Here is a 57,671-nt window from a genome sequence, read left to right as displayed (position 1 = left end):
ATAGGCGAAGGGATAGACGAAGATGGCGAGCACGAACAGGACAGCCGGCAGCACCAGCAACGTAACGCCATCTATACCCCGTAGCGCCAGGCGCTGGCGCAGCGAAAGGGCCGGCGTATGGTCTGCCCTCTGCATCCGCGTACTCACGCCGCGTAAGCCAAGGCGTGGGCCGGGTCGACCGCCAGCGAAATGGTGCTCCCTATCGCTGCGGCCTGCGGCGCATGGAAAATCAGCTCGAGACCTCCCTCGGTGCGCGCGGTGCCAACAAACTCCCGACCGCGATACTCGATGGTTTCGACGATCGCCTTGAGCGCGTTGTCGCTGCCGTCGATAGCGGTGACGTCATCCGGGCGTGCGGCAATGACCGCCTGCGCGCCGACAGAGATGTCACCGCGCATAGTGCCGGCTAGCCTGACGCTACTGACCTCGACCGTCACGCGGTCGCCGTCGCGAGCGGTCACCTTGCCGGTAAGGCGGTTGCGATAGCCCATGAATTCGGCAACGTCGAGATGGTCGGGGCTCTCGTAGAGATCGCGCGGCGCGCCCACCTGCCTGATCCTGCCGTCGCGCAGCACCACGATGCGGTCGGCGAGCGAAAGCGCCTCGTCCTGATCATGGGTGACGTAAATGGTGGTGGCGCCGAGCTGATTATGGATGCGCCTGATCTCGGCGCGCATTTCCAGGCGCAGCTTGGCATCGAGATTGGACAGCGGCTCGTCCATCAGCACCAGCGGCGGCTCGATGACGATGGCGCGCGCAATGGCGACACGCTGCTGCTGGCCGCCGGACAACTGGCCGGGCAACTTGTGGCCATGCGCTTCGAGACGTACCAGCGCCAGCGCCTCATCGACCCGCTTGGCGATCTCGGCCCTGGCGGTGCCGCGCATCTTCAGGCCGAAGCCGATATTGGCGCGAACGCTCATATGGGGAAACAGCGCGTAGGACTGGAACACCATACCGAAGCCCCGATCCTCCGGCTTCAACTGGTCGATGCGCTTGTCATCGAGCCAGATGCTGCCGCCGGTTGCGGCAAGCAGCCCGGCGATACAGTTGAGGGCCGTCGATTTCCCGCAGCCCGACGGACCGAGAAGGGCAATGAACTCGCCTTTTCCAATGGTCAGGCAAATGTCCTGAAGGGCGTTCACCGACCCGAATGAACGCGTCACATGGTCAAGGCGGAGCTCATCGAATTTGGACGATGCCAGCAGCATCCATGAATCCCGTTATTGTGCGGCAGCCGGGCGGCAACCCGAATCCCGACGTGAAGTGAATACCCGGCATGGCCGGATTTCAGCTCCGGACATGCGCGGCACCAAAACAGGCGTCATTGCCGCGCATGACCGACAGACGATCCTATTTCGCCACCGCCGCGACCTGCTCGTCCCAGATGCGGAAGGCCGTAACCATCGCTGCCGGCTCAAGCGGAAGCTCGATCGGATTATTGGCGATCAGGTCGGCATATTCCTCGCGCCCGAATTCGGCGATCGCGTCCTTGCTCGCCTGCGGCGCCATGTCGAGCGTCACGCCCTTCACCGCCGGGCCCGGATAGAAATAGCCCTCGTCATATGTGAAGGCCTGCTGTTCGGGGGTGAGCAGGAAGGCCATGAGGTCCTTCAGAACGGCCAGTTTCTCGTCGGAAACGCCTTTCGGCACGCACATGTAATGGGCGTCGGCAACCCAGTGGAATCCCTTCAGCGCCGCCACCTTGGCTTCCTTAGGCACAACGCCGAGCACGCGCGGATTGATATCCCAGCCGGTCGTGGTCACGGTGAGGTCACGCGTGCCCTCGCCGAGCTCCTTCATCAGCGCGCCGGTTCCGGTCGGGTAGTATTCGATATATTTGTGCAATTCCTTCAGATAGGCCCAAGTCTTGTCCCAGCCCTTGACCGGATCCTTCGGGTCGGCGTCGCCGAGCAAATAAGGCAGGCCCATGAGGAAGGTACGGCCGGGACCGGAATTTGCCGGGCGCGCATAGAGGAAGCGGTTTGGATTCTCCTTGGCCCAGCCAAGCAGTTCTTCCGCCGTGGCCGGAACCGTCTTGACCTTTTCGGGCATGTATTCCAGCAGCGGGCCAGATGGATAATAGGTCACGACAACGCCGTGATCCTTGCCGAGTGTCAGCATGCGTGCTGCCGGCTCCAGATAGATTTCTTCGAGCTTCGGCAGGCTGCCGGTATCGTCCGGAAGCAGCTTGACCCACAGGTCCTGTTCGAGGCCGGCGGAGAGTGCATCGGTACCAGTCAGCACCAGGTCGATATCGAGGCGGCCGGCGGCCTGCTGCGCCTTGATCTTGCCGGGCAATTCGGGCGCCGGTGCCTTGGTGAAGGTGATGCTCGACACCAGCTCGGGCTTGGCCTGCCGATAGTTCTCGATCGCTTTTTGTGTGAGCGCCAAATTACCGGCGACGTCTACGACATTGATAGCGACCGGCGAAGTCGGTAGCGCCGCCTGCGCGAAGCCGCCCGAGGCCGGCAATACCGCCATGCCGGCCAGCCCGCCTAATGCTTGTCTGCGAGTAATGCTGATCATTTGCCGTCCTCCCTGAAATCCCTTCTTATCACTGATGTGACATCCTGCCCGGGCTCAATTTTGATATATTAATCTACCAGTTCTCAAACACAACCGCTTTCTACCCGCCCGCTCTATACCTGCGAGGTGCGAAGATGCTGCACTGTGGTGCCTGCCCCATCACGCAAAAGACTTGTCAAAGCAGCCTCAACAGCTGCACGGAATTGCGGGATCGCGGGAAGGTCCGTGCCGAAAACCTGCTCCAGCCCGAGAAAGGCAGCGGTCAGTTCAGAAGCTGAGGTGATCCCTTGCACCCGGCTCTTGATGGTCCCAGCGAGCGGGTCGCGAACATCGATCGACGCCCCCTTTTCGTCGATGCCGGTGGCATAGCGCATCCAGGCGGCGACCCCGAGCGCCAGTCGCGGGAAAGGCGCGCCTGCCCGTTGACGATCGCGTATCGTGTTCAGAAGGCGCTGAGGCAGTTTCTGTGAGCCGTCCATGGCAATCTGCCATGTGCGGTGGCGCAATGCCGGATTGCGAAACCGGGCAAGCAGATCGGCCCTGTAAGCGGCAAGGTCGAGGCCGGGCAGATGCGGGAGGGTCGGCGAAACCTCCTCATCCATGAGATCCCTAATCAACTCGGCAAAACCCGGCGCGGCAATTGTTGCGGCGACGGTTTCATGGCCGGCAAGATAGCCAAGATAGGCCAGCGTCGAATGGCTGCCATTGAGCAGCCGCAGCTTCATCAATTCATAAGCGCCGACATCCTTCACGAAGGTCGCGCCGGCTTGTTCCCATTCCGGTCGTCCGGCGGGAAAATTATCCTCGATCACCCATTGCGAGAAGGGTTCGGTCACCACCGGCCAGGCATCTTCCATACCGAGGCTTTCGGCAATCGCCGCTCGGTCGGCATCGGTGGTGGCCGGCACGATGCGGTCGACCATGGTGGAGGGGCAGGCGATCTCGTCGGCCACGTAGCGGCCGAAATCGGGATCGCGCAATTCGGCAAAACGGGTCACCACGCTTTTCAAGGTGCGCCCATTGGCCGGAAGATTGTCGCAGGAAAGCAGCGTGAAGGGCGCATGGCCCGCAGCACGGCGGCGGGCGATAGACTCGACGATGAAGCCGATTGCACTGCGCGGCAGGCCCGGCTCTGCCAAGTCATGGCTTATGTCCGGATGCGTCTCATCCAGCGTGCCGCTGGCCGGCGCATGGCAATAGCCCTTTTCGGTCACGGTGAGCGAAACGAGCTTCACTTCCGGACGCGCCATCGCGGCCAGCAGGGCTTCGGGATTTTCCGGCGCCACCAGCAGGCCGCCGCTGCTGCCGATCACGCGCAGTTGCCCTGCGCCATCGCGGGCTGCAACGGTATAGAGGCCGTCTTGCGGCGCCAGCGCATCGCGCGTGTCGGCGCTGCGCAGGGAAGCGCCGATAATGCCCCAACGCAGATCGCCGCTTGCCAAAACCGTGTCCGTGTAGACCGCCTGATGCGCGCGATGGAAGGCACCGATGCCGAGATGGACGATCCCCGGCGCGAGGGCGGCGCGATCATAGGCGGGGCGGATGACGGTGGCGGGCAACTCGCCGAGTGTCCTGTCGGACAGATACCGTGCCAGCGTCACAGCCGGTATGCCTGCTTGGCCAATCGATAGGCGAGGTCGTGGGCCAGTTCATGCGCCTCGTCCTCGTCCAGCCGATGGTCGGCCACCAGTTCAGCCAGATAGGCGCAGTCGGCCCTTCTTGCCATGTCGTGTCGCGCCGGAATGGAGCAGAAGGCACGCGTATCATCGTTGAAACCGACGGTATTGTAGAAGCCGGCGGTCTCGGTGGTCAGCTCGCGGAAGCGGCGCATGCCTTCCGGGCTGTCGAAGAACCACCAGGGCGGCCCCAGCCGCAGCGCCGGATAGTGGCCGGCAAGCGGAGCCAGTTCGCGCCCATAGGTCGTCTCGTCCAGCGTGAACAGGATCAGCGTCAGGCGCGGATCGTTGCCGAAAGCATCCAGCAACGGCTTGAGATCGTGCACATAGTCGGTGCGGGTCGGAATATCCGCTCCCTTGTCGAGGCCGAAGCCGGCAAAAAGCTGCGGATTGTGGTTGCGGTAAGAGCCCGGATGGATCTGCATGACCAGCCCATCATCAACGCTCATGCGCGCCATTTCGGTCAGCATCTGGGCGCGGAAGAGATCGGCGTCTTCGGCCGAAACCTCGGACTTCAGCACGCGCTCGAACAACGCTTCCGCCTCCCCTCGCGGCAGATCCGCGGTGCGGGCGTTCGGATGGCCATGATCAGTCGAGGTGGCACCGCGCTGCTTGAAATATGCACGCCGCGACCGGTGTGCGTCGAGATAGCCTTCATAGGTGGCTGGGGCGCCGGCAAGCGCCAGAAAGCGCTCGACTTCGCCGCGGAAATCCTTGCGCGAGGCATCGACGACCGCGTCCGGCCGGTAGGCTGGAACGACGCGGCCCTTCCAGCCGGATGCCTTGATCCGGTCATGTGCGGCAAGGGCGTCGGTGGCGGCATCCGTGGTGGAAATCACCTCGATATTGAAGCGCTCGTAAAGAGCGCGTGGCAGCATGTCCGCTTGACCGAGAAGCTCGGCAATCCGGTCATAGAGACGATCGGCATTGTCCGGATTCAACCGCTCCTCGACACCGAATACCTCCTGCAGTGAATGCTCGAACCACAGCCGTGACGGGGTGCCCCGAAACAGGTGATAATTGTCGGCGAAGAGGTGCCAGATCTTGCGTCCGCCGGTTTCCACCGGCGCACCATCCAGCCGCGGTACCCCCAGCGCTTCTAGCTTCACGCCCTGTGAATAGAGCATACGGAAAATATAGTGATCAGGCTTGACGAACAGAGTTGCCGGGTCTGGAAATGGCGCGTTGTCGGCATACCAGTTCGGGTCGGTGTGGCCATGCGGCGAGATGATCGGCAGTGCCCGCACGCTCTGATACAAACGCCGCGCGATCGCCCGGGCGGTGGGGTCGGGCGGCAACAGTCTGTCGGGATGGAGCGGCATTTCTGGTCCTTGCAATCGCCGTGAGGGAGCGACGGCCGCGGGAATTGCCGAAGTTTTCGGCGCTCGTAGCTGTGACGAGCCGGCGTTCCGACCTTGGCGAACACTACGGAATAATATATTAATATGTCAACTGGCCTTGCGGTGGAGAATTGGTGGTGAGTTCAGCAAATTCCAGGGAGGCTTCAAGCTCCGGTCCGGTTACCAGTCCGGAGCCTACACGGGCATCCAAGCCTCGCCCGGCCGGCATCGTGCGCACCACCGCGGCCACCGCCGTCTATCGCGAACTCCATACGGCGATCGTTTCCATGCAGCTCAAGCCCGGCAATGCGCTGAACGAGAAGGCGCTTACCGAAAAATTCGGCGTCAGCCGCACGCCGGTTCGCGAGGCGCTGATCAGACTGGTCGAGGACGGACTCGTCAACATCTATCCGCAATCTGGGACATTTGTGGCGCCAATCCCGACCTCGCTCATTCCCGAGGCGGTGGTGATCCGGCAGGCACTGGAAGGCGCGACGGTGGAAAGGGCGGCACGCTGCGCCACGGCCGAGGATGTAGCGCTGCTCGACGACATTCTGGCGCGCCAGCGCTTCCTTGCCGGGCGGCAGGACACGAACGCCTTCCACGAGGCAGACGAGGCATTTCATGAGGCGATCGCCGAAATCGCCGGTTATCCGGGCATCTGGAATTATCTCAAGCCGGTCAAGGTGCAGATCGACCGCGCGCGGCGCATGACCCTGCCCGCCCTCGGCCGGATGGAACATGTCATCGGCGAGCATGTCATCATCCGTGACGCAATTGCCGCGCATGAGGTGGCGGCGGCGTGCGATGCGATGAAAATCCATCTCAGCGCGGTCATTCCGGATGTGGAGGAGCTGCGCGACACCTATCCGGATTGTTTCATCTGAACTTCCGGTCTGGCAGGGGCATCGCGCCCTATGCGATGCAGCAGGCCGGGCCGGCTACATCACGGCGCCGATCTGCCAGGGAACGAACTCATTGTCGCCATAGCCGAGTTCCTCGGACTTGGTGCGCTTGCCGGAGGCAACGGCAAGGATCTCCTCGAAGATCTCCCGCCCCTTTTGCGCGATCGTGACGCCATCGAGGATATCGCCGCAATTGATGTCCATGTCTTCCGACATTCGTTCATACATTGCGGTATTCGTCGCCAGCTTGATGGATGGCGTCGGCTTGCAGCCATAGGCCGAACCGCGTCCGGTGGTGAAGCACAGCACATTGGCGCCGCCGGCCACCTGGCCGGTGGCCGAAACCGGATCGTAGCCGGGCGTATCCATGAAGACGAAGCCCTTTTCGGTCACCGGTTCGGCATATTCATAGACGGCGTTGAGCGGGGTGGTCCCGCCCTTGGCAGCCGCCCCGAGCGACTTTTCAAGTATGGTCGTCAGCCCGCCCAGCTTGTTGCCGGGCGAAGGGTTGTTATTCATCTCGCCGCCATTGCGGGCAGTGTAGTCCTCCCACCATCTGATGCGCTCAATCAGCCTTTCACCGACCTCGCGGCTGCGCGCCCGGCGCGTCAAAAGGTGTTCGGCGCCATAGATTTCGGGCGTCTCCGAAAGGATCGCGGTGCCGCCATTGCGCACCAGAATGTCGGCGGCTGCCCCCAGCGCCGGGTTGGCGGTGATGCCCGAATAGCCATCGGAGCCGCCGCATTGCAGGGCCAGCATAAGTTCGCTGGCCGGCACGTCCTCGCGACTTGCTGAATTGACCAGCGGCAGCATTTCCCTGATCCGCTCCAGGCCCTGCTCGATTGTCCGGCGGGTGCCGCCGCTGTCCTGGATGGTCATGGTGCGGAAAGTCTCGCGCTCCTCAATGCCGTAGACGGACTTCATGCGACCGATCTGGAAGACCTCGCAGCCGAGCCCGACCAGCAGCACCGCCCCGAGATTGGGGTTGCCGGCATAGCCCCATTGCGTCCGCTGGAGCACATCATAGCCTTCGCCCGACGAAGCCATGCCGCAGCCGGTTCCATGGGTGAAGGAGACGACGCCGTCGACATTCGGATAGGCATCCAGCACGCCCGACCGCGTAGCCGCCTCGGCAATGAAGCGGGCAACCGATGCCGAACAGTTCACGCTGGTGAGGATGCCGATATAATTTCGGGTGCCGACACGGCCATTCTCGCGGCGATAGCCCCGGAATGTGGCCTGTTCCTCTGCCGGAAGGATATTTTCCGGGCGAAAATCCACTCCGATCTGATAATCGCGCTGGAAATCATGCAGGAAAACGTTGTGCTCGTGCACCCAGTCACCAGCCTCGATCGGCTGGCTGGCAAAGCCGATGATCTGGCCGAATTTGCGGATCGGCTCCTCCGGGGCAATGGCCCTCGAAGCCACCTTGTGTCCGAATGGTATGGCTTGCCGCGCAATAAGCCCGCCGCCAAGGTCCGCACCCTTTTCGAGGCGGGCTGCCGCCACCAGCACGTTGTCATCGTCGTTGAGGCCCAGGACCTTTATCTTGGATGGGTTCAACATTGTTTGAGCCTTCGTAATGAAGTCAGGCAAAAATATCAGCCTTGGACAGATTAATATATTAGGATGACAGAGCCGTGCTCAAGACCCTCCTGATCCACATTTTCGAGAAAAGAGCTCAGCACCTTGTGATGCGCTAGGGTCTCAGCCACCGCGAGGCAATGACGCATGGGCCGTCACGCCATCAGCGGCTGGTCTTGTGCGAGGCGTCTCAGAAGCTGTTCCAGCATGTCATCACAACGCCGCATCTGCTCGATACTGACAAATTCGTCCGGTTTATGGCCCTGCGCCATCGAGCCCGGCCCGCACACCACTGTTGGCGTGCCCACGTCGCGGCTGAACAGCCCGCCTTCGGTGCCGAAAGCGACCTTGATCGTGCCATTGGCCCCGGTCAGCGATTTGACGAAGCGTACCGCCTGGGAGGCCGCTGGCGTGTCGAGGCCGGGATAGGCGTTGAAAATCTCGATGTCGATCGCCGCCTCGGGCGCAGTCGACTTTGCCTCGGCGGCAATGCGCAATGCTTCTGATTTAAGGCCCTTTAGAATCTCCTCGGGGCTGTCAGCCGCCACGTTGCGGATCTCGAAATCGATCTGGCACAGATTGGGTACGATGTTGAGGGCGACGCCGGCATTCATCTTGCCGACATGGACGGTCGTATAGGGGATGTCGTAATCGCCGTCTCTCGCCCCTTCGCGCGCCAGCCTGTCCTGCTCCCGGCGCAGGGCCGCCACGAAATCACAGCCGAGATGGATCGCGTTGAGTGCCAGGGGTGCCAGCGCCGAATGGCCCTCACGACCGCGGCAGATGGCGCGGGCCGCGATCTTGCCCTTATGGCCGGTGGCAACCTGCATGCCGGTGGGCTCGCCCACGATGCACAATAATGGCCGCTGCGGTGCGCCCTGCAGCATCTCGACAAGGCTGCGCACGCCGATGCAGCCGATTTCCTCATCGTAGGAAAGTGCAAGATGAAGTGGCGTGGCAAGCTGCATCTTCGACGCCTTCAGACAGGCGGCGAGTGCGCAAGCGACGAAACCCTTCATATCGGCCGCCCCGCGGCCGTAAAGCCGTCCGTCCCGTTCCGTCATCTCGAAGGGCGGCACCGTCCAGTCCTGGCCATCGACCGGCACGACGTCGGTGTGGCCGGAGAGCATGATGCCCGGCATGTTGGACGGGCCGATGGTGGCAAAGAGATTGGCCTTGTGGCCGCCTTCACTGTGGAGGATCTGGCAGGCGACACCGTTCGCGTCCAGCATTTCGGCCACGTAGTCGATGAGCCCAAGATTCGAGTCTCGGCTCACCGTCGGAAACGCGATCAGCCGTTCAAGGATACGAACGCTATCCATCATGCCATTCCTCATTGCCTGGCCTTGGTGCGGTTGCCAAAGAGCCGGGAACACAACCTCACCGGCCCCCTTCCACGGCGCTGGCCGACCGGGTCAATTCCCGGCCGGCCAACTTGCTTGATATGCCTCAAATACGGCAATCGTTTCCTACTGAGCCAGAAGCCGAGGCAGCCAGGTCGCCAGTCCCGGAACCGCCATCAACACTGCCGTAAAGAGCAGTGTCACGATGAAGAACGGCATGTTGGCCCGAAATACCTGGAGCTGGTCGCACCTGGCGATACGCCCCGCAATGATGAGTGACATTGCAACCGGAGGCGTCACCTGCCCGATCACCACCGCCATGACCATCAGAGTTCCAAAATGCAGGAGATCGATGTCGAAGGCGATCAGCGTCGGCAGCAGAACAGGAACCAGGACGGGGATCAGCGGGTCGAGGAACATGCCGGCGATGACGGCAATCACCATCAGTGCACAAAGACGCAGGAATGCGCTGTCGCCAATGGCAAGCACATCGATGAAGGACGCCAGGGTAGCAGGCACATGGGCGGCCGACAGCACCGAGCCCAGGGCCGCCGAGAGGCTGACGATAAGCAGCAATTCGCCGGAAAGCTGTACTGCCGCAACGGTCGCACGATATAATCCGATCAGATCGAGCGTGCGATAGACGAAAAGCGCCAGGAACGCGGCATAGACCGCCCCGAAAGCGCCCGCCTCAGATGGCGTGAAGATACCGAAAATCAAACCGCCGACAATGATGGCCGGCATGCCGAACGCAAGGCCGGCAGACTTGGCCGTCCGAAAAATCTCGACAAGAGAGAATTTTCCGAAGGTAGGGTATCCGTTCTTGCGGGCAAGATATGTCACCACGGCCATGAAGACGAGGCCGAGCAGTATGCCCGGGATCAGTCCGGCAATGAACAGCGCCCCAAGCGACGTGCCCGTAACGGCAGCATAGAGGATCGCAGGCGAACTGGGCGGGATCAACGGCCCGACGCCGGCTGCAGACGCACTTACCGCCGCCGCAAACGGCCCGGTGTATCCCTCTTTCTTCATCTCCGGGATGATGATGGAAGCACTGCCGGCAAGGTCGGCGGTGGATGACCCCACCATACCGCCGAAGAACATGCTGGTGAGCACGTTGACCTGGGCCAGACCGCCCTTCATCCAGCCGACCAGCGAGCGGGCGAAATTGAACAGCTTGCCGGAGATGCCGCCGGCATTCATGTAGATGCCGCCAAGCACGAAGAGCGGGAAGGAGATCAGCGTGTAGCTGCTCATTCCTGCCACCATGTTCTGTGGCAGTACCAGTCCCCACTGGCTGCCAAGAAAAAGACTGATGGCCACCGCGATCATCAGCGCGGCGATCATGGGTACGCCGGCGACCAGAAAGCCGACGAGCGAGACAATACCGATAGAGGCGCCGATCATCAGATTCCTCCAACATTTACGGGATGCTGCGCATCGAGCTGATCATGATCGTCGGCGCGACGGAAATGCGTTATGGCCTCGACCAGGAACGCGAGGCAGACAAGTCCGGCACCGATGCACATGGCGGAGGTGAACCAGCCCTTCGACAATGACAGATAGACGGATCGATCTGAACCGAAGAGGGAGAGGTAACTGAAGGACACGATCGTCAGGTAGCCGAAGGCCACCGTGGAGGCGAGTTCGGTCACAATCAGCAGCAAACGCCGCGAGCGCGGCGTCAGGCGGTCGATCAGGAAGCCGATCCGAATGATTTCCCGCCTGCGTACGGAGAGAAACATGCCCAGCATCGCCAGCCACGGCACCAGGGCGATGACGACCTCATCTGCCCAGATGATGCCCGAGTTGAAGGTGTAGCGCAGGAATGCATTGGCGAAAACCAGAAGCGTGATGGCGGCGAGCACAAGGACGCCGAAAACTTCCACGACGCCGTTTATCCATTTGTCTATGCCGGTCTCGTCCACCGTATTTGAAAGTTCTGCCTCGATCGACGCCTTGGTGATCGCCTGCGCAAGGCCGTCATCTAATCCGCTGTCGCGAACGGTCATGGAAATCCTCCCGATTTCATTTGCAGTGCCTGGCCCCTCCCCTCCAAGAGTGTGGCCGCGTGGGGACGACCGGAGCACGCAGGACCGCGCGCTCCGGTCGAATCGTCAGTCGGCGGCAGCTGCTTCAAGCACGGCCTTGGTCAGGTCGGCGCCGGCGATCTCTTCGACGGATGCATAGATCGTCGCCGATTCTGCCTGGAAAGCCGCACGATCTATTTCATTGATCGCGATCTTGCCTTCAGCCTTCAGCTTGTCGAGCAGTTCCTGGTCCTTCTGCTCGCCGAGCTTGCGCATATCAGCCGCAGCAGCCTGCGCGGCTTCCTTCACCACGGCCTTCTGGTCGTCGCTCAGTCCGTCGAACCGGGCGCCATTCATCACCAGGGTAACAGGCGTGTAGACGTGATTGGAGAGCGACAGATAAGATTGCACCTCGTGCATCGAGTTGGAGACGATATCGTTCAGCGGGTTTTCCTGCCCGTCGATCGTACCGCTCTGAAGCGCAAGATAAATCTCGCCATAGTTCAAAGTGACCGGATTGGCACCAAAGGTCTTGAAGGTCAGCATGCGTGCCTGGCTGCCGGGCACCCTTATCTTCACGCCGCTCAAGTCCTGCGGCTTGCTAATCGGGCGCACATTATTGGTGATCTGCCGGAAACCGATTTCACCGAAGGCAAGAACCTCCAGGCCTGCCTTTTCACGCATAGACTGGCGGAGCTTTTCGCCGATCTCGCCATCGAGCAGGCGCGCCACATCTGCGCGGTCCCCGAACAGGAACGGCAGTTCGAACACCGCCCAGGCCGGATTGAGCTGCACAGCATCCGAGCCAAGTGGCGTTATGTCGATCTGGCCGGTGCGGATCTGCTGCATGTGCACATTTTCGTCGCCAAGCGCAGCGCTGTGATGGAAATCGCTCTTAAAGTCGTCCCCCAATTTGTCCTTCAGCTTGTCAGCCATGGTCTGCATAAGTAGCGTATCCATGGTGGTCGCCGGCGAAGGGCTGGACATTCTCAGCGACAATTCCTCGGTCATTGCCGGCAGTGCAAGCGCCGTTGCCCCCAGCAAGAGCAGACTGCCTGCAGCAAGCCTTTTCATAGAATTCAGCATTGTTATTCTCCTCCCGATGTTTTGCTGACTACGAATATTTCTGAACCAACGTCTCCTTCAGTCGATCACGATCGAGCGTCACGCCGAAACCAGGCGCATTCGGGATCGCAACCTTGCCGTCCTTTGCCTTGGGGGCATCGGTGAACATCTGCTCTTCGACCTGCTCTGATCCGAGATGGATTTCGGCAAGCGTACCGTTGCGGAAGCCCGCAACGTGATGCAGGCAGTAGATGCCGCCGCCACCGGCATCAGACAAAGGCTTGTTGTAAGCCTGGGCAAGACTTGCGACCCGGCGGGTCTCGGTCATGCCGCCATTGTACATGCTGTTGGGCATGAAAATGTCGATCGCGTCATGCTCCACCCACTCGCGGAAACGCAGTACATGACCATCCATCTGGCCAGCCGAGAACGGGATGGTCGTGCGCTTGCGCATCATCCCGAGGTCGCGCGCATCGACACGGCGAATGGGATCTTCGAACCAGGCGATATTGTATTCCTGAATCATCGGGCACAGCCGCATCGCATTCTCGGCGCTGAGGCTTTCATTGGCATCGACCGCCAGAAGAATGTCCTCGCCAATTGCTTCGCGCACCTTGCGCACGCGCCTGGCGTCCTCGACAATGCCGGCCTTGCCGCCGACAAGCATCTTGAGACGCGTATGTCCCTTCGCGATCAGGCGCCGGGCCATCTCGATCAGCTCGTCCGCCTCATAGGCAAGGAAACCATAGGTCACATAGGCGTCGGCATAGTCCTTGTGTCCGCCCAGCATCTGCGCAACCGTACGTCCGCTCTGCTTGCCGATCAGGTCCCACAGCGCAAGATCGACGCAGGACAAGGCTGACAGATTGATGCCTGTCATCTGTCCACGTTCGGACAGGATCGGCTGAAGGCGGGCGTGGATCAGTTCCAGATCCCGCGGGTCCATATTCTTGATGGCAGGCGCGATATGATGCGCGACGATGCCGGCCACGCCATGCCAGAGAAACCGCGACGCCATGCCGAAGCCGACATGCCCGTCATCCGTCTCGATCTCGCAAATGATCCGATAATCGTCCTCGATCGGCTTGTTGACGAATTCCCTTCTCTCAGACGCACCTACGCCCATAAACGGCGTTCGAGCCGTTTATTAATATAGGAAATATATCTATACTTATAAAGTTCAGATATCTTATTATGAATACTACGTATACGAAAGACAATGACGCAAAGACATATTTCCGATACAGAAGGTCAGAAATTTCAATTCCAACAAAACGTACCTTAACAACATATGCGTGAGCGGTAAGGACTGCGCACGCGGGGATTGCAGATCAATGACTAAGTCCTGCCAGATTTACAGGTGACGGATCCGGTGACGGATCCCACTGCCCCGCTCTAGAAGTATATTTTGGGCACAACCACAGCTGAGATCATGGCATCCGATATAGAAGAGCGATCAGAATCCAAAATACCGATCACACATATCCCTATACTTCCAAGGAGATCGATCGTAGTCCTTCCGAGTACAAGAATTGGACAGTATATTATATGCATAAATTACGTTTTCAGAAAAATTCAGTTTCCTTAAAATAAATCCGACCATCCCCTTCCTATCAAGTTGCGCCATCCTCCTGCTGTATGCAACCTCAATTTCCTCCGGGCTGGCATCTCTCGTGACCAAAAGCACATCGTAGAGATCCATCTGGATAAGCCCCGTATTTAAGTATAATTTGTATTTCTCCACACTAAACTGGATAGACTATCAATATATATTTAGGATTATTTTCCCCATATTGCCATTTTCTTCCATCAGGCAGTGCGCCTGCGTGGCTTCCTCCAGCATATAGGTTCGGAAAACAGGCGGCCTGACCCGCCCTTTGCTGACCAGCGGCCAGACATGGCGCTCCACCGCGCGCGCCAACCGGGTCTTTTCCTCAACGGGTTTGGGCCGCATGGTGGAGGACGTCAGCGTGAGCCCCTTCACCATTACCGCCGTCAGATCGATCGGAACGACCGCACCTTCCATGAAAGCGATGCTGACATGCCGGCCACCAGGCGCCATGACGGCGAAATTACGCGCAATATAGCTTCCACCGACAATATCCAGGACCACGTCGACGCCAGCTTCGCCCAAGGCGCCGCGACAGACCTCGACGAAGTCCTGGCTGCGGTAGTCGATGGCGATATCGGCGCCGAGTTCACGCAGGAAAGCGACTTTCTCAACCCCTCCCGCGGTTGCAACGACAGTGGCTCCGATAGCGCGCGCAAGCTGTATCGCCAATGAGCCGATGCCGCTGGCACCGCCATGGATCAGGACCCTTTCGCCGGGTGCGAGACGTCCACGTTCGAAGAGATTATGCCAGACGGTAAACGCCGCTTCGGGAAGTGCTGCAGCGGCGACATGGTCCATTCCGGCAGGAATCGCCAGACAATGGCCGGCCTGAGCAAGGCAATATTCGCCATAGCCGCCGCCCGATACCAGCGCCGCGACCTGCCGCCCGACGGCCACGCCATCGACGCCCGGACCGACGGCTACGATTTCGCCGGCTATTTCCAGGCCCAGAATGTCGGTGACGCCGGCCGGCACAGCGATGGCACCGCGCCTTTGCATGATGTCAGGCCGATTGACCCCCGCGGCGGCGACGCGAACCAACACCTCCCCTGCCCCGGGTTGCGGCACCGGCCGTTCCACCAGCCGCAGCACTTCAGGGCCGCCGGGTTGCGATGCCACCACCGCCTTCATCGTCTCGGGCAAAGTCATTGATACGCTCCGACTGTCGGGGCCATAGGCTGGCTCGAATACTCGTCCCGGCAGTTTGGGACGAGGTTCGGTATCAGTAAAATCGCGATTGGCGGCTTTCAGGATCGGATAAGTCGAAGCAACTCGCTGACGCCGTCACGTCAGGTGGGAAAAGCCAGAAGCATCGGATCGAGCATCTCGGCAGCCTGCTCGCTCGTGACCAGTCCTCGCTCCACGGCAAGATCGGCGATCTTGCGATCCAGCCGAAGCGCATCCTTGGCCAGCTCGGCGCTGGGGCCATAGCCGATCAACGGGACCAGCGCGGTAACGGTGCCCACACTTGCCTCCAGATGTTCGCGGCTGCGCGCTGCATCGGCCTCGACGCCCTGCACGCAACCCTCGTCGAGAACCCGTATGGCGGCGTGCAGCATCTGGATCGAGAAATGCAGGTTGAAGGCGATAAGCGGCTCCATCGCATTCAGCTGAAGCTGGCCTGCTTCCGCCGCGAAAGTGATGGCGAGATCATTCCCGATGACCTGGAAGCAAACCTGATTGACCACCTCCGGGATGACGGGATTGACCTTTCCGGGCATGATCGACGAGCCGGGCTGCGCCGCCGGCAACCGGATCTCACCCAACCCGCCACGTGGCCCGCTGGAAAGCAAGCGCAGATCGTTCGAGATCTTGGAGAGCTTCGTTGCCAGCCGCTTCAGCATTCCCGAGAACAGGACAAAAGCCCCCATGTCCCAGCTCGCCTCGATCAGGTTGGCAGCACGAGTAAGCTTGTGGCCGCTGATTGCCGATAATTCGGCAATCGCCACCTCGGCATACCCCCTCGGCGCGTTCAGACCGGTGCCAATCGCAGTGCCGCCGAGATTGACCTCGCCAAGCAGCGGCAGCATCTCTTGCAGCCGAGTGACATCTTCCCGCAATACGGCGGCAAAGGCAGCGAACTCCTGCCCGAGCGTCATCGGCACCGCATCCTGAAGCTGGGTACGGCCAAGTTTGACCGTCTCGGCAAAGGCTTTCGCGCGCTCGTCAAAGGAATCCGCCAAGGCGACTATGGCCGCCCCGAGATCGGCATGCGCCAGAATGAGAGACAGGCGCACCGCAGTCGGATAGACGTCATTGGTGGATTGCGAGCGATTGACGTCATCATTGGGGTGCACCGGCGCATTTGCGCCGCGAATGCCGCCCAGGCGCTCATTGGCCAGATTGGCGATGACCTCATTGGCGTTCATGTTGACGGAGGTTCCGGCGCCCCCCTGGATGGCATCGAGAGGAAACGCCTCGCGATGCCGGCCGGCAATGATCTCATCACAGGCAGCACAGATCGCCTCGAATTTTTCGCTGGACAGCACGCCCAATTGCAAATTGGCCCGCGCAGCCGCCTTCTTGGTCATCGCCAGGGCGGTGATGAGATGCGGAAAGCGGCTGAGGGTGATGCCGGTGATACGGAAGTTGCCCCGTGCCCGCTCCGTCTGCGCCCCCCACAAGGCACCGACGGGCACGTCGACGCTCCCCAAACTGTCGTGTTCTCGCCTGAACTGCATGTCCATAGTCACTCCTTTCAGGAGCACCCCACGCAGCACTCCGATTCCCGGGACAGATGTCTAGGAAAGCTTTCGAGGCGATGCCAATCGAAAAAAGTAAAGTTTGAGAACATTGGAACCGAACCTGCCGCGGCAGGTCAGTTCCAGGGGGCCATTCCGGGGAGGTTGCGGGTGGAGATCAGTTCCCGGCAATGTTGTTGAAAACTCTCCGCCGCGCGCGTCATCCGCAGTCCTTCAAGTGTTGCGATGCCAAGAATCATCGGCGGATGATCCCCCTGCAAACGCACATAAGCCAGGGGTCTGCCCGTGAGCGCCGACTTGTTCAACGGCCTTGCCGTAGACAGGGAATAGCCGAAACCCGAGGCCACGAAGCTGCGCACGGTTTCCGGATATTCGGATTTTGCCGCGATATTCGGCGTGAGCCCCTGCATCATGAAGAGCGAGATGAAATATTCCTTGCTCAGCGGCATGTCGAGCTGGATGAAAGGCATGTCGACGAGGTCCGAGAGCGCAATCGATTCCTTTTGCGCAAGCGGGTTGTCGGCCGCCAGCAGAACGAAAGTCGGCAGTTCGGCCAATGGCTCGAAGGCGATGTCCTCGGTCAGATGGATGGCATAGGTCAGCGCCAGATCGATCTCCGCACGGCGCAGCTTGGCCAGCAATGTGGCCTCATCCTCCTCGCAGACCTGCAGCCTCACGGCGGGGTTCTTGACCATGAAGGTTTTGCACAGGTCAGGAATGAGCATGGGCGAAAGCGTGCGGAAGGAACCCACATGCAACGGCCCGGAGACCGACTGCGCCACCTCCTGGGCGACGCTGTGAAGCTCTTCCGCCTGACGCAACAGCGCCTTGGCCGCCTGCATGACGCGCTGCCCGGCAGGGGTTAGCGAAAGACCTTGCGCGTGGTGGCGCACGAACAATTGCAGCCCGAACTCGGCCTCAAGCTGCGAAATCGCGGCCGAGATCGAAGGCTGAGAAACATTGATGCGCTCCGACGCAAGAGTGACACCGCCGACCTCGCCCGCCGCCACGAAGTAGGCGAGTTGCCGAAGCGTGAATCGCATCGAAAATGTACGTAGATTGGTATCGTCCACGAAACCCTGAGCTAAGTTAAGGTCCAAGCCAGCAGTTCCTCGCAATTTCGAACGATTACGCAGGGAACCGTCGCTGACGATGGCGACGGATCCAAATCATGTCAAGGATGTCCTGGCCCTACATATCGCCGGGAACACCGTAGGAGGGAGCGACCGAGGGATTGATCCCGCGCGAGACATAGGCCTCAAGCTGGGGTTCCCAAAGCTCCCAAAGCTTGGCGAGTTCGCCGATGGGATCGGTGTCGTGCCAATCAACCCGCAGGTCAGCGACCGGCCAGGCAACATCACGCACGAGGAGCATTCCCACCGAATGAACGGGGCCCTCCTCGCCGCCGGCCTTCAACGCCGCCTGCATCGCATGGATCAGGCGGGCGCCGAGCGACTTTTCCGGACTGGCCAGGAAGGCTTCCGCCATTTTTTCCGGCACCACCGGACTGGACAGCAGATTGCCTGCCGCCACGACATTGGGCTGAATGACTGTACGGTGGGTGCCAAGCGTATTGGCACCGGAGAAAGCCGCACCATTGCCATTGCTGTCAACCAACGCCAGCTGTCGATACTCTATATGCTTGGCTTCTGATTTGATGCGCTCAAGCGCCTCGCTTGCGCTCAATCCGGAAGCCATCAGGTCAAGCCCGCGCGGTCCGAGTGTCGGATCGGTTATGTTCTGTGTGGCCACCACGCCGGCGCCTGCCCTTGCATGGGCACAGCGCGCGGCAACGCACGGGCTGGAGGACGAGACGGCAATTCCGAACATGCCAGTCCTTGCGCAGCGTGCGGAAATCGAGAAGGTCACGTCGCCAAGCCTCCAATCAAGCTGCGTCGGGGATGACGGCCGTCACCTCGATCTCCACGACCCATTCCGGCCGCGCGAGGGCCGGAACCACCAGGCCGGTGGAGCAGGGAAACACACCCTTGAGCCACTTGCCCATCTCCTGGTAGACGGCCTCGCGGTAGCGGATGTCGGTGACATAAACGACGATGCGGCAGATATGAGCCATCTCGCTGCCAGCTTCTTCCAGCAGCATCTTGATGTTTGCCATGGTCTTGGCCGTCTGCGCACCGGCATCGCCCACATGCAGGCACTCACGGGTTTCGAGGTCCTGGGAAACCTGCCCTCGCAGGAAGACCATCGTGCCGCGGGCCACCACGCCTTGGGACAGGTCATTATCGAGCTTCTGCTCTGGGTAGGTCTCACGGGTGTTGAACGGGCGAAGACGCTTGTGGATCATGAACTGGTTCTTTCACTGAGAAAAATCGCCTGTGCGGCCGACAGGGAACAGCACGCACAGGCAAGGGGGGTCACTTCGCTACGGCCGGCGCCTTTTGCGTGCCATAGATGCGATCGGACAGTCCGGCAGATTCCTTGGTGAAGCGAAGCGGCTCGCTCCAGTCAAAGTTGTTGTAGACCGCCGCCAGATGCGCAAAGGGCGGGGCCTGCGCGAAGAGCTGGAAAGTGACGCGATGCCCCGCATAGTCGGAGTTCAGTAGGTCGCGCGCGAAGGCCAGAAGCTTGCGCCGGTCCTCGGCCTGCCAATTGTCATTCAGCGTGTAGTATTTGTTCAGCCACGGGCCCGCCTCCGGATCACGGAAGCTGGCGACGTCCGGCGTGATACAGATCTGGCCGCCACACAGTTCGCGCGCCAGGTGCATCATGTTGTGCAACTGCGAGCAGGCAAGCACGCGACCGGTCATCAGCAGCGACTGGTTCGGCATCAGAAGGCCCGCCGGGCTGGGCTCGGCATTGGCGATCGCAGCCGTCAGATGGGCATTGATGCCCTCGCGGTAGCAGGCGAGCTGCGCAAGCTTTTCCTGAACCGCAGGCTGCTTTTCCAGACCCGTCTGGCGCACGTTCCAAAGTGCTGCACCGATCATCAGATCGGCAAGCTTCAGGTTGCGCTGAACGAAGGCAAATGCGGAATAGCGGTGCAGCGTCGAGCGGATGAACTGCGCGGCCTTGGTGTACTGGTAGAACAGCACGTTCTCCCAAGGGATCAGCACATTGTCATAGATAACCAGCGTATCCACTTCGTCGACGCGGTTCGACAACGGGTAATCCTCCGCCGGGGCGCGCCCTGCAAAGCCGGTGCGGGCGATGAAGCGAAGGTTCGGCGAAGAGAAGTCGCAGACGAAACCAACCGCATAGTCCGACAGCTTCTCGTCGCCCCAGTTTGCGATCGTCGGCTTGGTGAAGGCCTGGTTGGCATAGGCCGCAGCCGTCTCATATTTCGCGCCGCGAACGATGATGCCTGCATCCGTTTCCTTGACCACATGCAAAAGCATGTCTGGGTCCTGGTCCTGCGGACGCTTGGAGCGATCGCCCTTCGGATCGGTATTGGCCGACACGTGGAACGGATCGTTGCGCAGCACTGTGTTGATATGCCGCTCGATATTTTCGGCAAAGCGCGGATCGACTTCGTTCAACATGTCGCGGCCGTCGAACAGCGACCACATTTCACCGACGGTCTCGTCGCCGACGCGGGTGACAATGCCCTTGACCTCATCGAGCACAGTGTCGGTGGCGAGGCGCTTGTCGTGCCAATCCTGCTGCGTATGCGGCAGCTTGAGCCCGACGGCGAAACGCTCGCCGCCCTCTTCATAGCTCATGATCGAGCTGTATTGCGCGTCATGCGCCATGTCATAAATGCGAGCCCGGATATCGACGATGGGCTTGAACATCGGGTGAGCCGTGACGTCCTTGACACGCTCGCCATTAATCCAAACCCGCCGGCCATCCCGGATCGAATCCCGATATTGGTTACCGGTTCTAATCATTGAAATGCCTTCCGTTAGATAACTTCATAGTTCTGGAAAACTCGCTCAATTGGTCATCGGCAGCGCGGCCGGATGACAATAAGTGCGGCGGCAATGAGCCAGCGGGGCACTCTCGGTGGCGGTCACATCCACCACCCGGCCGACGAAGATCGTATGCGTTCCAGCATCCTGGCTGCTATGGAGGACGCAATCGAAGGTGCTGGCAGCGCCCGGCAGGCGAACCGCGCCGGTAGTGGTCGCCTGCCATTCCGCGCAACCGAAATCAAACGCCTCACCCTCGCGCGGATGCCCGGCAAAAACATCGGAAATGTCATGCTGGTTGGCTGCCAGGAGATTGACGCAAAATACGCCGTTCTCCCTGATCGCTGCGCAAGCGGGGCTGCGCTGGTTGACGCAGACCAGAAGCATCGGCGGATCTGCCGACACTGAAGCCATCGCACTGACCGTAACGCCGAACATACCGCCAGTACCGTCTGTAGTAACGACATTGACACTGGTGACGGCTCCGCTCATGGCCGAGACGAATGCTGCCCGATCAACCGTCGGAATCGCAGTTGTAACAGCCGTGAAAGGGGGCAATACTTGGGAGGTTGCTTCAAGGGTCGACATCTTCGGACCTCGCGACTTGCTCATTGACTACTCGCTGTCTGAATTAGTGCGGCAAAAAGCTTCTTTTGTATAATAAATCTTAGAGATTTCTAAGATCAGGATTTCCGATCCAGCCGATTTCAATCTTCGCGCAAGGTCCGAATGACGGCCTCGACGGCAAATTCGTAACCCCTCGCGCCCAATCCGATCAGGCAGCCGGCCACGGCCTGCGAGATTGGCGAGTGATGGCGGATTGCTTCGCGCTTGAAGACGTTGCTGACGTGAACCTGAAAACTCGGGCCGCCAAAGCTCGCCAAGGCGTCCATCAGCCCGATGGAGGTGTAGGAAAGGCTGCCACCATTGATGACGATGCCGTCGGCCTTGCCGCGCGCCTGATGAATCCAGTCGATCAGTTCGCCTTCCGCACTGGACTGGCGAAAGCGGACTGTCGCACCCAGCGTCTCCGCCTTGGCCCGGCAACGCTCTTCTATGTCGGCAAGGGTAAGCTTTCCGTAGGGGCCGTTCGGATCGAGCCCATAGAGATTGGTGTTCGGCCCATTCAGAACTTCGATATGCAATTTGTCCACCATCCCTGCTCACACGCGTTGTCTGTCGTTGCTCACGCCGGCACATGTTCTCGAGGCCGGGTCGCCGCCATTGCGGGACGTTCATCAAATTCGCCGAACCAGCGCTCGGCGACGGGACGATTCTTGTGCCATTCCAGTTCGGGAAAGCGGAAATCGAGATAGCCAAGCGCACAGCCGAAGGTGATCGTACCGATCGTAACCGTGTCTCCGACCGTCGGCAGCAGGGCCTCAATGCGGTCGAGCGCCGTCGTGACCTTTTGCAGCTGGGCGGCACGCCATTCGCCGCTGCGCTGGTTTTCCGGCCGCATCATGATCTCGTATCGGGCCAGCAGTGCCGCATCAAGAAGGCCATCACCCAGAGCCTGCTGCGCAAGCACCTCCCACCGCGATGGCCCGTCAGGCGGGAAAAGTTTTTTGTTTCCGCCTTTTGCCGCTAGATATTCACAAATTACCCTGCTGTCGAACAGACAGCCCGCCTCATCCGTAACCAGTGCAGGAATCTTACCTAACGGATTGAAAGATCTCAGTTCCTTGTCACCAGCCAGAGGGGTGGTGCCGCTGAACAGCAATTCGATCTCATCTACAAGATCGGTTTCATGCGCCACCGCCATTACCTTGCGGACATAGGGAGACGTGGGTGCGTAAAAAAGCTTCAAGACAGTACCCGCAATTGTTTGAAGAGAGTCCCAGGCAACGGCCAAAGGTCGGCGGCGGGTCTCGATTAAGAGCGATGATCGAACCATGCGGAGCACCGCGTCCGCAGGTGATTTTCCGTCAGGGCTTCTGGTCTTCGGCACCGACGCCGGCGAGAGCCGCGCGCGCCACTTCGACATCCTGCGCGCCCGTACCCGACCCGACGCCGACGGCACCGACACACTGCCCCTCGATGACGATCGGCAGCCCGCCTTCCAGATTGGTCAGCCGGCCGCCGCCGGCGATAGCGAGCTTGATTTCATAGTTCGGATCGAGCCTAGAGGTCGGCTGGCGGTGCGAGGCAGCCGTAATGGCCTTCGACATGGACGTTTCGCGCGACAGCAGCTTCGCGCCGTCCATTCTTACAAAAGCCAGCAGATTGCCGCCGTCATCGACAATCGTGATGTTCTGGGGAACACCAAGTGACTCAGCCTTTTCGACCGCACTCGCGAGCGCCTTCAACGCTCCGGCATGCGTGAGTTTCAATACGGGCCTGGTCGTCATGGCTTCCTCCGGCTGGCGTGCCGGCCATGACAACCAGGCCGACACAATGCATTTGCGTCGAAATATCCGGCCACCGGACTGCAACTGTAAAATAATATTGCTCGTGTCTTTGGATCGAGTTTTACGATCCTTGAAGGACACTGGAATTTCATGCCCTGCCGAGGAAGTCGACAATGAGTGGGGCCGATGCGAGATTCCCGGAAGATTGCAACGTAAGGCTTGTTGTCGTCGGCGAAATCGCAAGAGTGCCCAAAGAACTCATCTCGGTTTCAGCCTGCCGCGCCATCACCCGGTACTCACCGCAAGCAGGCTTCAGCACCGATACCGGCCAGCTAACCGACCCTTCACCAGGCAATCGCAGCGATCCAGGCAAGGCGCCGAGTTCCACGCTCCACGGACCGCCAAGCAGGGCATTGGCAGCATCGATCTCTCCGGCCGCCAGGTGATTGCGCACCAGCGTAGATGAATACTTGGCGCCGTCCTGGCCAAGCTCATCGACAGCGGTCACGGCAAAACCGCTTTGCTCGCCAAACCGGCACAGCAGGTCCACATCGCCGCGCCGCTGCTTGCCGAACCTGAAACCGCGCCCGACGACAATTCTCGAGACAGCCAGTCCACCGACCAGGATATCGTCGATGAACTGTTCGGGCTCCTGGCCGGCAAAGGCGCGATTGAAGCGGGGACTATAGAGGAAATCGAGGCCAAGGCGGCTGAAGGTTTCTCTTTTCGTGGTGGGCGAGGACAGCCGAAACGGTTCGGAATGCGGTGCGAAAAGCTGTTTGGGATGCGGCTCGACCGACATGACACCAAGCGGTGCACCGCATGCCGAGGCCTCGGCCCGCGCGGCTGCCAACAGCGCCTGGTGCCCACAATGGAACCCGTCGAAATTGCCGAGAAGCATGACGCTTCCCTTCAGCCGCTTAGGGACCACCGCAGAGTCGGTCAGAAGCTGGAGTTCGTGACCGGCGGCGACACGATGACAAGATTTTCCGATGTCATTCATGGCGCGCGCCAGCAGGTCCATGGACCTGCTGGGGTCCAGTGATAGAGAAAACGCTTCTTGAATGGCGACCATCATGTTCATGGCCGAAAACTAGCGTGCGCTCCTGCATCACAAAAAACAAAGACGATTTGGATCGGAAATTTCGAAGCCTGTCGGCTGTCCGCTATCTGGCGCTTTCCGGGGAGATCGCTGCGACCAGGCAGGCGCTGCCTGCATCTGTTGCAATCAACACATCCAGCATATCGTCCACGATCAATGTCTGCCCCTCGCCGACCTGAATGCCAGACACCCGGCAGCCGCTTTTTGCTGCGTGCGCGACAATCATTCCGCCCGGCGGTACGTCTCGCTTTTCCCGGGCGGGTCCGCGGAGCACGCAAACATGAGCCTGCCAGCGGCCGCGCCGCGTCATCACATTCATGACCCGGGATGCGCCGGCAGGCAGACGGGAGCTGGGCGCCAGCGCACTGTCGAAGCTGAGAGGCCACAGATAGGGAAGCTCGGTTTCCTGTCCATCGGAAAAGCAAAGCGTCAGCGGATTTTCGCCAAGCCGGGTGATCGTGCGGTCGATGCCCGGAAAAACGGAAAAGCGAGACTCGTCGACGATCGGCGCACGGCTGATGCGGATATCGAAATCCTCATGCGAGCTGCCTTGTGGCAGCAGCAATACGTCCTCGGTAATGCCGCCACCGTTTTTCCAGGGCGTCTTTCGATAGTCTTCCGAAGTAAGGAGCATCACTATGCAAATCTCCGGCAGGCTGCCGCCCCGCTTCCCCGATGTCGCCGGCAGATATGCCGGCGAAGGCGCGGGGCGGGTATGGCGGTCAGTTCGCGGTGTTGGAAAGAAGAACGACTTCGGCAAGATTGATTGCGATGTCAGCCTTCAGGCCGACTGGAACACGCCCGACAACATCACCGCCCGGAAGCCGCATCTCTATCGGACCGAGACCATCGACATTCAGCCGGGTGATCGTGTGCGAGCCTTGATAGATGTGGGTCAGAACTTCGCCGGTCACGACATTGCGCCCGCCATCCGCAGGTGTGGCGATGCGGATGTGTTCGGGCCTGACGAATGCCTTTGCGGACTGACCTGAAGCGAATTGCCACTCCGGGCGACGTGGAGCAATCAACCGAATATTGCCTATATCAAGCGAAATTTCATCACTCGCAACGGTGCATGTGGCCGGCGGCAAGGCGTTGATTTCGCCAATGAACGAAGCGACGAATCCATTCGCCGGATTGCGATAGAGATCGATCGGCTCTGCCACCTGCTGGATCTGCCCACGGTTCATCACCACGATGCGATCCGACAGGCTCAAGGCCTCACCTTGATCATGGGTGACGAAAATCGTCGTCAGGCCGGTGTTTCGATGCAGCTCAATGAGTTCGACCTGCATCTGGGCGCGCAGGCTCTTGTCGAGAGCCGACAAGGGTTCATCGAGCAGCAGCACCTTGGGCTTGATCACGATGGCGCGCGCCAGAGCGACGCGCTGCTGCTGACCGCCCGAGAGCTGCGAGATGCGGCGGTGCTCCATGCCGGAGAGACTCATCATCTCGATCGCCTGCATGACCTTGCTCGAAATATCGGCTTTCGTAAATTTCCGCTGGCGCAGGCCAAAGGCGACATTGTCGAAGACGTTCATGTGCGGAAACAGCGCATAGCTTTGAAAAACCATGCCAGTGTCGCGCAGATGCACCGGCACATTGGTGACATCCTTACCGCCGATGCGGATCGCACCCGAACTCGGATTGATGAAGCCGGCAACCATGTTGAGCAAGGTCGTCTTGCCGCAGCCACTCGGCCCCAGCAGGGTGATGAATTCACCTGTCCGGATGGAAAGCGACACATCGTTGACGGCCTGGACCGAGCCGAACACGCGGCTGACATGGTTGATCTCGACAGCACAATCGTCAGGCTGGAGCGCGGTCATTTTCTGATGGATCATGAGTAGAAAACCTCTTGGTGCATCAGCCGTTGTCGATTCCGAGAATACGACGAAGACCGAGGAAATGATTGGCAACGATCATGATGATCGTGGTGGACAGGATAAGCAGTGCCGAGATCGCCGAGATGGTCGGGTCCGCATATTCGCGAATGTAGTTGTACATGGCGACAGGCAGGGTCTGGGTGCGGCTTGCGGTGACATAAAGCGATGCTGTGAACTCGGTCAGCGAGAGGATCGCAGCGATGAGCCAGCCTCCGATCATGCCGGGCAGCACCAGCGGGATCGTGATCTTGAACAACACCTCGCTCGGCGTCGCGCCAAGATTGGCAGCAGCACGGGCATAATTCGTGTCCACATTGCTCAGCGACACAAACACTGCCCGCGTCACGAACGGCGTCACCAGCAGAAGGTGAGCCATGACGATCACGGCATAGCCTTGCGTCAGGCTCAAATGGCTGCCCAATAGAAGAAAGCCGAAGCCGGTGGTGAAGTGCGGGATGATCAGCGGCGACCAGAGCGCTGCCTCAAGCAGGCCGCGGCCGCGGAACTTGTAGTGAAAGATCAGGAAGGCAAAGCTCGACCCGAGCAGTGTCGCCAGTGTCGAAGACAAGGCCATGACGACCAGGCTGGATTTGAACGCCTCCTGGAAATCGGGATAGGTCAGCGCCTTTTCGTACCAGCGCAGGGAAAAGCCGGTCGGCGGGAAGGCCATGAGTTCAGTCGGGTTCACCGACGTTGCCACCACGACCACGGCCGGCAGGGTCATATAGACAAGGATAAGGACGACGGCAGACCAAAACAGGACGCTTCGCATGTTGGTGCTCCTGCTCATACTGTTGCCAGTTTGCGTTCAAAACGCGCGGTCGCAAGCTTCATCAGGCCCAGGCTACCAAGAGCCGCTCCCAGTGCAATAAGACTGAGCACTGCGGCAAAGGGCAGATTGAACGAGGAGAACCCCTGCAGATAGACGACGTTCGAGATCATCAGAACCTTGCCCCCACCGATCAGTTGCGGCGTGGAAAAGGCGCTCATCGTCCAGGCGAACACGACGACGAAGCTGGAAAGAATGCCGGGCATCGTCAGGGGAATGGTCACTCGCCAGAACACCGTATTGGGCGTGGCACCAAGATTGGCCGCCGCCTTTTCGCAATCGCGCTTGACCTGGCTGATGGCGGTGGCAAGCAGGATGATCATTACCGGCATGGCAAACTGCACGAGCGCAATGACGACGCCCGGGCGCGTGTACATGATCGGTATGGAACCCTCGATGAGACCGAGTGCCTTCAAAGTTGTATTGATGACACCGTCGGTGCCAAGCACGAGCATCCAGGAATAGGTGCGCACGATCTCGCCGGTGAAGAGCGGCGTAATCGCCAGCACCACAAGCACAGAGCGTACCCAGTTCCTTTCCGCGCGCACCACAGCAAAGGCGATCGGATAGCTCAGCACCAAGGCAAAAAAGGCTGTGGCAAAGCTCAGCAGGAAAGTGTCGAGCAGCACCCAATAGTAAATGGGTCGGTTGATGCGGGCAAAATTGTCGAGGGTAAAACCTCCGACTTCGACCGAGCCTGGAACGAATTCGAGGAAGCTGTACTGGAAGACATTGAACATCGCCGCGGCAAAGATCACCGCCACGAGGACCGCCGGCACCAGGAAAGGAATGAAGAACGGGCGCTGTTGCGTCATCGTCATCGGGCGGCGCTATGACGCCGCCCACCCTGTTTTACGGTTGTTGATTACTGCATCATGTTTTCGGTGAACCAGATCTTCCACAGTGGAAGTAGCTTGGCGTAGGTCTCGTCGTCGAGAACGATCGCCTGCTTTTCCCACTGCTCCGGCGTGGTGAAGATGCCCGGCAGCTTGGCGAGTTCGGGGGAAACCTTTGCCTTCTGGTTCATCGGCGAGCATTTGTGGAACTCGCAGAGTTGCTCCTGAATGGCCGGGTCGAGCGCGACATTGATGAATTCGTGGGCAGCATCCAGCTTCTTGGTGCCGGCATTGATGCCGAGCGCGCCGATGCCGACCACGGCACCTTCACTGGGGATGTCGATCTCGACCGGCACACCCTGCTCGATCAGGTGATATCCGTTGATCGAAAGCAGCACCTGCACCGGCGTCTCGCCCGTGCGGATCAGGTCCTGGCTTGTTGCATCGGACTGGTAGAATGCCTTGATACTCGGCTTCAAGGCTTCGAGCTTGTCCGTGATGCTCTCCCAGTCGGACGGCGTCTTGCCCTCCATGATCGACGACGCGATCACGATATGGCTGGGGTCGAAATCGGGCAGACCCAGCTTGCCCTCCATGCTCTTGTCCCAGAGCACTTTCCAGGAATCGACCTTGAAGCCTTCCGGCATCAGATCCGTGCGAAAGGCCGGCGTATAGACATAGGAGTAAACGCCCATCTCATATCCACCACGATCTCCGGCCGCATAGAGGTCGGCGGCATTCGGGATCTTGCTCATGTCGAGTTTTTCGAACAGCCCATCGGACTGGTAGAGATAGCCGACATGCGAGGTGGTGTAGGTGACGTCCGATTCCGGATTGTCCTTGGCGACCTTGGCCTTAGCCAGGCGGTCGAGCGTGCCACCGGTGATGAATTCCACTTCCATGCCGGTCCGCTTGGTGAATTCCTTGGCGATAATGCCTGCCCCGTCCTTCCAATTGCCGCCCCAAGTGCTGACAATCAGCTTCTCCTGGGCACTTGAGGGCGTTGCGGCAAAGGCCGTCGCCAACAGACTCAGGCTGACCAGAAATCTCTTCATTGAATTCTCCTCCATTTTTTCAATGTTCGCTTACGTTACGTCAAGCGAATGCCCCTCTTGTTCTGTCGGGGCCGCCGCCTGCAGTCTTCAATATCCTCTTCGTGGATCGACCCTATGGAGCGGCTCCTCGCCGCGCCGCACGCGCCTGATACTCTCGGCGACGTTACGAACGGCAAGCGCCGGGATCGTAATGCTTGCCAGATGCGGGGTTATTAGGACATTGTCCAATGTCCAGAACGGGTGATTGCGTGGCAGCGGCTCGACGTTGAAGACATCCAGTGTCGCCTCGCCGATCGCACCTGAGCGAAGCGCTTCTATAAGTGCATCTTCATCCACGACCGCGCTGCGCGAGGCATTGATAAATTTTGCCCCGCGCGGCATGAGCGCCAATTCGCGAGCGCCGAGCAAGGCGCGCGTATCGCCGGTCGCCGGCAGCAGCGAAACGACGATTTCGCACTGCCCGAGTACCTGGTCGAGCGCCTCGCGCCCGGCGAAGCAAGCGACGCCCGCTATATTCTTCAGGGTCCGCGACCAGCCATAAACATCATAACCCATGCCTGAGAGCGTTTGGGCAGCATGGGCGCCGAGTTCACCAAGCCCCAGAATGCCGACCTTGATCTCGGACAGGGATCGCGGGTGGACATAGTGCCACTCGCCTCGGCGCGTGGCGCGCTCAAAAATATGCATGTCACGGGCATAGCGGGTGACCGCATAGACGACATAACTCGTCATCAACGAGACCATCCCCGGATCAGACAGGCGGGTGATGGGAACAGGCACCAGATCGTCCCGGTTCAGCAGTGCGTCAGCGCCCGCGCCAAGATTGGTCACCAGCTTCAGATTGCGGAAGCGATGGAAAAAGCCCTTCGGCGGCAACCAGGTCAGGGCAAAGCTGATTTCGTCCGGGTCGCCAACATCAGGATCAACACGAAAATCAATGTCGGGAAGTTCGGAGGCGAGCGCCTTTCGCCACGCTTGAGGGTCATCCACTGGGCTGTAAAAAACCAATGCGTCAAGCGTCATGCAAACTCCCCGCTACAGCACGGTTTCCTGATCAAGAGCCGTCTACAGGCACCGACTGTCACCGGCACTGTTGGATTTCAGGTCAGCTTGAGGCGGGGGCACAAAATTGAAAAGCATTTTTGTTCGGTCTTTTGGATTGGCAAATCCGATCCAATCATAGCCATATCCAATGCGGTGTCATGAGCGCTGGACGCGCATCCCGGCGTTTTCCAAAGACTGTTGATTTCTTGCGTCAGAGCTTCGGGCTTGAACGCGGCTTATGACCTGGAGGCCATGGCGGTCTCTCCATGCGGGCCATAGCCGCCCATCGGAACTACAAGCTGGACATTGTGTGCGCGGGCACCTGCAGCTCAACGGCAGTGCCGAGGGCGTGAAGCACGGCGGCAATGCTGGGATTTCGTGTCTCGCCTGCTCTAACGGCTGCGAATATCTGCCGGCGGATCTCAGGCACCACCGGCACCGACACCACCTCGCCGCGATAGCTCTTCAGCCTCAGCCCCGGCATGACGGACACCGAGCAGCCTGCCTCGATCAGCGCGACCACCACCTCGAACCCATTGCAATAAGCGTTCACGACAGGCTCGAAGCCGGCATGGTGGCAAGCCGCCATGATGACTTCGGAATATTTGTTGGACGCCACGTCGAGCGCCCATTTGGCATCCGCTAACTCGTTGAGGTGGACGCTGTCGCGCCCCGCCAGAGAATGGCCGGCCGGGAGGATCGCATAAAGCCGGTCGTCGCACAGATAGGTTTTTTCGACATTGCGATCGGCACTGGAGGGATCGACCGTCAGGTCGTCGACAATCGCGACATCCGTTTGCCAGGCCCGCAAGGCTGCCAGGCCCTCCATGGGTTCCATCACATTGAGAACGACCCTCAACCGCGGGTGGGCTGTCTCCACCTCCTGCATCGCCGCAGGTGCAAGCGTCGAGGCAATGGACGGAAATGCAGCCAGCCTGACTTCGCCCGCGACAATCTTCTTCAACTCGGCAAGGTCGGTCTTGGCTTCCTCCAAAATGCCGATGATTCTCTCGGCATGCGCCACGAGCCGTTCCCCGGCCTCGGTAAGGCGTACTCCCCGCCCGCGCCGGCTTATCAACGGCACGCCTGCCTCGTCTTCGAGCTGTGAAATCTGCTGCGACACGGCAGAGGCCGACACGAACAACGCATCGGCGACTGCCGCCATGGTCTTGCGCTTGGCCAATTCGCGAAGCGCCCTTAGCCGGGAAATATCCATCGATCGGTTCCGGTTGGTCAGCCACTGTTTATATTTACTTACATATTAATCAAGGAAAATTAAGTGGACCTTATGAAAAACACCCCCTAGCGTCTGATTGGCTGAAGGGACCGGTCATGATCGGCGGGCTTGCGCGGCCCCTCGTGTTCGTGGTTTAGGACCGCGCCTGAGACTTCCCGGCGGAACGGCAAACCGCCATGCCTGCAAATCCGGCCGACTCCATTTCAAGTCGGGCATTACAGTATTGGTATCAAAGTAAGGGGAATGAAATGTCATTGGGCAAACTTTTGGCAGCCGGCGTCTTCGCGACCATCGGCCTGTCCATGAACCCGGCCTCCGCCTCCGTCCTGGACACCGTCAAGGAACGCGGGGTGCTGCATTGCGGCACCGACAACACCGCGCCGGGCTTCGGCTATCTCAACACCAAGACCGGCCAGTTGGAAGGTCTCGACGTCGATTTCTGCAAGGCCGTCGCCGCTGCGGTGCTTGGCGACGCAACCAAGGTGAAGTTCGTCACCGTCACCGACAAGAGCCGCTTCGATGCCGTGCTCACCAACCAGGTGGACGTCGTCTTCGCCCACACCACACTCAAGCCGGCACGCGAATCCGCCATTTCCGTCGATTTCCTGCCGATCAATTTCTATGACGGCACCGGCATCATGGTTAAGTCCGAGATCGGCGTAAAGTCGCTGGACGAACTGGACGGCGCCACTTTCTGCACCACGCAAGGGTCGGTGACCGAAACGGTTCTGGCGAGCGCCTTCAAGGCCAAGGGCTGGACCACCTCCAAGGTCCTCACCTATGAAAACCTGGAAAAGCTGTTCGCGGCACTCGGCTCGGGCCGCTGCGACGCCATGAGCACGGACAAGTCGGCGCTTGCCGCCTGGGCCGGCAATTCGCCCAACCCATCCGACTACGTCATCCTGCCTGATACGCTCGACAAGTCGCCCTTCGCCGGCTTCGTGGTGGCCAATGATTCCAAATGGCGCAATGCCCTGCGCTGGATCACCTACGGTCTGTTCCAGGCTGAGGAATCCGGTGTCACCATGGCAAAGCTCGATGAGCTGATGAAGAGCGACGATCCGTTCTTCCAGAAGCTGCTCGGCGTCAATGGCGGCTTCGGCAAGGACTTCGGCCTGCCCGACGACTTCATCCAGCAGGCGGTTCGCGCCGTCGGCAATTACGGCGAGATCTATGAGCGCAATCTCGGACCGGACACCACCATGTATCTGGAGCGCAAGGGCACCCCGAACGCCCTGTGGACCGAAGGCGGTGCCATCTACTCGCCGCTTTGGAACTAATTGCATGCTTTGACCGCATGCCACTGTCCGGCGGCTATGCCGCCGGACTTTCCTTTATCGGCGGTCGAATGAGGCATAAAATGTCGACCAGCCGTTTTCTGCGGAACACACGATGACAGTTCAGCAACAGACCGGACCCCAGCCACGGTTCGACCTGAAGGCGTCGGCCTGGAGCCGGCGCAAGAAACGGATCAAGCACGATCTCCTGCAGATCGCCATCATCGTCGCGATGGTTGGCATCTTGATCGCCTTCGCGCTTGCGGTGCGCAACGGCCTTGCCCGGCATGGCATCAGTTTCAGCTTCGACTATCTCTGGCAGGCCGCCGGCTTCGACATCAGCGAAGGCAAGACATTCAGCTGGAGCGGCTCGCTGCCGAACCTTACCGACTTCACGGCAGCTGATTCCAACGCGCAGGCCCTGATCACCGGCCTGTTCAATACGATCAAGGTTGCGGTTCTCGGCATCATATTCAGCACGATCCTGGGCGTCATGCTCGGTGTCGGCCGCCTGTCCACGAACTGGCTTGTCCGCCAGATTTCCTTTGGCGTGATCGAGTTCGTGCGCAACACGCCGCTCCTGATCCAGCTCGTCTTCTGGTACTTCGCCGTCGTCCTGCAATTCCCGCCGCTGGCCGCGGCCGCCAAGCTCTATGGCGGCTTCATCATCAGCCAACAGGGCACCTATCTGCCCTGGCCGGTTCTCGCGGAAGGCGCCACGATACCTTCGGCGGTCGCGGCAAGTGTCGGTATCGCACTCGTATTTACCGCCCTTTTCGTGAGTGCGAAGCTGCGGATTCTTGCGCTCGTGGCTGCGTTCGCTGCCCTTGCGCTCGCCATCGGCCTCGGTTTCCCCTTCGTGCTCGACTATCCGGTCGCCAACAGGTTCAGGGCTTCGGGTGGCATTGCCATCAGCCCGGAAATGGCTGCCCTGCTTCTGGCCATCGTGGTCAACAGCGCCTCCTATATCGCCGAGATCGTGCGTGGCGCGATCGAAGCGGTGAACAGGGGCCAGTGGGAGGCCGCGGCCGCGCTCGGGCTCAACCGGCGCGATACGCTGAGCGATATCATCCTGCCGCAGGTGTTCCGTGTGGTGCTGCCCTCGCTTGGCAATCAGTATATCAACCTGTCGAAGAACACCGCCCTCGGCATCGCCATCGGCTTTCCGGAACTGTTCAACATTTACGGCACCATCGCCAACCAGACAGGACGCACACTCGAAGGCATCGTCATCGTCATGGTCGCCTATCTGCTGCTGAGCTGGATCATCAGCGCCGTGGTGAACTTCGCCAATTCGCGTCTGGCAATGGGGACAAGCCGATGATCGCCTCGACCATACGCTGGTCCCACCGCAACCTGTTCGCCAAGCCGCTCGATGCGGTCCTTTCCCTGGTCGTCATCCCGCTTTGCGCGTGGGCCTTGTATTCCGGCGGGTCCTGGGTGTTCCAGGGCGCGCAATGGGGCATCATTCCCGAAAGCATCCGCGTGCTTCTGGTCGGCATATACCCTGCCGATCAGATCTGGCGGGCGTGGGGAACACTGCTCATCTTCGGCCTGCTGTTCGGGGCTACGCTGGGCTGCGTGTTCTTTCTCCATCGCGTGCTGGCACTGGGCTATTGCCTGGTGGTCGCCGCAATCGCGCTGGTCGCGGTCTATAGCGAGCCGACATCGGCGTTGCTGATCGTCGCGGCCGCCGCACTTGCCCTGGCAGGCTGGTTTGCAACCTCTCGCTGGGAGAATTTGCGGCGCTTCCTGGTGCCGGCCTGGACGCTGGGGCTGATTGCGGTCTTTGCGCTGCTCTCGCCTCCCGGCATCGGCCTGTGGGGCGGCCTCATGCTCAGCGTGCTGATCACGATGGTGACAGCCGTGCTGTCGCTGCCGCTCGGCATATTGCTGGCCTTCGGCCGCCGCAGCCAGCTGGCAAGCGTGCGCATGTTCTGCACTGCCTATATCGAGACCATGCGCTCGGTTCCGCTGATCCTGGTGGTGTATTGCGTATGGATCGTGCTGCCGGTGCTGGCCCCGCAATATTCGGTCCCGGACGTTCTGCGCGGCATGGCCGGCTTCACCATCTTCTTCTCCGCCTATGTCGCCGAATATGTCCGCAGCGGCTTGCAGGCGGTGCCGAAGGGCCAGGTGGAAGCCGCCCGCTCGCTCGGCATGAGCGAGCTTGACGTCAACCGTTATATCGTGCTGCCGCAATCCCTGCGCGTCGTAGTGCCGCCGCTGGTGGGTAATGTGCTCGACGTCTTCAATGCTGCGCCGCTGGTGTTCATCATCGGCCTGACGGATTTCCTGCGTGCCGGCCAGATGGTGCTGGCCAATCCGCAGTACAGCGACCGCACCTATGAAATCTACATCTTCCTCTTCGTGACATACTTCCTGATCGGATCGCTGATCACCTTTGCAGCGCGCAAGCTCGAACTGCATCTGGCAAAGGGCGCCCGGTGAGTATGGTCCACACTTTCGACGGAGCAATGAAATGAGCACGATCGTCGAGATGACCGGCGTGAACAAGTTCTATGGCAGCCTGCAGGTTCTCAAGGACGTCGACCTGTCGGTCGAAAAGGGCGAGGTCATGGTGGTCATCGGCCCCAGCGGATCGGGCAAGTCGACCCTCATCCGCTGCGTGAACGGGCTGGAAGTTTACCAGCAGGGCGAGATCACGGTGGACGGCTACCAGATGCCGCGCGAAGAAGACCGCAAGATCGGTGGTGAAAAGGAGCTTGCCGCCATCCGCAAGGGTGTCGGCATGGTCTTCCAGCAATTCAACCTCTTCCCACACAAGACTGTTCTGGAAAACATCTCGCTGGCGCCCATGCGGGTGCGCCGCAAGTCGAAGGCGGAGGCCGAGGCCAATGCGCTGCGGCTGCTCGATCGCGTCGGCCTGAAGGCACATGCGGCCAAATATCCGGCACAGCTCTCCGGCGGCCAGCAGCAGCGCGTGGCGATCGCCCGCGCATTGGCGATGGAGCCGCATATCATGCTGTTCGACGAGCCGACATCGGCGCTCGACCCGGAAATGGTCGGCGAGGTGCTGGACGTCATGCGCGAACTTGCCGCCGAAGGCATGACGATGATGATCGTTACCCATGAAATGGGCTTTGCCCGTGAGGTCGCCGACCGCGTGGTCTATATCGACCAGGGTGCCATATTGGAGGTCGCCAAGCCGGCACAGATATTCGATGCGCCGCAGAACGAGCGGACCAGGACGTTCCTGTCACGCGTGCTGAAGCACTGATACGCGCAGTATCGGCGCGGGAGCCGTCCCGATACCGCGGCGGCTTATTTTCTGCCACATCCTTGAAATCACGAGCCTTCGGCGTCCGGGTAAGAGTTATCCGAACAGGGAAATGACACGGCCATGCGCCCGTGCGCGAGAAATCAATAGGCCATTTATCCTAATGTGTCTGTGAAGAACAATTAAGTAGACATAATTAATCCTGCTACTTAACGTCCCGGTCAACGCTACCGGTTTCGGACCGCGCCGGCACGGCATTTTCGGTTTCGGCGCGTCCGGGTCGCTCGAATAAACGCATTCCCGCGAACAAAATGCGGGCTTTCTGTCGCCATTTGAACCAGAGGAACTTCAAGATGTCCTACCTCAATGAGGGCTATTTCACAGCCGGCCTCGAGAGCGATCCCGAACTTGAGAGCGCGATCAAGGGTGAACTGAAAAGACAGCAGGACGGCATCGAGCTGATCGCCTCGGAAAACATCGTCTCCCGCCTGGTGCTGGAGGCGCAGGGTTCGGTGATGACCAACAAGACCGTCGAGGGCCTGCCCTATGCGCGGTATTATGGCGGTGCCGAATTCGCTGACGCGATCGAGTCGCTCGCCGTCAAGCGCGCCTGCGAACTGTTCGGCTGCCGTTTCGCCAATGCGCAGCCGCATTCCGGCTCCAACGCCAATGCCGGCGTGTTCCTCGGCTTGTTGAAGGTGGGCGACACCATCCTGTCGATGAATACCGCTGCTGGCGGCCATATAAGCCACGGCCACCCGGCAACGCTGACCGGCCGCGACTACAGAATCGTCAATTACGGCGTGAACCGTGAGACCGAGTTGCTCGACTATGACGAGATCCGCGATCTCGCGCTCAAGAACCAGCCGAAGATGATTATTGCCGGCGGTTCGGCCTATGCCCGCACCATCAACTTTGAAACCTTGCGCAAGATCGCCGACGAGGTGGGTGCCTATCTGATGGTCGACATGGCCCATTTCGCCGGCCTAGTCGCAACCGGCCTGCATCCCCACCCCTTCCCGCACGCCCATGTCGTCACCACGACGACCTACAAGTCGCTGCGCGGCGCACGTGGCGGACTGGCGCTGTGGAACGACGAGGCGCTCAGCAAGAAGATCAATTTCGGCATCTTCCCCGGCGTACAGGGGTCGGTGATGCTGCACATCGTGGCTGGCAAGGCCGCGTCGCTCGGCGAAGCGCTGAAGCCGGAGTTCAAGGTCTATAACCAGGCCGTTCTCGACAATGCCCAGGCGCTTGCCAAGGGCTTGAGCGAAGCCGATGTGCGCATCGTCGGCGGCGGCACCGACACCGGCCTGATGCTGGTCGATCTGGCTGCCCACAACGTCACCGGCGAAATCGTCGCCAAGGCGCTCGAACATGCCGGGCTGGCGGTCAACAAGAACCAGATCCCCTTCGATACACGGCCGCCGGAAGCGCCCTCGGGCCTGCGCCTGTCGAGCAATGCCGGCACGGCTCGCGGCTTCGGCACGGCCGAATTCCAGACCATCGCGCGCTGGATCGAGCGGGTCATCCGCAACCATAGCGACGAAGCGACGATCACGGCGGTTCGTGGCGAGGTGCTGGATTTGTGCCGGAAATACCCGATCTACTGACACTTTCTGGTGTAATGAACATGCTCGGGGCCGCTGCGGCGGCCCCCTTCAATTGGGAGGCCGCCAATGATTGCTGCATCTTCGCACTCCGTGCTGGGAAAGCCGATCGAAGGCTGGGTGGCCGAATTCCCGCTTCTTGAAGACCTGATCGCGCTCAAGGAAACCGCCTGGTTCAATCCGGGCATTGCCCCGGCCGACGAGGCGCTCTGCGATGTCGGCCTCGGCATGGCGGATATCGAGGATGCCAGCCATAGGCTGCAGCGTTTCGCGCCCCTGCTCGTCCGCTATTTCCCCGAACTGGCAGCAGCCGGCGGAATAATCGAGTCCGAAACCGTCGAGACACCTTCCTTCTTCGGGGCGCTGGGACAGCACCACGGCTTTATGCCGCGCGGACGGCTGTTCCTCAAAAAAGACAGCCATCTTCCGATCTCCGGCTCAATCAAGGCACGTGGCGGCATCTATGAGGTGCTGAAGCGTGCCGAAACGCTTGCGCTTGCCGAGGGGTTGATCCGCGAAGGCGACGATTACAGCCAACTCGACAGTGACGACGCGCGAAAATTCTTCTCAGGCTACAGCGTCATGGTCGGTTCGACCGGCAATCTCGGCCTGTCGATCGGCATCATGAGCGCCCGCATCGGCTTCCGCACCACGGTGCATATGTCGGCCGATGCGCGGCGCTGGAAAAAGGAAAAGCTGCGCGAATGCGGCGTCGAGGTCGTGGAGCATGCGGGCGACTACAGCGCCGCGGTCGCTCAAGGGCGCAAGGACGCAGAAGCCGATCCGACCTGCCACTTCGTCGATGACGAACATTCAAGAGATCTCTTCCTCGGCTACGCCGTCGCGGCGCTACGCCTCAAGCCCCAACTGGCAAAGCAGGGGATCGTCGTGGACGAAGACCACCCGCTCTTCGTCTATCTGCCTTGCGGCGTCGGCGGCGGCCCGGGCGGGGTCGCCTTCGGGCTGAAGCTTTTGTTCGGCGACCATGTGCATTGCGTCTTCGTCGAGCCGACCCAGTCACCCTGTATGCTGCTTGGCGTCTATACCGGCCGGCATGATGAGATCAGTGTCCAGGATTTCGGCATCCCCAACCGGACGATCGCCGATGGCCTTGCCGTCGGCCGCGCCTCCAGCTTCATCGGGCGCGCCGTGCAAAGGCTGGTCGATGGCTATGTCACGGTCCAGGACCAGGAGCTGCTGGACCTGCTTTCGATCCTGCGCGACAGCGAGGGCGTCGAGCTTGAGCCTTCGGCTATCGCCGGCGGGCAAGGGCCGGGGCGGGTGCTGACGAATGAAGCCTATCTCACTCGCATGGGGCTGGATGGGCAGAAGCTTGCGGCCGCAACCCATCTCCTGTGGCTTACTGGCGGCAGCATGGTGCCGGCCGAGGAAATGGCGAGCTATTTCAAGCGCGCCTCGTGACATGGAGCTTGAGGCGAGCCCAATTTGATCGAGCACCGGCATCAGGTTGCCGGATACGCTGAGCGATTCGGCAACCACGCATCTTGCGGATTTGCGGCCTACAGGTCCTCACGCTCTGCGCTGGAAAGTTCGGACACACTCAGACGCTGGAAGCTGCCATCGCCGGAATAGACCCAGCTTTTGCCAACGGACGTGGCAAGAAATCGGTCGCAATAGCCGCTTTCGATCTCTTCTTGTGGGTTGCTCGGCAAGACCATCGTTTTCATCAGCACATAATAGAGCACGAGGCCGAGCGGAAAGCCGATAAGGAAGGCATAGTCCGAGTAGTAGGCGGCTATGCCGCCGGCGACGAGCCAGGCAATCATGCCCGCCCAGTTGATGCCGCCCGAATAGCGGAACTGGCCGGTCATGCTATAGAGGTCCGGCACATTCACCCGGCGCCGCCGGATCAGGTAGTAGTCGGCTGTCATGATGCCGCCAATCGCCGACAGGAAGGCGCCGTAATAGCCGAGGAAGACGAACAGATTGTCGAGGATTTCCCACGGGAAGCAGAGCGTTCCGATGATGCCGGCCAGCGCCACGCCGGTCTTGTAGTTGACATAGCGTGGCGACAGATTGACCAGCGTCAGCGCCGAGGGGATCAGGTTGGCCGCCGTGTTGGTCGACCACTGCGCCAGGACCACGAGTACCAACAGCATGACCAGCGCAAAGCCCTGGCTTTCGGTCTGGATGACTTCGATCGGGTTCCAATTGCCGGTGGCGATGTAGGACACGCCGCCGATGCCCGCAATCATTGCCTGGGTGACCGGCAGGGCGAGAAGCTGGGCGGCGAAAATGCTCTTGTTACGCTTAAGGAATGTCTTTGAGCCAGCCTCGGTCTTCACGAAGCGGGTAAGGTTGGGAATGTCGATCGCCATTGTCGACCAGAAGCCGAGATTGGCGATGAACAGGACAAGCAGCGACATCTGTCCCGTTGCGTGGAAATTCCAGATGTTGAGGCCCTTGGTCTGAGCGATACCTTCGAGGGTGAAGTACATCCACACTGAGATCGCGATGATGCAGGGCGCGGCAAGGGCCGCCAGCTTTTCGATGGCCTTAATGCCATAGGCGGTGTTCACCACTTGGATCACCCCGAACACCACGTACCAGGCGAACCAATTGTCAAAGCCGAGGAAATGCGAGCCTATACCGTTGAGCGCCAGCGCACCGAGATAGGTCTGGATGCCGAACCACATCGAGGCGACCAGGCCGCGCGAGACTGCCGGAAGATGGGTGCCGTGGATGCCGAATGGCGCGCGCAGATAAACGGCGAAGGGCAGCCCATGCTCGGTGCCGATATCAGCCGTCAAAAGCATGAAAAGGCCGATACCGACATTGGCCAGAAAGATCGTGAAGATCACAAGGGCCAGTGAGATGCCCCCTTCGACGCCGGTGGCGCCGAGGGAATAAGTCGCGATGATGACGGCAATGCCGACCCAGATCCAGGCATAGCCGAGCATGCTGATCGGGCGTTGCGAAAGGTTGGTCGGAAGGATCGACTCCTCGATGAGCGCGCTGCGCTCAGCTTCGGTCGACAGCGTTTGAGATGCAATAGTCACCTTCTCCTCCACTTGTGATTGTAGAAGTTCCCATATTGCCGATATTGTTGAGTTGCCTGCCCGGAAGCCCGGGCCTGGAGCAGGATGGCTCCTCCTAAACGGTCATCCCGCTCTTTCTCCGTGTTGAAGCCCCGAAAACCGCTTTCCGGTTTTCAGACGGCGTGCCTATGCTTTGGCCTTGAGGGCCCTTAGCCGCGAGGTTTCCTGGATATCGACGGTCTCGTCCTCGATATTGACGGCGACGCCATAGACCTCGCGGGCATGCGCGGCCGAGTAGAAGCCATCCAGGACGTCCTCCAGCACTTTCTGGGCGGGACGGTTCAGTGGCGAACCGTAGCCGCCGCCATTGGGGCTATAATAGGCCATGACGTCATCGGCCTGGACGGCAAGCCCGGAAAACTTCGAGTGCATTTCGCGTGCCTTCGCCGGCGCCGCCTTGTTGTAGATCAGGCACTTGCCGACTGCCCCGTCGGTGCCGCCGAAGATGCCCCAGGGTGCGTCCTTATGGCGTTCGGATTCATGGGTGATGAAGCCGTTCGAAAGCACCCGCTGCGCCTTGACCACGCCAAGGCCGCCGCGGAACTCGCCGGCACCGGGAGGCATGTCGTCGCGCAATTCGTAGCGGTCGCAGATCATGGGAATATGCATGGCCAGATCCTCGAGAGGATTGTTGCGCGTATTGGCCATCAGGTTGTCGATGCTGTCGGGTCCATCGGAGCGAGGCCGGCCGCCATAGGCGCCTTCATTGACTTCCAGGAACACCCAGTAGTCGCCGCTCGGCCGCACGCCGGAATAGGCCGCAAACGAGATCGAAGCCGAACTGCCGGCAATGACGGTGTCGGGCATTACTGGCGCCAGCGCCCGGATGATCAGGTCAATCATGCGGTTGCACTGGGTGAAGCGCGCTTCGGCGGAGGCCGGCGGCTTTGGGTTGAAGATCGAACCCAGCGGCGCAATCACGTTGATTGGCCGGAACGAGCCCTCATTGGACGGCACCCGGACATCAGACGTATAGGCGTCGAGCAACAGCTTGCGGAACGCGGCATAAGCAGCGACCTTGGTGGAGCCTTCAAACGGCACATTATAGGCCGTCGGCGTCTGGTCGGCGGAACCGGTCAGGTCAACGTCGAGTTCGTCGCCCTTGACGCGAATGGTGACCTTGACCCTCAGGCGCTGGTCGCGATTGCGGCCGTCATCGTCGAGCCAGCCCTCGGAGGTGTATTCACCGTCAGGAATTTCAGCGATGCGCTGGCGCATCATGCGCTCGGCATAGTCCATCAGCTGGTTGGCGGCCTGGAAAACGGTCTCCTCCCCGAATTTCTCGATCAGTTCGACGAAGCGCCTGGCGCCAAGTCTTGCCGATGCGACCTGGGCCTCGATATCGCTCACCAGTTGTTGAGCGGCACGGCTGTTGTTGCGGATGAAGTTCCACATCGCATTATTGGGCTCACCCTTGCGGTAAAGCTTGGTGCCGGCAAACAGCATGCCTTCGGCAAAGACGTCCGGCACATCGATAATGAGGCCCGGCGTCGCCGCGCCGATATCGACATGGTGGGCGGTGTTGCCGGCAAAGCCGACCAGCCGGCCCTGGAAGAAGACGGGCACCACGATGGCAAGGTCCGGCGTGTGGCTTGACCCGTGATAGGGGTGGTTATGCACGACGACGTCGCCTTCATACCACTCACCATCCTCCAGCGTTTGCTGTATGCCGCGCAGATAGCCTGGGATCGAGCCGATATGCATTGGCGTGGATTCGGACTCGCACAACGTATTGAAGTCAACGTCGAACAGGCCGGCACCGAGATCCTCCGATTCGCGAATGATCGAGGAGAAGGACATGCGGTAGAGAACATGCGCCATCTCTTCTGCAATGGTTTCGAACGAGCCACGGATCACCTGAAGCGTGATGGGATCGATTTCGGCGGGAACTGCCTTGACCGCCACGGCCTTTGTCATGCTGTTCATTTGGGTTCCTCCCTCGGGTCAGGCGATGCCGGCGCGATGAACGCGCGTGTTGCCATATTCGAGCGTTTCGGCAACGTAGCCAGGCGGCACCAGCGTCGTTGAATCGTGCTGGACGAGGATCGCCGGCCCGTTGACCTTGTCGCCGGCATAGAGCTTGGTGCGGTCGTAGCGCGGTGTTTCGAGGGTGCGCCCGTCATCGAAGGTCGTTGCCCTGACAAACATCAGCGCACGATTGATCCCCGAGCCGTCCGTTGGCGACACCTTGGGAATGTTCAGGCGCTCCACCGCCGCGCGCCCGATGGCTCGCAGGGTGATGAGTTCCACTTCCTGGTCGCGATAGCTGTAGCCGTAGTCGAGCTGATGCTGGTCGTGGAAGCTTGTGACGATCGTGGCCTTGTTGGCATGCGTCACCGGCCCGTCCGGCATGGTGGCGCGAAGCTCGAAGCCCTGTCCGTGATAGCGGCACTCGGCAACGATTTCGATCATCTGCTGGTCGCGCGCAATACCGTCATCGTCGAGTTCGGCGATGACACGTTCGCGCAAGGTTGCAGCCGCACTGTTGATATGTGCGAGATCGTCGTCGTCGGACGCGTTGAGTTCCACGATCACGGCCTCGGTGTGCTCATATTGCAGGTCGGTCTTCAACAGGCCGACGGCAGCGGTGATGCCGGGCGCGACGGGAACGATCACGTCCCTGGCCGAAATCGCCTCGGCCAGCGCCACGCCGTGAAGCGGGCCGGCGCCGCCGAAAGGCAGGATCGAGAACTGGCGCGGATCGATGCCGCGCGCCACAGAGTTCGACCGGATTGCCAGCGCCATGTTGTTGTTGATGATCTTGAGGATGCCGAGTGCCGCGTCCTTGACCGACATGCCGAGCGGCCGGGCGATCTTCTCTTCAATAGCCTTCCGCGACAGTTCGGGGTCAAGCTTGAGGTCACCGCCCAACACGAGATCGGGATCGAGGCGGCCGAGCACGATCTGCGCATCCGTCACGGTCGGTTCGGTACCGCCGCGTCCATAGCAGGCCGGACCCGGCTCCGAGCCGGCCGAGCGCGGCCCCACATTGAAGGCGCCCGCCTCATCGATATAGGCGACCGAGCCGCCGCCGGCACCGATGGTGACGAGGTCGATCATCGGGGTCAGCACCGGATGGCCCGACACATAGGTGTCGCGCGGGTTCATGATCTTCACGCGGCCGTCGGGAATGGTGCTGATGTCGGCCGAGGTGCCGCCGATATCGACGGTGATGACGTTCTTCACACCGGCCATGACGCCTTCCGAAGCGCCGCCGATAACACCGCCGGCGGGGCCCGACATCAGGATGCGGATCGGCCGCGCCGCGCAGGATTCGATGGTCGAGACGCCGCCATTCGACTGCATGATGCGCAGTTTGGACGACACGCCGGCTTCACGAAGCTTGGATTCCAGATCGCGCAGATAGAAGGCCGTCTTCGGCCCGACATAGCAATTCATCGCCGCGGTGGAGAAACGCTCATATTCGCGCATGACATTGGCGACTTCACTGGAGAGCGTGACATAGGCGTCCGGCATCTCCTCAAGGATGATCTCCTTGGCGCGCCGCTCATGCGCATCATTGAGGAAAGCGAACATGAAGCCGACGACGATGGAGTTGATGCCGCGCTTCTTGAACAGCCTGATCGCCTCGCGCACTTCCTCTTCATCAAGAGCAGTTTCCACCTCCCCTTTGGGCGGCAGGATGCGCTCGGAGATGGCGATGCGGTTGCGGCGCTTGACCAGCGGCTGGTCCTGCCACGGAACGGTGAAATGCAGCGAGAAATTATAGGGCCGCTTATGGCGGCCGATATGCAGGATGTCGCGAAAGCCCCGCGTCGTCAGCATGCCGGTTTCGGAGCCATTGTGCTCGATGGTGATATTGGTGGCAGTCGTCGTGCCATGCACGATGACATCCACATCGGATGTCCGGATGCCTGCGATGCTGCAGATGCTTTTGACACCATCCACGACACCGATCGACTGGTTCTTCAGGGTGGTCGGAACCTTGTGGTAGAACACGCCCTTGGCGCATTCGAGCACCAGGTCAGTGTTGGTTCCGCCGACATCCACGCCAATGCGTGCCATTTGCTTCCTCCTCGGTTCGTGGCGCGCGCCGGCGCCGATTTCGGTTCAGCAGCTATTCGGCCACCAGGACGGCAGCGCCCGGCTGCCAGGACAATGAGACCATCTGGCCTGCGTCGAGTGCCTGCGAACCTCCCGCCGCAGGGGCCGGGCGGCGCGCCGTCAATGCGAGCCCGGATTTCGTCTTGATGTGATAGTCGATGATCAGGCCGCGATAGACGGCTTGCTCGATGCGAGCCTCGAGCGTCTCCGTCCCACCAGACGCAGGCGCTTCGCGGATTTCGATGCGCTCCGGCCGCAGCGCCAGGACCATCTGGTCGCCCTGGTTGTCATTGGCGGCGACGGAAACGGCCTCGCCGCTGTGCAGGCGGAACCGGTCCCTCCCCTCAAGCCTGCCCGGCAGGAGATTGCTCACCCCCATGAATTCGGCGACGAAGCGCGACCGCGGCGTGTCGAAGACTTCGGATGGGGTGCCGTCCTGCTCGACGCGGCCCTGGCGCATGACGACGATCCGGTCGGAAACGCTGAGCGCCTCGTCCTGGTCATGCGTGACGAAAATGGTGGTAATGCCGAGATTGCGTTGCAGGGAGCGGATCTCGTCCTTCATCTCCTGGCGCAGATTGGCGTCAAGATTGGACAAGGGCTCGTCGAGCAGCAGCACGTCGGGCTCGATCACCAGTGCCCGAGCCAATGCGACCCGCTGCTGCTGGCCGCCCGAGAGTTGCTTGGGAAGACGTTCGGCATAGGAGCGAAGGCGAACACGGTCGAGCGCGGCGTTGACCTTCTGCTGGATTTCGGCCTTGCCCAGCCTACGCATTTCCAGACCGAAGGCGACATTGGCCGCCACGCTCATATGCGGGAACAGGGCGTAGTTCTGGAAGCCGAAGCCCATATTGCGCTTGTGCGGCGGCAGGTGGGTGATGTCGCGCCCGCCGACCCGGATACGGCCCTCGCTGACGCCGACAAAGCCGCCGACCATCCGCAAGGTCGTGGTCTTGCCGCAGCCGGAGGGGCCGAGCAGTGCGACCAGCTCGCCGGGCCGGATGGTCATCGAGACATTATCGACGGCCAGGGTCGCGCCATATCGCTTCACGATAGACTGGAGCACCACGTCAGACATTTTGTCCTCCCATTTCCTGCATTCGGCCGACCATCAGAACACCCGGCTGAGCTTGGCGTAGCGGTCTGTTATGATCAGCAGCGTTCCGATGATGACGATCTGCACGGTGGCGACGGCAGCGACCGTGGAGTCGAGATTCCATTCCAGGTAGTTGACGAGCGCGATCTGCAATGTGGTGCGCCCCGGTCCGACAAGAAACAGCGATTTTTCGAGGTCGATAAAGGAGATGACAAAGGAAAACAGCGCCGCCGCAATCACGCCCGAGCGGATCGATGGCAAGGTGATGCGTCGAAAGACGGTGAAAGGCGAAGCACCCAGGCTGGCGGCTGCCTCCTCGATCGACCGGTTGGTGCCGGCAAGCGATGCCGTCACCAGCCGCACCGTCCATGGCAGCGCAATCAGCGAATGAGCGATGAGCAGGCCGCCAAGCGTTCCGGCAATCTGCATGTCGGTGATCGCTTCCATCTCGATGAAGGCGATGAACAGGGCCGACCCGCCGACAATGCCCGGCACGATCATCGGCGACAGAAGTAGTGTCTGGATCGCATCGCGACCGAAGAACGGATAGCGGACCAGCGCCAGGCTTGCCGGCACGCCGAGCAGCAGGCTGAAGCAGGTGGCAATCGCCGCCGTCTCGAGGCTGACGATGAAGCCCTCACGGAACACATCCATGTCCCAGGCCCGCCGATACCAGTCGAGCGTGTACCCCGTCGGTGGAAAGGTCAGGATCGGGTTGGCGAAAAAGCTCGACCAGGCGATCACGACAAGTGGCAGCACGATGAAACCGACGACAAGCGTGGTGACCCCTGCATAGATACTGTTTGGTGCTGCATTCGACATTTCGTTCTCCCGTGGTCGAATGAGTCGACTAGGCCAGAGCTTCTATTCGCTCCACTTGCGGTAGCGTCGCTGGACAAGCGTATTAGAGGTCGCTGTGAGCACCAGCGTGACCGCCATCAGAATGAAGGCCAGCGCCGAGCCAAAGGGCCAGTTCATCGCCTTGGTGACCTGCTGATAGACCTCGGGCGCCATCATGTGGAACTGCGGTCCGCCAAGCAGCACCGGCGTTGCATAGGCGTTCATCGACAGGATGAAGCACAGCATGGTTCCGGCCAGAATGCCCGGCAGGGACAGCGGCAGCACGATGCGGCGAAGGACCGTCAGATGGCCCGCACCAAGACTTGCCGCCGCATCCTCAAGGTTGCGCTCGATCCCTTCCAGCACGCTCTGCAGCGTAACGATCATGAAGGGAAGCAGGACCGATACCAGCCCGATGACGACCGCCGTGGGCGTGTACATCAGCTTGGCCGGCGACAGGCCGAGCATGGTAACGGCCGACGACAACAAGCCCTGGTCGCCCAGGATCACCATCCAGGCCGCGGTGCGAACGGCATTGCCCATCAGCAGCGGCAGTATTATGAGGATGAACAGCAGTGAGCGCATTCGCGGCGACGCCATCCGAACCAGGTAGTACGCCACCGGAAACCCGGCGATCAGGCACAGCGCGGTCGAGAGCGCCGAGATGCCGACCGTCGTCGCCAGCACCTGCTGATAGAAGGCATCGCCAATGAACTTGGCATAGTTTTCCAGAGTCAGCGCCGAGATCATCAGCTCGGCCGGATCGTATTTGTTGAAGCTGTAGCGCAGCATCAGCGCCAACGGCACGATCAGACCGAGCAGGACGAACAAGGTGGCCGGGGTGCCGAGACCGAAGGCCGGCGACACGCGCATCCGGTTCACGGGTGGCGGGGGAGCAGAAAGGGTCGCGGCTGTTGATGTCATCGGCGTCCGGCCTCTTGCGATCATGCGGCGACGTTCTTGTTCCACCATTCCATCCATGTGGCGGTGTTGCTGGCCACATAGGCGTAGTCGGGGAAGTTCAGCGCCTTCTGCTCCTCAGGCGAAAAGTCGATCTTCTCGCGCAGTTCCGGCGACAGTGCCGAAGCGCTGTTTGCCGGCGCATAGAAGCTTGCCTCCGCAAGATGCGCCATGGCCTGACGGTCCAGCATGGCGTTGAAATAGACATGGGCGAGTTCCGGGCTCGGCGCCCGCTTGGGCAGGCACGTGCCGAACAGCACCGCAATTGCGCCCTCGGCCGGATACTGGATTCCAAGCGGCGCACCGTCCTTGATCCATTGCAGGCCCCGCGCCTTGTAGTTGACCGCAATGTCCACTTCGCCGCTCAAGAGTGCGGCCTGCAGATGCTGGTGCGTGGCATAGATGCGCGGCTCGGTGAGCTTCTTGAGCTCGAGCAGGCGTTCCTGGCCAGCTTCGACATTGGTGATGTTGCCGCCTTTGATCAGGCCCGACATCATCATGTAGTTGAAATAGAGCTGGTTGGTGAAGCCGATCTTGCCGGCCCATTTGGCATCCCACAGCTCTTCATAGGATTGCGGCGGGGTTGAGACCTTGTCCTTGTTGTAAATGATAACGACGCCGCTATAGAGCCACGGCACGAAATAGGGCGCACCCTTCAGCGTATCGGGCACATCCGCCATGTTGGGAATCTGGGCCGTATCGAGATCGGCCAGCACGTCATGCTGGTGCATCTCGAAGGCATCGCCCTGGTTGAGATGAAGCACGTCCACCGTGCCGCGCCGCAGCCGCCGCTCCGCCAGCATCTTGGCCTTGCGCTCAGGCTCCATGCCAAGGTCGCGCACAATCCTGATGCCCTGGCTTTCGACAAGTGGCTCCTCGACGAAGCGGACGGTCCGATCGTTCCAGTCGCCACCCCAGTTGGACACGACTAGCGTGCCGCCGGCAGCGCGTGTCACTTTCGGCGCCGCCAAGGCCAGACCGAAGGCTCCCAGGCCCGCCAGCACCTGGCGACGCGAGGCAGGTGCGGCGGCAATCTCATCAATATGTCCTGTCATTTTTTTCTCCTCCCCAGCGAAAAATGGCGCGCCCCTTCCAGGGCGCGCCGCCGATTTCATTCGGCCGCGATGCGGCTGGAATTGACCGTGTCGAGATAGTCGACGCATTCGTCGACGCTGTGGACGTCGGCAAACTTCGCGTCGATATCGTAGAGGTTCCAGGCAACGGCCCCCGGCACGCGGTCGCCGATGCACTCGCGAACGGCAATGGTGCGGAAGCCGTCGGCCAGACCGTCGCAGATGGTGGTGCGCACGCAGGCCGTGGCGGTAACACCGGTGACCAGAATGGTGTCGACGCCTGCGGCGCGCAGGATGCCTGCCAGGCCGGTGCCGTGGAAGGAGCTCGCCCGCTTCTTCAGCAGGGTGTATTCGCCTTCGACCGGAGCAATGCGGGAATCGATTGCCCACAGCTCCTTGTTCTTGAGATCGACGACATCGACCGGGATCTTGCAGTGCCACAGGCCCATATCGGTGAAGGATGAGTCGCGATCGGTGATTTCATAGGCGGTGGTCACATGGATGACCGGATGGCCGTTGGCACGACAGGCCTTGAGCAGGCGCTGCATGCCCGGGATAATTTCATTGTCCATCGCCTCCTGGTCACAGGTGAACGGGTTGCCCGGACGGGTCCAGGCGTTGGCAAGATCGACGCTGACCAGGGCAGGCCGCTTGCCGAAGCCGACGCGCCGCTGGAAGCCGCGCTCCTGATAGATTTTCGTCGATGCTTCGAACGCCTGCTGGAGCATGCGATCGAGTTCCTTGTTGTCTACGTCGCTCATGACGATTCCTCTTCTCGGCCGTGAAGTCCGGCGTTCTGTTGGCGATCCGATGACCGTCAGGCGATGCCGCCCCGGCTATCCGGACCAAAAGATGCCGACCGACGAGGACGAGTTGAAATGGTCTTTCGCCAATTATTCTTGCGTGGGATGCATCAATCGCTAAGGTGAGAAATCTCGGCTGGACAACTGGACATGGACGCTCAAGCGGGCCTCGAACTCACCCATTCCTTCATTATCGTCGCCGAGGAACTCAACTTCCGGCGCAGTGCCGAGCGGCTGAATATCGACCAGTCGGCTTTGACCCGACGCATCCAGAAACTGGAGCATATACTGGGGTTTGCACTGTTCGAGCGGACAACGCGCGAGGTATCGCTGACGCCTGCCGGGCGCTCATTTTACGAGGAGAATGCAAGGCTGCTGCAAAACTATGCGCGCTCGGCCAGGACGGCCAGGTCGATCGCGGAAGGCAAGACGGGCAGCCTGCGTCTCGCCTATATGGCCTTTGCCGCCACCGAATTGATGCCTTTTGCGGTGTCGCGCTACCGGCGGCTTTATCCGCATGTCGATGTCAGCCTGCGCTACATCAGAACGCAAGGCCAGAAGCTTGCGCTGGCCCATGACGAGATCGATGTCGGCTATATGATCGGGCCCTTCGAGCACAATGACTTTCACAGCCTTTTGCTGACGGCCGATCCGCTCTATGCGGTGACGCCCAGGAACCATCGTCTGACGCGGCTGCACGAAGTACGCCCTGCCGACCTTGCCGAAGAAGACCTGATCTTGGGCGACATGATCGAATGGGAAGCCTATCGCTGGCGGCTGAACGAGATGTTTTCAGCCGAGGGCGTGCCGCTCAACATCAAGCTTGAGGCGTCAAACACGCTGGCACTTCTGGGCCTGGTCGCGGCCGGGCTTGGCGTGACCGTCTATCCGGAAAGCCTGATCGGCTTTCTGGGGCGAAATGTCGAGGTGCGGCCAATCATGCACCATGATTTCCGCATCCCGACCATCCTTGTGTGGAAGCGCACCAACAGGACCAAGGCCGTTCGCCATTTCGTGGAAGTTGCCAAGAACTTGCCGGTGCGCGGCTGACGACCGATGGGCTTCTTCCGCCTGGCCACCATCCGGCGCGGTACGGCCGTGGCTCCTCCTTCGCCCTCAATAACCTGTTATCGGACGCTGCGGACGAATGCCTGGGTTCGCGGATGTTGAGGATTGTTTATCAGTTCGCGCGGCGATCCCTTTTCCACGATCCGCCCCTGGTCCATCAACACAAGCGTATCGGCTACCTCCTGTGCAAACCCGATCTCGTGAGTGACGACCACCATCGTACGCCCCTCCTTGGCCAACCGCTTCATCACCGACAACACTTCACCGACCAATTCGGGATCGAGCGCCGAGGTGGGCTCGTCGAAAAGCATCAGCTTTGGCTCCATTGCCAAGGCACGTGCGATGGCTACCCGCTGCTGCTGCCCGCCGGAGAGTTGGGCAGGATAAGCGTCTTTCTTATTCAGCAGCCCAACCTGATCCAATAGTTCCAACGCATGCTTGATTGCATCCGGCTTGGTGCGGAGCTTCCGCAAAACCGGCGCCTCGATGATATTCTGGAGTGCGGTCAGATGCGGAAAGAGATTGAACCGCTGGAACACCATTCCGATTGCCGCGCGGCGCGAGGCGAGAGCCTTTTCGTTCAACTCATAGAGCTTGCCGTCCCGCTCTTGGTAGCCGACATAATCGCCGTCCACCCGAAGGCGTCCTCCATCGATGCGCTCCAAATGATTTATGCACCGCAAGAATGTGCTCTTGCCCGAGCCGGAAGGGCCGATAATGCATGAAACTTCACCATTCTGAACTTCGAAATCCACGCCTCGCAACACTTCCACGTGCCTGAAGCTCTTACGCACGCCCTCGGCCTGAACAATGGGTTGCATCATGTCTCTAACCTTATTGAGCTAAGCGTCCATTTGCCTGAGGGCAGGCTCTTGTTCAAAATTGAGCAACTGGCAGGCAAACCGACGTCAATCATCGAAGCTGCCCGACCAATCAAAGACGATCGGCGCTTCCTCGGCCAATGGGCAAACGCAAGCCTGCCGCTATGCGGCTGCTGAGGCTTTTTGCTCCGCTGGACGCAACACCCTTCTGAAAATACGATTCCAGATAGTACTGACCAATGGTGGCGACAGTGGTCAGCACCAGGTACCAGATCGCGGCGACGCACAGCAATTCGATCACCAAGAAGTTGCGGGCGGACGTATTCTGCGCTTGAGTCAGCAGGTCCTGCATTCCAATCACCGACACCATGGCACTGGCTTTCAGCATTCCTATCGCCTGGTTACCCGTGGGCGGAATGATGACGCGGATCGCCTGCGGCAGTATTATGCGACGCATGGCTTGTGCCCTGGTCAGTCCCAAAGCCTGGGACGCCTCGCCCTGCCCGCTATCCACCGAGAGCAATCCGCCGCGCACGATCTCAGCCATATTGGCCGCTTCATGAAGCGAAAGCGCCAGCAACCCCGCAACCGAAGCGGTAATCAGCGAGTTCGTAGAGATCAGATACGGCCCGACCTCGATCATCGGGATGAACAACGCAATATTAAACCAGAAGAAAATCTGCACCAATAAGGGCGTTCCCCTGAATAGCCATATATATATTCCGGAAATCACGACGAAAACCGGATTATGGCTCATACGCATCGTTGCCAGGACCGTGCCGAGAGCAATACCGATCAGCATTGCTCCGAACGTAAGCTGCAGGGTGACGACAATGCCTTTCAAGATGGCCGGATTGAACAGATATTCCGGGATCGCAGCCCATACGATCTGCTGACTGCGACTTACGATGATGCCGAGAAAAATGAGGGCGCAGGCCAACAAGGCTCCGCTGACATAGCGCCCCCAGTGACGAAGAGGTACGATCGTTGGGAGATCTTGACTATCTCGGCTCCCTGCCTGCGTGGTGATTTCGAGAACCGACATCTTGACCTCAATAGTCTAGCGGGAGGCTTCCTGCGTCGTTGATCTTCGCCTGCTCAACAACCAGAGGCGCCAAACCCCATTTTTCCATGATGGCTTTATAACCGCCCGAGTCGATCAGCTTCTGCAGAGCACGTTGCGAGGCATCGCGCATTGCGCTGTTCTGCTTGCTAAACACCATACCAACATATCCGACCGCCTCGCGAACCTCCTGGATGGCTTCAAGGCCGCGCCCATTCTGGATCTGATTTTCCGTCGTGTAGACGCTGGTGGCGTAACCATTGATCGTTGCATCCGCTCTGCCGGAGCGCACAGCGACAATGACGTCGGGCTGTTTGGGAATGCTGAGAATATTGATAGCCTCTTGGCAACGTCCCGAAAGGGACATGGCAATTTTTTCCTGCAGGGTGCCCACCCCGACAGCGACGGTTTTCCCGCACAGATCCTTCATCTCGCCGATCTTCAAAGGGTTGCCTTGCTGGACCATGATGGTCTTGCCATCATACATGTAGTCCAGAAAGTCGATCTGCTGCTGCCGCTCCACAGTATCGTTCGTGCCGGCAATCGCCATATCGAACCGTCCGGACTTGATTGCCGGTATGGTGGCCGAATCCATTGCAAGGTCGATCATTTCAACGTCGACCCCGAACATTACCCCGAAGGCAGTCGCCAGATCCGCAGCGATGCCGACGATCTCGGTATTGTTTGGGCCATAAAATGAGATCGGTGGGGTGAAGGCGGCCGTAGCAACTCGCAACGTGCCGCTGTCGCGAACGCTGGCGGGCAGACTGTCACGCAGTGCCTGATCCAGTTCGACACCCGGAAGAGCGCCGATGTCGGCCGCAACACTCATTCGTACAACATTTTCCGACTGCGCGAATGCATTCGGCACAGGCGAAAGACAACAAGCCACCACAGCAAGCGACCCAGCCCATTGCCTGAACGCAGAGTTCATCCTGAAGGACTTCGTCATTATTCGTCTCCTCCCTCGTTTACCGTGGCACCGCAGACCGCGGCGGCGCACCCATCTTCATTGTCCTGTCAGAACTTCCTCCTACGAGACGGGCTTCAAAAGATTACAGCAACCCGCCTAATATGCAACATAACAATCAATTAAAATGGACATTTTATAGAGATATTGTGCACAATATTTTAGCTGCGACGATGCAGACGGACCACGTCTCGGGGCAACCTCGAAATGCCCATCAGATCGAACCACCGACCTGGTATCGACAGGATCTGAACTCCCGCCAAGGAAACGCTCGAAACACCTCGAATGGCCAACACCCACGCGGGCGCACCAAGACACTTCCCCTGGTCGGTATACTTCCGCCGCTGAGCGGCCAGCTAGACTACGCCGTGGACAATTTCCGCCATGGCAAGCGGCCGCTCCACCAACCCATGGTCAGCTATCATGCCCTGCCACCGGTCGAACGGCCCGGGCTGAATCCGGGAACCGGTCGCCCACATCCCATTGGCCTGAAATCGCGTTGCAACAGTGGTCAAGACTGAAGAAGACGCGCTGGGCCAAAGGCGACTGAGGAGAGAACTCACCTCATTAATTGGGGCAGAGCGCAGAAGTGCCATCGACTCGTCAATGGCCATACTGAACCGCACAAAGAACTCCGCCTCTCGCGCGAGGCGATCCGGCAGGGTGTAATAGACGCTCCACGGGACAGCCGCACCAATCTCCGAGAGGCAGCCAACAAGGACGGCGCGACGATCCTCCACCAGACGGCCGGCGGTCAGCGGATCGACCGCCAGATAGTCGCCCATTCCGCCCATGAACAACTCCACCAGCATCGGCGTCGTCAAGTCATGAACGATCCGTACCCGGTTTCGGTCCACACCGGCCTCCGCCATCAATCCAGACAAAAACAGGAACGGGCTCGGCCCAGTTCCGCCCGCCACCAAAACGGTGGCACCCTCCAGATTGTTGAGTGTGAAGTTACCTGGCTTTCTGCCAAGTATTGATAAAGGGCATCTTTCTGAAATCTGGGCGAATGCCATGTAGTTTTCGACACGCCTAAAATACATAGATGGAACCCATATTCCACCCAGGGCTGCATGCGCTTGTCCGCTATTTATATCCTCAAGTACTTTTGGCCAAGGCTGCGGAACAGAAACGGAAACAGAGAGACCGTGCTTTGCAAATATGCCTTCTGAATTTGCCAAGTACTCCGGCAGATAGTTGAGCGAATGCCCCGTCGCCGAAACTCGGAACTGATCCATTTTCTCCCCTTCCTCCTCTCGCCTTGCTTCGTTTGCCGTCGCTTTCAGTAGCCTCAGGCAGGCACGCAACCTCTTCCGGCCCCGGAACCGACAAGCTCTCGACCTATCGGGTAGTCGAAGGCGCCCGCTTTGCTGGTAACGATACCAGCGCCAACAATCCCTTCGATCATTTTGAGCCCTGCAACACAGCCATCTATGACCGGACGCCCGCAAGTTCGGGTAAGCTCTTCCGCCAGATCCGACATGCCCGCGCAGCCGAGGATGATAGCCTCGCACCGATCTTGGGCTATCGCCTTTTCTATCTCGCTCCGCACGGCCTTTCGCGCTCGGTCGGGGTCTTCCTCCAGGGAAATGACCGGTATGTCAGCGGCGCGCACCTGCCGGCATTGCCGTTCCGCACCATACTTCACGACCAATTCCTCGACGATGGGAACTGAGCGCGGAAGCGTCGTGACGATCGAGAAATTCGCCGCCACAGTTTTTGCGAAAACAACAGCAGCTTCACATATGCCGATTACCGGACCGGTTGCGATCTCGCGACAGGCGCCGACGCCTGGATCGTCAAAACATGCAACGACAATCCCGTCGACCCCAAGCCGCTCTTGTTGAGTCACGGCATCCAAAAGCCCCGGAAGACAAGCAGCCTCGTCGAAATGCCCCTGAATGCTGATGGGTGCGGTTTCAACCCGCAGGACCCTAAGATGAGTCGCGGGAGCTTTGTAGCGCGAAATGGATTGAGCGATACGAGCGGTCATTGCCGCGCTCGAATTCGGATTGATTACCGCAATGTCCATTTGACCCCTCGATGTAGACCTGAAAACTGCATCCGACATTCCGTAGAAAATGTCAATTATTGTGCACAAAAATTTATTTGATCATGTACAATATCACGGAGAGATGCCCTTGACGTGCCCGCGGTTCCGATGCAATAAGACCAGCTCTCGGCGACGGTGAAGGGAGCTGGCGGTGGCCTGCACCAACCATCAGGCCGACAGAACGATCGCTTGGTGGCTCCAATCAATGCATGCTCAAAATCTCGTTGATCAAAATGCGATCATCGAGTCCTCATCGACGGCCCTTCTTCCCACAGAAGAACAGAGCGTTGTCGACCTGATCCTGAAGGCGATTCTTGAGCAGCGCATCGCCCCTGGCACGAAGTTGGGCGAAGAAGCTCTTGCAAATATTTTCGGCGTGAGCAGGACACGGATACGACGGGTCCTGCTTTCGCTATCGCATCGCTACGTCGTCGAATTGCGACCAAATCGCGGTGCCATCGTTGCCAGTCCCTCGGAGCAGGAAGCACGTAATATTTTCGAGGCTAGACGCGCGATCGAACTGGCGATAGCGAAAGGCTTGGCAAAACAGATCGGCCGCTCAGAACTGGCCGAACTTCGAAAACACGTGCGCGCCGAAGCCGATGCCCGCAAGCGGGCCGACTCCAGGGAGGCGATACGCCTCTCCGGTGAGTTCCATCTTTTGCTTGCACGCCTCGCAGGTAGCAAAACCCTGTCTGGCATCCTTGAAACGCTGGTGTCACAAACGTCTTTGATCATTGGCCTCTATGGCCACCGCCATGGATCCAGCTGCGCATACGAGGACCACGAGGAAATCATCAACGCACTTAATAGCAAGGATCCACAGAAGGCATCGGCGTTGATGCTGGATCATCTTGAAAAAATTGAATCCACACTTGATCTGACCCCAGAGCCCACAATGTCTCAGGACCTCCATTCCATATTCGGCCAGATTGCCGCCAAGGATTAGGCAAGATGTCTTCTCGCATGAATCGTCATCCGGCAGCAGGCAGTCTGTTGGGTTGAAGAGGAGTCCGCTCACACCCAAGGCAAAGAAAAAGTCTTGATATTCGTGAAGGACTTCATGGCCTCGATGACACCTTCCTTATAGCCATTGCCGCTGTCTTTGATGCCTCCGAAGGGGCTCATCTCGATGCGGTAGCCAGGCACCTCCCAGATGTTGACGGTGCCGACCTTCAGCCCGGCAATGTATTTTTGCATGCGACGGAAGTCGTTGGTGCATACACCCGACGACAGGCCGAAGGCGGTAGCGTTGGAGAGTGCGATGAGGTCGTCGTCGTCGTCGGGCGCGCGGATGATCGGAACGATCGGCCCGAACGTCTCTTCCATCACCAATTCTGAATGATGCGACACGCGATCGACCACGATGGGCGGCAGGAGCGCGCCCTTGCGGCCGGGATCATAGAGCACCACCGCACCCTGCTCGGCAGCCATGTAGACGCGCCTCTCGAAGAGCGCCGCGGCCTGCTCATGCACTACCGTGCCGAGGTCGGTCCCACTGTCCATCGGATCGCCAAATTTGATCCTCCTGGCCCGCTCCAGGACCAGTGGGACAAATCGATCTGCGACACTTTCCTGGCAGAGGATGCGCTTGACCGCCGTGCAGCGCTGGCCGGAATTCCTGGTGGCGCCGGCGACGGCGAGATCGGCAGCCTTGGCGAGGTCTTCGTCGGAGAGATCATTGAGGACGATGAGCGGATCGTTGCCGCCCAGCTCCAGCACCTGACGCTTGTAGCCGGCGGTGCGGGCAATCAGCTTGCCTACCTGCACGCCACCAGTGAAGGTAATCAGTTCGATATTCTCGTTGCCGATCATCTCCGCGCCAATCTCGGCCGGCAGCCCGGTCACCACTGACAGCATTTGCGGCGGCAGGCCGGCCTCATAGAGAATGTCAGCCAGGACCAGCGCCGTCATCGGCGTCAGTTCCGTCGGCTTCACCACGACACAATTGTTGGTGGCAATCGCCGGCGCCACCTTGTGCGCCACCATGTTAAGCGGGTGATTGAAGGGCGTGATGGCCGAGATCGCTTTGAGCGGCTCGCGCAAGGTGAAGATTTTCCGCGCCTTGCCGTGCGGGGTGAGGTCGCAGGAGAAGACCTCACCGTCGTCCCGGATGCACATCTGTGCAGTCAGCGTAAACACATCATAGGCGCGACCGACCTCATAGAGGGAATCCGCCTTGCAGATGCCCAGTTCAAGCGTGATGAGGTCGGAAATCTCTTCCTTACGTGCGACCAGCGCCTCGGCAGTGCGCAACAGGATCTGTTGCCGCTCGTAACGGGTGAGCCTGGAGGTGTAGCTGCCCGCGATTTCGAAAGCGCGTCTGGCATGTTCGGCATTGCCAGCCGGCACGGTGCCGATGACGGCGTTCGTATATGGATACCGCACCTCTACCACGTCGTCGGCATCGACCCTGTGGCCCGCGATGCGCATCGGCTCGTGACGGATGGTGAGGGGGGCTTCAACCTTGTTCATATGCCGCTCCTTGGGCCACAGACGCCGCCATCGTAGCAACATAATAGAATACGTCGAAGCCCCGAAGTGCCGAACTCGTCCAGCTAGCCTGAAAAATTCATGGGGGTTGGCGGATGTGGTGCAAGCCGTTGAAATGACGTAGGATTTGGTTGCTTACGCCGATCCGCGCCGTTTCCCGGAGGCCACACCCGCCATGAAT

General features: G+C 60.0%; 52 protein-coding genes (1 of these 52 running past the window's edge). 9 read left to right on the top strand and 43 right to left on the bottom strand.

All coding sequences use genetic code 11. The features are described 5' to 3' along the window. The 5 genes from EET67_RS12550 to uxaC form a co-directional block, all read right to left on the bottom strand. Positions 1-135 carry the beginning of an ABC transporter permease gene (locus EET67_RS12550; protein ID WP_128626521.1) on the bottom strand. The gene continues 762 nt to the left of window position 1, outside the view, so 135 of the gene's 897 nt are visible here — the first part of the coding sequence; the start codon lies at positions 133-135; the stop codon falls past the left edge of the window. Between the two features lie 8 nt (positions 136-143). After that, on the bottom strand, positions 144-1,211 hold the full coding sequence (locus tag EET67_RS12545; protein ID WP_128626520.1) for an ABC transporter ATP-binding protein: 1,068 nt from the start codon (positions 1,209-1,211) through the stop codon (positions 144-146). A 142-nt stretch (positions 1,212-1,353) separates the two neighbouring features. Continuing rightward, a complete protein-coding gene (locus tag EET67_RS12540; protein WP_128626694.1) occupies positions 1,354-2,526 on the bottom strand; it encodes an ABC transporter substrate-binding protein in 1,173 nt (390 codons plus the stop codon). Between the two features lie 116 nt (positions 2,527-2,642). Continuing rightward, complete coding sequence (locus tag EET67_RS12535; protein ID WP_165899887.1) at positions 2,643-4,130, bottom strand: mannitol dehydrogenase family protein; 1,488 nt, start codon at positions 4,128-4,130, stop codon at positions 2,643-2,645. Next, on the bottom strand, positions 4,127-5,527 hold the full coding sequence (uxaC, locus tag EET67_RS12530; protein WP_128626519.1) for a glucuronate isomerase: 1,401 nt from the start codon (positions 5,525-5,527) through the stop codon (positions 4,127-4,129). Before uxaC ends, EET67_RS12535 begins: the two co-directional genes overlap by 4 nt. A 155-nt stretch (positions 5,528-5,682) precedes the next feature. Here uxaC and EET67_RS12525 point away from each other — a divergent pair, with 155 nt between their 5' ends. Then, positions 5,683-6,432, top strand: a complete 750-nt coding sequence (locus EET67_RS12525; protein WP_425359524.1) for a GntR family transcriptional regulator — start codon at positions 5,683-5,685, stop codon at positions 6,430-6,432. Positions 6,433-6,486: 54 nt separating this feature from the next. On the opposite strand, the gene EET67_RS12520 is transcribed toward EET67_RS12525, so the two are convergent. The 24 genes from EET67_RS12520 to EET67_RS12400 all read right to left on the bottom strand — a co-directional run bounded on the left by EET67_RS12520 (position 6,487) and on the right by EET67_RS12400 (position 30,974). Then, positions 6,487-8,016, bottom strand: coding sequence for a UxaA family hydrolase (locus EET67_RS12520; RefSeq protein ID WP_128626518.1), 1,530 nt, complete (start codon positions 8,014-8,016; stop codon positions 6,487-6,489). A gap of 173 nt (positions 8,017-8,189) precedes the next feature. Continuing rightward, a complete protein-coding gene (gene argE, locus EET67_RS12515; RefSeq protein ID WP_128626691.1) occupies positions 8,190-9,356 on the bottom strand; it encodes an acetylornithine deacetylase in 1,167 nt (388 codons plus the stop codon). Between the two features lie 147 nt (positions 9,357-9,503). After that, positions 9,504-10,784: a TRAP transporter large permease gene (locus EET67_RS12510; protein WP_128626517.1), complete on the bottom strand. Its 1,281-nt coding sequence runs from the start codon at positions 10,782-10,784 to the stop codon at positions 9,504-9,506. Next, positions 10,784-11,389, bottom strand: coding sequence for a TRAP transporter small permease (locus tag EET67_RS12505; RefSeq protein WP_128626516.1), 606 nt, complete (start codon positions 11,387-11,389; stop codon positions 10,784-10,786). Before EET67_RS12505 ends, EET67_RS12510 begins: the two co-directional genes overlap by 1 nt. A gap of 105 nt (positions 11,390-11,494) precedes the next feature. Next, positions 11,495-12,493 carry a TRAP transporter substrate-binding protein gene (locus tag EET67_RS12500; RefSeq protein ID WP_128626515.1) on the bottom strand — a complete coding sequence of 333 codons (999 nt, stop codon included), beginning with the start codon at positions 12,491-12,493 and terminating at the stop codon, positions 11,495-11,497. 28 nt (positions 12,494-12,521) lie between these two features. Next, on the bottom strand, positions 12,522-13,598 hold the full coding sequence (locus EET67_RS12495) for a mandelate racemase/muconate lactonizing enzyme family protein (RefSeq protein WP_128626514.1): 1,077 nt from the start codon (positions 13,596-13,598) through the stop codon (positions 12,522-12,524). A gap of 636 nt (positions 13,599-14,234) precedes the next feature. After that, positions 14,235-15,233 carry an NAD(P)H-quinone oxidoreductase gene (locus tag EET67_RS12485; RefSeq protein WP_165899886.1) on the bottom strand — a complete coding sequence of 333 codons (999 nt, stop codon included), beginning with the start codon at positions 15,231-15,233 and terminating at the stop codon, positions 14,235-14,237. A gap of 140 nt (positions 15,234-15,373) precedes the next feature. Beyond that, positions 15,374-16,765, bottom strand: coding sequence for an aspartate ammonia-lyase (locus tag EET67_RS12480; RefSeq protein ID WP_128626512.1), 1,392 nt, complete (start codon positions 16,763-16,765; stop codon positions 15,374-15,376). A gap of 137 nt (positions 16,766-16,902) precedes the next feature. Then, positions 16,903-17,829 (bottom strand): LysR family transcriptional regulator, encoded by a 927-nt coding sequence (locus EET67_RS12475; protein WP_128626511.1) that lies wholly within the window; start codon positions 17,827-17,829, stop codon positions 16,903-16,905. Between the two features lie 148 nt (positions 17,830-17,977). After that, positions 17,978-18,655 carry a DUF1028 domain-containing protein gene (locus EET67_RS12470; RefSeq protein WP_128626510.1) on the bottom strand — a complete coding sequence of 226 codons (678 nt, stop codon included), beginning with the start codon at positions 18,653-18,655 and terminating at the stop codon, positions 17,978-17,980. A 16-nt stretch (positions 18,656-18,671) separates the two neighbouring features. After that, positions 18,672-19,091 carry a RidA family protein gene (locus EET67_RS12465; protein ID WP_128626509.1) on the bottom strand — a complete coding sequence of 140 codons (420 nt, stop codon included), beginning with the start codon at positions 19,089-19,091 and terminating at the stop codon, positions 18,672-18,674. A 70-nt stretch (positions 19,092-19,161) separates the two neighbouring features. After that, entirely contained in the window at positions 19,162-20,634 is a 1,473-nt protein-coding gene (locus EET67_RS12460) for a 4-hydroxyphenylacetate 3-hydroxylase family protein (protein WP_128626508.1), read from the bottom strand. Positions 20,635-20,679: 45 nt separating this feature from the next. Next, positions 20,680-21,147: a flavin reductase family protein gene (locus tag EET67_RS12455; RefSeq protein ID WP_165899885.1), complete on the bottom strand. Its 468-nt coding sequence runs from the start codon at positions 21,145-21,147 to the stop codon at positions 20,680-20,682. A gap of 215 nt (positions 21,148-21,362) precedes the next feature. Further along, positions 21,363-21,800, bottom strand: coding sequence for a type II 3-dehydroquinate dehydratase (locus EET67_RS12450; protein WP_245450889.1), 438 nt, complete (start codon positions 21,798-21,800; stop codon positions 21,363-21,365). Positions 21,801-21,841: 41 nt separating this feature from the next. Beyond that, positions 21,842-22,552: a glutathione S-transferase family protein gene (locus tag EET67_RS12445; protein WP_342634666.1), complete on the bottom strand. Its 711-nt coding sequence runs from the start codon at positions 22,550-22,552 to the stop codon at positions 21,842-21,844. 31 nt (positions 22,553-22,583) lie between these two features. Next, positions 22,584-23,006, bottom strand: coding sequence for a GlcG/HbpS family heme-binding protein (locus EET67_RS12440; protein ID WP_128626505.1), 423 nt, complete (start codon positions 23,004-23,006; stop codon positions 22,584-22,586). 148 nt (positions 23,007-23,154) lie between these two features. Next, on the bottom strand, positions 23,155-24,009 hold the full coding sequence (locus EET67_RS12435) for an FAD synthetase family protein (RefSeq protein WP_165899884.1): 855 nt from the start codon (positions 24,007-24,009) through the stop codon (positions 23,155-23,157). Between the two features lie 163 nt (positions 24,010-24,172). Then, entirely contained in the window at positions 24,173-24,742 is a 570-nt protein-coding gene (locus EET67_RS12430) for a HutD/Ves family protein (protein WP_128626688.1), read from the bottom strand. Between the two features lie 88 nt (positions 24,743-24,830). Next, complete coding sequence (locus EET67_RS12425; protein ID WP_245450887.1) at positions 24,831-25,952, bottom strand: ABC transporter ATP-binding protein; 1,122 nt, start codon at positions 25,950-25,952, stop codon at positions 24,831-24,833. A gap of 22 nt (positions 25,953-25,974) precedes the next feature. Beyond that, entirely contained in the window at positions 25,975-26,766 is a 792-nt protein-coding gene (locus EET67_RS12420) for an ABC transporter permease (RefSeq protein WP_210211121.1), read from the bottom strand. Positions 26,767-26,780: 14 nt separating this feature from the next. Then, positions 26,781-27,644 (bottom strand): ABC transporter permease, encoded by an 864-nt coding sequence (locus EET67_RS12415; RefSeq protein ID WP_245450885.1) that lies wholly within the window; start codon positions 27,642-27,644, stop codon positions 26,781-26,783. A 44-nt stretch (positions 27,645-27,688) separates the two neighbouring features. Further along, positions 27,689-28,714 (bottom strand): ABC transporter substrate-binding protein, encoded by a 1,026-nt coding sequence (locus EET67_RS12410; protein WP_128626502.1) that lies wholly within the window; start codon positions 28,712-28,714, stop codon positions 27,689-27,691. An 87-nt stretch (positions 28,715-28,801) separates the two neighbouring features. Continuing rightward, positions 28,802-29,737, bottom strand: coding sequence for a 2-hydroxyacid dehydrogenase (locus tag EET67_RS12405; protein ID WP_128626501.1), 936 nt, complete (start codon positions 29,735-29,737; stop codon positions 28,802-28,804). Positions 29,738-30,050: 313 nt separating this feature from the next. Further along, positions 30,051-30,974, bottom strand: a complete 924-nt coding sequence (locus EET67_RS12400; RefSeq protein ID WP_128626500.1) for a LysR family transcriptional regulator — start codon at positions 30,972-30,974, stop codon at positions 30,051-30,053. A 269-nt stretch (positions 30,975-31,243) separates the two neighbouring features. On the opposite strand from EET67_RS12400, the gene EET67_RS12395 reads away from it, so the two are divergent. The 6 genes from EET67_RS12395 (at position 31,244) to EET67_RS12370 (ending at position 38,545) form a co-directional block, all read left to right on the top strand. Continuing rightward, positions 31,244-32,275: a transporter substrate-binding domain-containing protein gene (locus EET67_RS12395; protein WP_128626499.1), complete on the top strand. Its 1,032-nt coding sequence runs from the start codon at positions 31,244-31,246 to the stop codon at positions 32,273-32,275. A gap of 112 nt (positions 32,276-32,387) precedes the next feature. Further along, entirely contained in the window at positions 32,388-33,596 is a 1,209-nt protein-coding gene (locus EET67_RS12390) for an amino acid ABC transporter permease (RefSeq protein ID WP_128626498.1), read from the top strand. Next, positions 33,593-34,723: an amino acid ABC transporter permease gene (locus EET67_RS12385; protein WP_128626497.1), complete on the top strand. Its 1,131-nt coding sequence runs from the start codon at positions 33,593-33,595 to the stop codon at positions 34,721-34,723. Before EET67_RS12390 ends, EET67_RS12385 begins: the two co-directional genes overlap by 4 nt. 31 nt (positions 34,724-34,754) lie before the next feature. Then, positions 34,755-35,513 carry an amino acid ABC transporter ATP-binding protein gene (locus tag EET67_RS12380; RefSeq protein ID WP_128626496.1) on the top strand — a complete coding sequence of 253 codons (759 nt, stop codon included), beginning with the start codon at positions 34,755-34,757 and terminating at the stop codon, positions 35,511-35,513. A gap of 353 nt (positions 35,514-35,866) precedes the next feature. Then, positions 35,867-37,126 (top strand): serine hydroxymethyltransferase, encoded by a 1,260-nt coding sequence (locus EET67_RS12375; protein WP_128626495.1) that lies wholly within the window; start codon positions 35,867-35,869, stop codon positions 37,124-37,126. A gap of 66 nt (positions 37,127-37,192) precedes the next feature. After that, positions 37,193-38,545, top strand: coding sequence for a D-serine ammonia-lyase (locus tag EET67_RS12370; protein WP_128626494.1), 1,353 nt, complete (start codon positions 37,193-37,195; stop codon positions 38,543-38,545). A 98-nt stretch (positions 38,546-38,643) separates the two neighbouring features. On the opposite strand, the gene EET67_RS12365 is transcribed toward EET67_RS12370, so the two are convergent. The 8 genes from EET67_RS12365 to EET67_RS12330 all read right to left on the bottom strand — a co-directional run bounded on the left by EET67_RS12365 (position 38,644) and on the right by EET67_RS12330 (position 48,977). Then, positions 38,644-40,143, bottom strand: coding sequence for an NCS1 family transporter (locus EET67_RS12365; RefSeq protein ID WP_165899883.1), 1,500 nt, complete (start codon positions 40,141-40,143; stop codon positions 38,644-38,646). Positions 40,144-40,308: 165 nt separating this feature from the next. Then, complete coding sequence (locus EET67_RS12360; protein ID WP_170313229.1) at positions 40,309-42,108, bottom strand: hydantoinase B/oxoprolinase family protein; 1,800 nt, start codon at positions 42,106-42,108, stop codon at positions 40,309-40,311. Between the two features lie 18 nt (positions 42,109-42,126). After that, complete coding sequence (locus tag EET67_RS12355; protein WP_128626492.1) at positions 42,127-44,208, bottom strand: hydantoinase/oxoprolinase family protein; 2,082 nt, start codon at positions 44,206-44,208, stop codon at positions 42,127-42,129. Between the two features lie 52 nt (positions 44,209-44,260). Then, positions 44,261-45,325, bottom strand: coding sequence for an ABC transporter ATP-binding protein (locus EET67_RS12350; RefSeq protein ID WP_128626491.1), 1,065 nt, complete (start codon positions 45,323-45,325; stop codon positions 44,261-44,263). A gap of 33 nt (positions 45,326-45,358) precedes the next feature. Next, a complete protein-coding gene (locus tag EET67_RS12345; RefSeq protein ID WP_128626490.1) occupies positions 45,359-46,165 on the bottom strand; it encodes an ABC transporter permease in 807 nt (268 codons plus the stop codon). Positions 46,166-46,207: 42 nt separating this feature from the next. Next, complete coding sequence (locus tag EET67_RS12340) at positions 46,208-47,107, bottom strand: ABC transporter permease (protein ID WP_170313228.1); 900 nt, start codon at positions 47,105-47,107, stop codon at positions 46,208-46,210. 20 nt (positions 47,108-47,127) lie between these two features. Further along, positions 47,128-48,198: an ABC transporter substrate-binding protein gene (locus EET67_RS12335; RefSeq protein ID WP_128626489.1), complete on the bottom strand. Its 1,071-nt coding sequence runs from the start codon at positions 48,196-48,198 to the stop codon at positions 47,128-47,130. A 56-nt stretch (positions 48,199-48,254) separates the two neighbouring features. Further along, on the bottom strand, positions 48,255-48,977 hold the full coding sequence (locus EET67_RS12330) for an isochorismatase family protein (protein ID WP_128626488.1): 723 nt from the start codon (positions 48,975-48,977) through the stop codon (positions 48,255-48,257). A 192-nt stretch (positions 48,978-49,169) separates the two neighbouring features. Between EET67_RS12330 and EET67_RS12325 the strand changes: the two genes are divergently transcribed. Continuing rightward, complete coding sequence (locus EET67_RS12325) at positions 49,170-50,069, top strand: LysR family transcriptional regulator (protein ID WP_128626487.1); 900 nt, start codon at positions 49,170-49,172, stop codon at positions 50,067-50,069. 77 nt (positions 50,070-50,146) lie between these two features. On the opposite strand, the gene EET67_RS12320 is transcribed toward EET67_RS12325, so the two are convergent. The 5 genes from EET67_RS12320 to EET67_RS12300 all read right to left on the bottom strand — a co-directional run bounded on the left by EET67_RS12320 (position 50,147) and on the right by EET67_RS12300 (position 54,976). Further along, positions 50,147-50,911 (bottom strand): amino acid ABC transporter ATP-binding protein, encoded by a 765-nt coding sequence (locus tag EET67_RS12320; protein WP_281011068.1) that lies wholly within the window; start codon positions 50,909-50,911, stop codon positions 50,147-50,149. 109 nt (positions 50,912-51,020) lie between these two features. Beyond that, positions 51,021-51,953, bottom strand: a complete 933-nt coding sequence (locus EET67_RS12315; protein WP_128626486.1) for an amino acid ABC transporter permease — start codon at positions 51,951-51,953, stop codon at positions 51,021-51,023. A 7-nt stretch (positions 51,954-51,960) separates the two neighbouring features. Further along, on the bottom strand, positions 51,961-52,923 hold the full coding sequence (locus EET67_RS12310) for an ABC transporter substrate-binding protein (protein WP_245450883.1): 963 nt from the start codon (positions 52,921-52,923) through the stop codon (positions 51,961-51,963). A 374-nt stretch (positions 52,924-53,297) separates the two neighbouring features. After that, complete coding sequence (locus EET67_RS12305) at positions 53,298-54,182, bottom strand: ABC transporter substrate-binding protein (RefSeq protein WP_128626485.1); 885 nt, start codon at positions 54,180-54,182, stop codon at positions 53,298-53,300. Positions 54,183-54,235: 53 nt separating this feature from the next. Then, positions 54,236-54,976 carry an aspartate/glutamate racemase family protein gene (locus tag EET67_RS12300; RefSeq protein WP_128626484.1) on the bottom strand — a complete coding sequence of 247 codons (741 nt, stop codon included), beginning with the start codon at positions 54,974-54,976 and terminating at the stop codon, positions 54,236-54,238. Between the two features lie 172 nt (positions 54,977-55,148). On the opposite strand from EET67_RS12300, the gene EET67_RS12295 reads away from it, so the two are divergent. After that, positions 55,149-55,946 carry a GntR family transcriptional regulator gene (locus EET67_RS12295; RefSeq protein ID WP_210211120.1) on the top strand — a complete coding sequence of 266 codons (798 nt, stop codon included), beginning with the start codon at positions 55,149-55,151 and terminating at the stop codon, positions 55,944-55,946. Between the two features lie 68 nt (positions 55,947-56,014). Here EET67_RS12295 and phnY read toward each other — a convergent pair whose 3' ends face one another. Beyond that, positions 56,015-57,472 carry a phosphonoacetaldehyde dehydrogenase gene (gene phnY / locus EET67_RS12290; RefSeq protein WP_128626483.1) on the bottom strand — a complete coding sequence of 486 codons (1,458 nt, stop codon included), beginning with the start codon at positions 57,470-57,472 and terminating at the stop codon, positions 56,015-56,017. Between the last annotated feature and the right edge of the window lie 199 nt (positions 57,473-57,671).

The organism is Borborobacter arsenicus (assembly GCF_003934165.1).
Lineage (GTDB): Bacteria > Pseudomonadota > Alphaproteobacteria > Rhizobiales > Rhizobiaceae > Pseudaminobacter > Pseudaminobacter arsenicus.
Note: the sequence above shows the minus strand (reverse complement) of the source record. Positions and strands in the feature narration are given on the sequence as shown.

What these genes read in the sequence shown, in the direction of transcription:
- EET67_RS12545 (WP_128626520.1), bottom strand. Translation starts at nt 1,211, where the DNA reads ATGCTGCTGGCATCGTCCAAATTCGATGAGCTCCGCCTTGACCATGTG.
- uxaC (WP_128626519.1), bottom strand. Translation starts at nt 5,527, where the DNA reads ATGCCGCTCCATCCCGACAGACTGTTGCCGCCCGACCCCACCGCCCGG.
- EET67_RS12520 (WP_128626518.1), bottom strand. Translation starts at nt 8,016, where the DNA reads ATGTTGAACCCATCCAAGATAAAGGTCCTGGGCCTCAACGACGATGAC.
- argE (WP_128626691.1), bottom strand. Translation starts at nt 9,356, where the DNA reads ATGGATAGCGTTCGTATCCTTGAACGGCTGATCGCGTTTCCGACGGTG.
- EET67_RS12510 (WP_128626517.1), bottom strand. Translation starts at nt 10,784, where the DNA reads ATGATCGGCGCCTCTATCGGTATTGTCTCGCTCGTCGGCTTTCTGGTC.
- EET67_RS12505 (WP_128626516.1), bottom strand. Translation starts at nt 11,389, where the DNA reads ATGACCGTTCGCGACAGCGGATTAGATGACGGCCTTGCGCAGGCGATC.
- EET67_RS12500 (WP_128626515.1), bottom strand. Translation starts at nt 12,493, where the DNA reads ATGCTGAATTCTATGAAAAGGCTTGCTGCAGGCAGTCTGCTCTTGCTG.
- EET67_RS12495 (WP_128626514.1), bottom strand. Translation starts at nt 13,598, where the DNA reads ATGGGCGTAGGTGCGTCTGAGAGAAGGGAATTCGTCAACAAGCCGATC.
- EET67_RS12485 (WP_165899886.1), bottom strand. Translation starts at nt 15,233, where the DNA reads ATGACTTTGCCCGAGACGATGAAGGCGGTGGTGGCATCGCAACCCGGC.
- EET67_RS12480 (WP_128626512.1), bottom strand. Translation starts at nt 16,765, where the DNA reads ATGCAGTTCAGGCGAGAACACGACAGTTTGGGGAGCGTCGACGTGCCC.
- EET67_RS12475 (WP_128626511.1), bottom strand. Translation starts at nt 17,829, where the DNA reads ATGCGATTCACGCTTCGGCAACTCGCCTACTTCGTGGCGGCGGGCGAG.
- EET67_RS12465 (WP_128626509.1), bottom strand. Translation starts at nt 19,091, where the DNA reads ATGATCCACAAGCGTCTTCGCCCGTTCAACACCCGTGAGACCTACCCA.
- EET67_RS12460 (WP_128626508.1), bottom strand. Translation starts at nt 20,634, where the DNA reads ATGATTAGAACCGGTAACCAATATCGGGATTCGATCCGGGATGGCCGG.
- EET67_RS12455 (WP_165899885.1), bottom strand. Translation starts at nt 21,147, where the DNA reads ATGAGCGGAGCCGTCACCAGTGTCAATGTCGTTACTACAGACGGTACT.
- EET67_RS12445 (WP_342634666.1), bottom strand. Translation starts at nt 22,552, where the DNA reads ATGGTTCGATCATCGCTCTTAATCGAGACCCGCCGCCGACCTTTGGCC.
- EET67_RS12440 (WP_128626505.1), bottom strand. Translation starts at nt 23,006, where the DNA reads ATGACGACCAGGCCCGTATTGAAACTCACGCATGCCGGAGCGTTGAAG.
- EET67_RS12435 (WP_165899884.1), bottom strand. Translation starts at nt 24,009, where the DNA reads ATGAATGACATCGGAAAATCTTGTCATCGTGTCGCCGCCGGTCACGAA.
- EET67_RS12430 (WP_128626688.1), bottom strand. Translation starts at nt 24,742, where the DNA reads ATGCTCCTTACTTCGGAAGACTATCGAAAGACGCCCTGGAAAAACGGT.
- EET67_RS12425 (WP_245450887.1), bottom strand. Translation starts at nt 25,952, where the DNA reads ATGATCCATCAGAAAATGACCGCGCTCCAGCCTGACGATTGTGCTGTC.
- EET67_RS12420 (WP_210211121.1), bottom strand. Translation starts at nt 26,766, where the DNA reads ATGCGAAGCGTCCTGTTTTGGTCTGCCGTCGTCCTTATCCTTGTCTAT.
- EET67_RS12415 (WP_245450885.1), bottom strand. Translation starts at nt 27,644, where the DNA reads ATGACGATGACGCAACAGCGCCCGTTCTTCATTCCTTTCCTGGTGCCG.
- EET67_RS12410 (WP_128626502.1), bottom strand. Translation starts at nt 28,714, where the DNA reads ATGAAGAGATTTCTGGTCAGCCTGAGTCTGTTGGCGACGGCCTTTGCC.
- EET67_RS12405 (WP_128626501.1), bottom strand. Translation starts at nt 29,737, where the DNA reads ATGACGCTTGACGCATTGGTTTTTTACAGCCCAGTGGATGACCCTCAA.
- EET67_RS12400 (WP_128626500.1), bottom strand. Translation starts at nt 30,974, where the DNA reads ATGGATATTTCCCGGCTAAGGGCGCTTCGCGAATTGGCCAAGCGCAAG.
- EET67_RS12395 (WP_128626499.1), top strand. Translation starts at nt 31,244, where the DNA reads ATGTCATTGGGCAAACTTTTGGCAGCCGGCGTCTTCGCGACCATCGGC.
- EET67_RS12390 (WP_128626498.1), top strand. Translation starts at nt 32,388, where the DNA reads ATGACAGTTCAGCAACAGACCGGACCCCAGCCACGGTTCGACCTGAAG.
- EET67_RS12385 (WP_128626497.1), top strand. Translation starts at nt 33,593, where the DNA reads ATGATCGCCTCGACCATACGCTGGTCCCACCGCAACCTGTTCGCCAAG.
- EET67_RS12380 (WP_128626496.1), top strand. Translation starts at nt 34,755, where the DNA reads ATGAGCACGATCGTCGAGATGACCGGCGTGAACAAGTTCTATGGCAGC.
- EET67_RS12375 (WP_128626495.1), top strand. Translation starts at nt 35,867, where the DNA reads ATGTCCTACCTCAATGAGGGCTATTTCACAGCCGGCCTCGAGAGCGAT.
- EET67_RS12370 (WP_128626494.1), top strand. Translation starts at nt 37,193, where the DNA reads ATGATTGCTGCATCTTCGCACTCCGTGCTGGGAAAGCCGATCGAAGGC.
- EET67_RS12360 (WP_170313229.1), bottom strand. Translation starts at nt 42,108, where the DNA reads ATGAACAGCATGACAAAGGCCGTGGCGGTCAAGGCAGTTCCCGCCGAA.
- EET67_RS12355 (WP_128626492.1), bottom strand. Translation starts at nt 44,208, where the DNA reads ATGGCACGCATTGGCGTGGATGTCGGCGGAACCAACACTGACCTGGTG.
- EET67_RS12350 (WP_128626491.1), bottom strand. Translation starts at nt 45,325, where the DNA reads ATGTCTGACGTGGTGCTCCAGTCTATCGTGAAGCGATATGGCGCGACC.
- EET67_RS12345 (WP_128626490.1), bottom strand. Translation starts at nt 46,165, where the DNA reads ATGTCGAATGCAGCACCAAACAGTATCTATGCAGGGGTCACCACGCTT.
- EET67_RS12340 (WP_170313228.1), bottom strand. Translation starts at nt 47,107, where the DNA reads ATGACATCAACAGCCGCGACCCTTTCTGCTCCCCCGCCACCCGTGAAC.
- EET67_RS12335 (WP_128626489.1), bottom strand. Translation starts at nt 48,198, where the DNA reads ATGACAGGACATATTGATGAGATTGCCGCCGCACCTGCCTCGCGTCGC.
- EET67_RS12330 (WP_128626488.1), bottom strand. Translation starts at nt 48,977, where the DNA reads ATGAGCGACGTAGACAACAAGGAACTCGATCGCATGCTCCAGCAGGCG.
- EET67_RS12325 (WP_128626487.1), top strand. Translation starts at nt 49,170, where the DNA reads ATGGACGCTCAAGCGGGCCTCGAACTCACCCATTCCTTCATTATCGTC.
- EET67_RS12320 (WP_281011068.1), bottom strand. Translation starts at nt 50,911, where the DNA reads ATGATGCAACCCATTGTTCAGGCCGAGGGCGTGCGTAAGAGCTTCAGG.
- EET67_RS12315 (WP_128626486.1), bottom strand. Translation starts at nt 51,953, where the DNA reads ATGTCGGTTCTCGAAATCACCACGCAGGCAGGGAGCCGAGATAGTCAA.
- EET67_RS12310 (WP_245450883.1), bottom strand. Translation starts at nt 52,923, where the DNA reads ATGACGAAGTCCTTCAGGATGAACTCTGCGTTCAGGCAATGGGCTGGG.
- EET67_RS12305 (WP_128626485.1), bottom strand. Translation starts at nt 54,182, where the DNA reads ATGGATCAGTTCCGAGTTTCGGCGACGGGGCATTCGCTCAACTATCTG.
- EET67_RS12300 (WP_128626484.1), bottom strand. Translation starts at nt 54,976, where the DNA reads ATGGACATTGCGGTAATCAATCCGAATTCGAGCGCGGCAATGACCGCT.
- phnY (WP_128626483.1), bottom strand. Translation starts at nt 57,472, where the DNA reads ATGAACAAGGTTGAAGCCCCCCTCACCATCCGTCACGAGCCGATGCGC.